This is a genomic window from Methylomonas koyamae (assembly GCF_006483455.1).
GTDB lineage: Bacteria > Pseudomonadota > Gammaproteobacteria > Methylococcales > Methylomonadaceae > Methylomonas > Methylomonas koyamae_B.
Map to the genome: position 1 here is coordinate 57,283 of NZ_PPPU01000017.1, position 54,974 is coordinate 112,256.

The following is a 54,974-nucleotide window of genomic DNA, read 5'->3' on the forward strand; positions in this document are numbered from 1 at the left end:
CCTGCAAGAGTCGAATCTGGCAAACGCGACCGACGTCTTGCACCGGATCCGCGAGTTGACGGTACAGGCGCTGAACGACACCAATACTCAAACCAACCGCCAGCAAATCGCGATGGAAATCGACGAGTTGAACAAGCATTTGCTCAGCATCGCCAACACCAAAAACGCCAACGGCGAGTATTTGTTTTCCGGCTACGCCAGCGATAAGCCGGCCTTTACCGACACCCCGGATTACGCTTATCTGGGCGACGGCAACCAACGCCAAATCGGCATCGGCCCCAACCGGGTCGTCACCGACGGCGATCCCGGCGAAGCGGTGTTCGGCACGATCCAGTTGGCACCACTGAGCGCCGGGTCGATCGACAACGTATTGCAAGCAGTTGCTCAGTTATCCAGCGATTTGAAGGCCAACACGCCGAATAAAAATTCGCTGGACGATATCGACCGGGCGCTGGTTCGTTTCGACAATATCCGCGCCTCGACCGGTGCCCGGCTGAATGCATTGGACGGTCAGGAAAACCTGAACGCCGACTATATCCTGGACAACAAAGCGACTGCATCCGACATCGGCGATCTGGACTACGCCGAAGCCCTGAGCAAATTCAATCAGCAACAGATCTCGCTACAAGCCGCGCAGCATGCGTTCACCAAGGTGCAAAACCTGTCGTTGTTCAACTACATATCCTGAGCCCTCGCCGGCCGGCGCGGCCGGGACTCAACTGAAGAATCCCAGCGCCTTCAGCTTGACGACCAGACGCCGGGTGAATTCGGCCTTGTCGCGCTGGTCCAGATGCGCGCCATCCGGCAACGCGAAATCAAATTCCGGATAATCCCAGCAATTAAAGGCAAGCGCCGGACTATGCGCCGCAAACACGTCCCAGCCTGCCTCTCGCGGAAAACGGTATTCCTCTATGGTTCTGACCAGAGCCGTCGACGGGAAATTGATAAAAGCCAGATTGCTGCCCTTGTTCTTGATTTGCCGGGCAAGGTCGTTGGTATAAGCGAATTGGTCCGCGGACAATTGCACCGCAGCCGACTGCCTTAGTTTGGCGCCGACGGCCTGCTCGAACTTCTGCTGCGTATCGATCCCGGCCATATTGATCGGCTGCCCCAAACTGCGTAGCACCCGGTTGATGTAAAAACCGGGTTGTTCCACGAGCTCATAGTCAGCGTCGCGTTCGCGGTTGGCATCCGTTTTTAAATAAAGCGGCCTGACTTTACCCGGTGTGGTCAGCCGTTTGAACAATTCCAACGGCGGAATGCCGCCGCCGTATAACGCCAACTGCTGTTGAACCTGGCTTTTCAACAAGGTTTCCAATTTGGCCGACACCAGATCCTTGTATTTTCGGTGATAGAACTCCACCCATTCTTCGGCGCGGTCGCGCGGCCGATTTGCAGTCAGTTTCCAAACGTCGCCGGACACCAACAGTTTACCGGTGATTGCAGGGTCCCGAGCCAGATCGGCCAATACCGGTAAAAACTCCGAGCCGTCTATCGCCAGTTGCACCGGCATCAGACCGGTCTCGGCCGCCAGCACGTCCAGATCCATGCCCAATTGCATCCGCGAGTCGCCCACCAAAACCAAAGCCCGCTTACCCAATAGCGCCGCCTTACCGCGTTGCGCCGCCCACAACTCTTTACTGTCCTGCACGGTCGGCTGAAAGCCGATTTGCCGCAGCCGGAGTTCGACCACGGCCAATAACAATACGGCCGCCAGCAAGCCGAGGCCAAATGCGCGCTTGACGGCGGGCTTGGGTAACCGATCGCTAGAATTGGAAATAAATGAAGGCACGACTGTCACCGTTGGAAAATATGACGACGGAAGTTGTTAAAACGGCGATCAGCGCGCCGCGAACCATGGGCGAAAACCGTTCGAAGATTTGCTCCAGCCGAATTTCGCGGGCGAGAATATGCCAGAGCAGCATGGCCGCCACGATGCCGGCCACCGCGATGCGGCTGGACTGAGCCAGGACGGCGGCACCATCGCTCCGGACCAATGCGGCCGCCATCGCCGCCAGGTTTTCGAAGCCCTGAGCCCGAAACGGAATCCAGGTTAACGACACCAACAAAAATGTCGCCAACATCAGCCCCAGTTTCGCGGCAGAACTTTCAAGGCGAAACCCTGCAGCGTGTTTCAAGCCGTGTTCCACCGCCAAAAACGTGCCGTGAATCACACCCCACAAAGCAAAGGTCCAGGCAGCGCCGTGCCACAAACCGCCCAGAACCATGACCAGCAGTAAGTTAAAACCGGTCCGCAACGGGCGGACGCGGTTACCGCCCAGACTGAAATAAAGGTAATCCCGCAACCAGCTCGATAGCGAAATATGCCAGCGCCGCCAGAAATCGGAGAAGCCCAAAGCGCCGTAAGGACAATGGAAATTATCGGGCAGGCTGAAGCCCAAGGTCATCGCTGCCCCGATCGCGCACAGTGAGTAACCGGCAAAATCGAAAAAGATCTGCCCGGAAAAGGCCAGCACCGCCAACCACGCATCCGCCGCACCGAAGGCTGCGGGATCGGCATAGACTTGGTCCACCACCGGCGCCAAGCCGACGTCGGCCAGTATGGCTTTGGCGAACACGCCGAACAAAAACAAGGTCAAACCCCAGACGAACTGGTCGGCACCGGTTTGCCGCGGCGTCTTGCATTGCGGTAAAAACTGCGGCGCCCTGACGATGGGGCCGGCCACCAATTGCGGAAAAAATGTCACGAACAAGGAAAAGTCGAGCAAGCTGGTTTCCGCAGCGATTTTGCGTTGATAGACGTCCAGGGTGTAGGACAAGCTTTGAAAGGTATAAAACGAAATGCCGATCGGCAGGACGATGCCTAAAGGTTGCGGCTGGTAGCCTATTCCGAACCACGCCAGAATTTCGGCAGCGGTTTGATTCAGGAAATCGGCATATTTGAAAAACCCCAGAAACCCCAGATTGACCAGCAGGCTTACCGCCAATAATGCCTTACGCCGCGGCTGATGCTGCGCCGCGCCGATCAGCTTGCCCAAACAAAAATCGACATTGGTCGAAATCCACAGCAACACGACAAACGGCGGGTTCCAGGCCGCGTAAAACAAGTAACTGGCGATCAACAGCATCAATTTTCGGCCGCGCCAATCCCGGATCGAGTAATACAAGGCCAGAACGACCAGCCAAAAAATCAGAAATAAAAATGAATCGAATTGCATAAAGACGTTGCTGGCCGAGGCCGGAACGGACGGCCGCCGAAAAAGTTTCGGCTAAGCGTAGTCCATAGCGGCAAATCCGGCAGCACGCGGGCCGAATAATCCGGCTTGCGCCGGTTATCTGCCCGGCAGATTAGGTCTTGCGCGCGGCGATGGCCTGGCTCAGTTGGTATACCGCCATCGCATAAAGTGGGCTGTGGTTGTACCGGGTGATGACGTAGAAGTTATGCAATCCAAGCCACAAATCCTCGCCGGCCTGTTGCTGATAACTCAACAGTTTGACCTTTTCGGTGCCGGCCAATTGCTGCGGCAATTCAACCTGCAACTGGCGTAGCTCGGCCACGCCGATATCGGGTTTGACGCCTTTGCTCAGGGCCTGCCGATAGGCTTCGCCCTTGGCGGAAACCGGATAGGCTACCGGTGCGCCCGGCTGCCACTGGTTGCGCACGAAATAATGGGCAACGCTGGCGATGGCGTCGGCCGGATTGGTCCAGATATCGCGCTTGCCGTCGCCGTCGAAATCCTTGGCAAAGCTACGGAAACTGCTGGGCATGAATTGCGGGAATCCCATCGCTCCGGCATAGGAACCCATCGGTTGCAACGGATCCATGTGCTCTTCCCGCGCCAGCACCAGGAATTGCTCGAGTTCCTTCAGAAAGAACTCGCTACGCGGCGGATAGGCGAAACCGAGCGTGGCTAACGCGTCGATCACCCGGTATTTGCCGGTATGGGCACCGTACTTGGTTTCGACGCCGATGATGGCGACGATGATTTCGGCCGGCACGCCGTACTGGCGCTCCACCGCTTGCAAGGCCGCGGCATTGTCTTTCCAGAATTGCACACCGCCGGCGATGCGGGCTTCGGTCATGAAAATTTCCCGGTATTGAAACCAGGGCTTGCCTTCGGCCGGTTTGGACATCGCATCCAGAATCGGCTGCTGGATATTCACGGCTTTGAACAGCGTGCGCAATTCCGTTTCGTTGAACCGGTGCTGCTTGGCCATGTGTTTGACGAAGGCGTTAAACGAATCGGTCGGCGCGATTTCGGCGGCAACCGGGCCGATGCCGATTAACGACAGCAGCAGAACTGCAAATTTGGTTTTCATAGTCATGGCAAAGTTCTATAAAAATGGCCCGGCCGACGACCAGGCGTGCGTTATACCGGCAACAACTTCCGGTGGGTGTGAATGGACATCAAAATACCGAAACCGGCCATCAATGTCACCATCGACGTGCCACCGTAACTGACCAGCGGCAGCGGCACGCCGACCACCGGCAATATGCCGATCACCATGCCGATATTGACGAACACATAGACAAAAAAGGTAAACGACAGGCTGCCGGCCAGCAATCGGCAATAGGTATCCTGAGCCTGCACCGCGATATAAAAGCAGCGACTGATCACCAGCAAGTACAACAGCAGCAGGCCGACGCAGCCGAACAATCCGAACTCTTCGGCGAAAACCGCGAAGATGAAATCGGTGGAACTCTCCGGCAGAAAATCCAATTCGGCCTGGGTACTGCCCAGCCAACCCTTGCCGTTGATGCCGCCCGAACCGATCGCGATTTTGGATTGAATGATATGGTAACCGGTGCCCATCGGATCGGCCTCCGGATTGAACAGCGTCAACACCCGGTTGCGCTGGTATTCCCGCATGAAGTGCCACAGAATCGGTGTCGACGCCGCCAGCCCGACCACCGCGCTCAACATGAACCACCAGGACAAGCCGGCAAAAAACAGCACCGCCGCCCCCGAGCTGGCCACCAACAACGCCGTCCCCAAATCCGGCTGTTTGGCGATCAACAGCACCGGCACCAGCAACAGGCCGGCCGCGATCATCACGTGTTTGGGTTTGGGCGGCAACGAGTGCTCGGCCAAATACCAAGCCACCATCATCGGCGCGCTGATTTTAGTGAACTCGGACGGCTGAAACCTAAAAAACCCCAAATCCAGCCAACGTTGAGCCCCCATACTGATCTGGCCGATGACCGCCACACCAACCAGCAACAGCACACATACCGAGAACAACACGACGGAAAAGCTCTGAAACCGGCGCGGATTGATATGCGCCAACACCGTCATCAAACCGATCGCCAAGCCGGCGCGGCTGGCATGCCGCACCAGCATCGAAACTTGCTGGCCGCCGGCGCTGTACAAAATCACGCAACTCAACGCCAAGATCATCAGCAAACCGATGAATAGCGGTATGTCGATATGCAATTTACGCAGTAGGCTGCCAAGCAACGACGGCGCCTGGAATTGCTCGTTGCGCATTTCGTGTCTCATGGCGCGGCATCCTTGGGCTGATTAAGGTAAGCGTCGATAATTTCGGCCGCAATCGGCGCGGCAACCGAACCGCCGTGGCCGCCATGCTCGGCGATCACCGCAACGGCGATCTGCGGATCGTGCACCGGCGCCAAGGCGATAAACAAGGCATGGTCGCGCATTTTGAAATCGATCGCGTCCTCGTTGTACTTTTCCTCCTGCTTGACCGTGAACACCTGTGCGGTTCCGGTTTTGCCGGCAATCTGGTAATTGATGTTTTTTGCGATCAATTTCGCCGTGCCGCGCGGGCTGTGCACCACATTGGTCATGGCGCGGAGGATGTTGTCCACATTGGCCGGCTTCAATGGAATGTCGGGGACGATACGCAGTTCGGGCGGTGCAGCATAGTCGGGCGTGATGATTTCATGGGCCAGATGCGGGTTGACTACTTTGCCGTAATTGGCCAGCGTCGCGGTAGCGCGCGCCAACTGCAACGGCGTCACCTGGGTATAGCCCTGGCCAATCCCGGTAATCACCGTCTCGCCGGGAAACCAGGCTTGGTTGCGATACCGCCGTTTCCATTCCTTGGACGGCATCAGGCCGTCGACCTCTCCCACCAGATCGATACCGCTCTTTTCGCCGAAACCGAATTTGTTCATGAAACTGGACATTCTGTCGATGCCCAGAGCCATCGCCAAGTCGTAAAAATACACATCGCAGGATTCGGTGATCGCTTCGTTCATATCGACCATGCCGTGGCCCCATTTCTTCCAATCCCGGTATTTATGATCGACGTTGGGCAATTTGTAATAGCCGGGGCAAAACAAACGGTGGCCGTAATCGATCACGCCGTACTCCAGGCCGGCCAGCGCATAGAACGGTTTCATCGTCGATCCGGGCGGGTACAAGCCGCGCAAGGCCCGGTTGTATAGTGGCTGATCCTCGGAATCCTTCAAGGACTTGTAATCCTTGGCCGAGATGCCGGACACGAACGGATTCGGGTCGAAACCGGGCCGGCTAGCGAACACCAGCACCCCACCGGTCTTGATTTCGATTGCCACCGCGGCGCCGTTATATTCCTGTAGCGCGTTGTAAGCGATTCTTTGCAAATCGATATCCAGCGTCAAATAAATATTGGAGCCGGCCACCGGCTCCACGGTCGACACGGTGCGTAAGGCCCTAGACTGGGCGTTGGTTTCGATCTCTTCGTAGCCGGCGGTACCGAGCAAATGGCTTTCGTAATATTTTTCGATGCCGATTTTGCCGATCTGGTCGGTGCCGCGGTATTGCTCCAGCGGCAGCTTTTTCAGCTCATCCTCGCTGATCCGGCCCACGTAACCGACCACGTGCGCCGCCAAGTCGGCGTAGGGGTAATGCCGCACCAGCCGGGCATAAACATCGACGCCGGGAAAATACGGCCGCACCACGGCAAACTTGGCGACATCCTCGTCGGTCAGGTTTTGCAGCAACGGCGTCGTGGTAAAGGATTTATTGCGCTTGCGCAGCTTATGGAAGGCGTCGATTTTTTCGTCGGAAATATTCAACAACTGCTGCAACCGCTTCAGCGTATCGTCCAGGTCGCCGATCTGTTCCGGGATCAGTTCCAGGCTGTAAGTCGGCACGTTTTCCGCCAACATCCGGCCTTTGCGGTCGTAAATCACGCCCCGGGTCGGCGGCAGCGGCGAAATTTTGATGCGGTTGTCTTTGGAGAGCGTGGCGTAATGCTCGTGACCGACCACCTGCAGATAAACCAGGCGCACCACCAGTCCGACTATCAGGAACAAGATCAAGATAAAAGCCGTAACGATACGGCTCAGAAACAGGCGGCTTTCCGCCAACGGGTCCTTGATCGCGAATTTTCTATCCATACCCGATCAGACGATGCGCGCCATGACCCGGATATAGCGCAACACCACAAACACCAGCGGCCAGGCCAAAGTTCCGCTCAGCACCGGATACCAGAACTCCAGCGGCAAACGGTTGCCGGCCCGCATGCTTTCCAACCCGAAAGTGACGCATTGCGATGCCAGCAGACAACACAACACCCACAGGCACTGTTGCACGATGGGGAATTGGCGCAGCCGGCGATGTTCGTTGATGCTGAAGTAACAGACCAGCGCATAGATCAACCCATACTGCCCCAATAACCGGCCGGTCAACACGTCGGTCAGCAGCCCCACGCTCCAAGCGGTAAACACTCCAAAGCGTTCCGGCAAAGCAATCGACCAGTAAATCAACACCAAAACCACCCAATCCGGATTAAAGATGTCCATTGCCGGAAATAAGGACATCACCCTGAGCACCATCGCCGCAGCAACGGTAACCAGGAAATAGGTAGCCGCCAACAGGTCAAGGCGCGCCATTGGCACTCTCCCGTCCGTCCTGAGCATCGGCCGGCGGCTTGCCCGGTTCGCCCAGCACCACCGGCGTCGAATGGCTCCAGACGATCAAAAATTCGCGGCTCTTGTCCAGATCGGCTTTCGGTGTGGCGTAGATATTGGCGAAAGACTTGTCCGGTCTGGCCTCGAACTTATCGACTACGGCGACCGGGTAACCCGCCGGAAACACACCGCCCAAGCCGGAGGTGACCAGCAAGTCGCCCGGCACGACATCGGCGTTATTTGCCAGGAACGGCAAGTGCAGACGGTTGGGTTGGCCGGTACCGAAGGCAATGGTACGCAAACCGTTGCGATTGACTTGCACCGGAATGGCATGGTCCGGGTCGGTAATCAGCATCACCTCGGAACTGGACGGCAAGGCCCGGACCACCTGGCCGACGATGCCATTGGCATCAAGCACCGGCTGTTCGGCGTGCACGCCAAATCGGGCGCCTTTATTGACCACCACGGTGTGCTCGTACGGCGCCAGTTTCACCGAGACCAGCTCGGCTATCAATACCTGCTCGCCGAGTTGAAACGAGTTCTCCAGCAACATGCGCAGGCGGGTGTTTTCCTTTTCCAAGGCGGCCAGTTTCAACAATTTGGCGTCGTTGACGAATTGCTGCTCTTTCAAGCGGCGATTCTCTTTTTGCAACTCAACGAAGGAAATCACCGTGTCGGAGACGGAATGGGACAAGTCCACCGGCAATGAAGCCAGAGCCTGCAAGGGGTAGGTCAGCACCGACAGCAAGGAACGCAAGCGGCTCAGCCGCTCGCTACGGTAATCGATCACCAGCATCGAAACGGAAACCAGCAACGCTACCAGCAACCGGGTATTTAGCGAAGGACCTTTGGCGAATAAAAGTTTGATGGCAAACCTCTAATGTCTAAACGCAACGTTCAAAATCGCCGCCAACGCGTGCGGAAGACGTCAAGCCCGGCTTGGAACAATACCGGGCCAGATACAAGTATGAATTGAGAAGGACGGGCTTTGGCCTCCGCACCAGCCCCGGCAGAAATGCTGTCGGAATTATTCCAAGGAAAACGCCGAAGCACCTTTGGCGTCGAGCATTTCCAGCACCATACCGCCACCGCGGGCGACGCAGGTCAAAGGGTCGTCGGCGATATAAACCGGCAAGCCGGTTTCCTCGGAGATCAAACGGTCGATATCTTTCAACAAAGCCCCACCGCCGGTCAACACAATACCGCGGCTGGCAACGTCGGCGCCGAGTTCCGGCGGAGTCTGTTCCAACGCCACCTTGACCGCGCTGACGATGCCGGACAACGGCTCCTGCAGCGCCTCCAGAATTTCGTTACTGTTCAGCGAGAAACTGCGCGGCACGCCTTCGGCCAGATTACGGCCGGTGACCTGCATCTCCCTCACTTCGCTACCGGGGTAGGCGGCGCCGATTTCGTGTTTGATTTTTTCCGCGGTGGCTTCGCCGATCAAGGTGCCGTAATTGCGCCGCACATAGCTGATGATGGATTCGTCGAAGCGATCGCCGCCGATTCGTACCGAAGCCGAGTAAACGATACCGTTCAACGAGATAACCGCAACTTCGGACGTGCCGCCGCCGATATCCAATACCATCGAACCGTGCGCGGCATCGACCGGCAGGCCGGCACCGACCGCGGCCGACATCGGCTCTTCGATCAGGTAGACTTCGCGGGCGCCGGCCATCGCCGCCGACTCGCGAATCGCCCGCCGTTCGACCTGGGTCGAGCCGCAGGGCACGCAGATCAGGATGCGCGGACTGGGACGCAGCAATTTGTTTTCGTGTACTTTTTTGATAAAAAACCGCAGCATGCGCTCGGTGACGGCAAAGTCGGCGATCACGCCGTCTTTTAATGGCCGGATCGCGGTGATGTTGCCGGGTGTGCGGCCCAGCATGTTTTTGGCGTCGGCGCCGATCGCGGCGATGGTTTTCTGGCCGCGAATTTTGTCTTCCTTGATTGCAACAACAGACGGTTCATTGAGTACGATGCCCTGGCCCGGAACATAAATCAGCGTATTTGCCGTTCCCAAATCGATTGACAAATCGTTGGAAAACAGACCACGAATTCTTTTAAACATTTTGAGCAGTACCCTAAGCGCACACGGAAAATCCCGCTACTTTATCAATCAAGCGGGTATTTGAGCAAGATATAAAGTATCATAGTTTTACTAAGAAAACCTGGAGTTAGAAGAATGTCCTTAACGGCGAATGACGTTAAAAAAATCGCTCACCTGGCAAGGTTGGGCATTGCCGAACAAGACGTCGAACACTATGCAAAAGACCTGTCCGGCATCTTGGATTTGATGACCAAAATGGGCCAACTCGATACCGCCGGCATCGCGCCTATGGCGCATCCCTTGGACCAAACCCAGCGCCTGCGCGCCGACCACGTCACCGAAACCAACCAGCGCGAGCATTTTCAAGCCATCGCCCCGCAAACCGAAGCCGGTCTTTATCTGGTTCCCAAAGTCATCGAGTAAGGACACCCCATGCACAACAAGACTTTAAGCGAGCTGGCCGCCGGCCTGCGCGCCAAGCAATTTTCCTGCGTGGAACTAACCCACGCCTTTTTGGCACGGATCAAACAACACCCAGCGCTGAACGCCTTCATCACCATCAGCGAGGAACACGCGTTAGCTCAGGCCGCCGCTGCCGATCAACGCCTCGCTAACGGCGATGCAACCGATTTGACCGGGATTCCGATCGCCCACAAAGACATTTTCTGCACTCTGGGCGTTAAAACCAGTTGCGGCTCGAAAATGCTCGACAACTTTGTCGCGCCTTACGATGCCAGCGTCGTCGATAAATTCAACCAGGCCGGGGCAGTGACTCTGGGCAAGTTGAACATGGACGAATTCGCGATGGGCTCGTCCAACGAAACCAGTTTCTACGGCCCGGCGCGTAACCCCTGGAACACCGATTGCGTCGCCGGCGGCTCGTCCGGCGGCTCGGCAGTCGCCGTCGCCGCACGCTTGGCACCGGCGGTGACCGGCACCGATACCGGCGGCTCGATCCGCCAGCCGGCGGCGTTTTGCGGCATCACCGGTTTGAAACCGACTTACGGCCGGGTATCGCGTTACGGCATGATCGCCTACGCCTCCAGTCTGGACCAGGGCGGGCCGATGGCGCGTAACGCCGAAGACGCTGCGCTGTTGCTGCAAACCATGGCCGGCTTCGATAGCAAAGATTCCACCAGCGTCGACCAACCGGTTCCGAATTACAGTGCCGGCCTCAACGACAGTCTGCAGGGCTTGAAAATCGGCCTGCCCAAACAGTTTTTCAGCAGCCAGCTCGATAGCCAAATGGCGGCAACGATTCAGGCCGCGATTGCCGAATACCAAAAACTCGGCGCCACGGTGCAGGAAGTGGATATGCCGAACCTGGAGCTGGCGATTCCGGCTTATTACGTGATCGCCTCGGCCGAATGCTCGTCCAACCTGTCACGCTACGACGGCGTCCGTTTCGGTTACCGCTGCCAAAATCCGGCCGACCTGACCGACCTCTACACCCGTTCGCGCGGCGAGGCTTTCGGTGCCGAAGTCAAACGCCGCATTCTGATGGGCACCTATGCGTTGTCGGCAGGCTATTACGATGCCTATTACCTGAAGGCTCAGCAAGTGCGTCGCCTGATCAGCGACGACTTCAAGCGTGCGTTAAGCGAGGTGGATGTGCTGATGGGACCGGTCACGCCCGGCACCGCCTTCAAGATCGGCGCAAAAACCAGCGACCCGATCCAAATGTATCTGGAAGACATTTACACGATCGCCATCAACCTGGCGGGTTTACCGGCGATGTCGATTCCGGCCGGCTTCATCGGCGGACTGCCGGTCGGTTTGCAGGTGATCGGCAATTATTTCAGCGAAGCCAAATTGCTGAACATCGGACACCGCTACCAGCAAGCCACCGATTGGCATTTGCAAAGTCCCAAAGGCTTCGAATAACCCGGGAGGCACCATGGCGCCTATCACGCAACTTTCGCAACTGGATTTGAACGGCACTTACAGCTATGCCGATTATCTGACTTGGCGGCTGGAGGAAAGCGTCGAGTTGATCAAGGGCAAGGTTATGGCGATGTCGCCGGCGCCGAGCAGGAAGCATCAGAGCGTGTCGCTAAATCTATCGGTCAGCTTAGGCAGCTACTTCAAACACAAGCAGCCCAATGTCTACGTGGCACCCTTCGACGTCAAACTCTACGACCGCCGCGAGTCCTTGCTTAAAGACCGCGAAGCCTTCAGCGTGGTCCAACCCGATCTGTGCGTGATTTGCGACCGGGAAAAACTGACCGAACAGGGCTGCGACGGCGCCCCGGACTGGATTATCGAAATTTTATCTCCGGGCAACAGCCAACGGGAGTTGCGCCTGAAATACCAGCTGTATCAAGAAAGCGGCGTCACTGAATACTGGATCGTACATCCGTACGAACAAACACTGTACCAGTTCGTCCTCGACGAGCAGGAAAAATACCAGCTGCATGCCATGCACCCCGGCGACGAAATCGCCACGCCGTATTTATTCCCCGACCTGCAAATCGACCTGAACGACGTTTTTGCCGAATAAGTTTTAAAAGGAAAGCACCATGAGCTCACAATGGGAAGCCGTCATCGGCCTGGAAATCCACACCCAACTCTCTACAAAATCCAAAATCTTTTCCGGTGCCGCCACCGCGTATGGCGCCGAACCCAATACCCAGGCCTGCGCGGTCGATTTGGGTTTGCCCGGTGTTTTGCCGGTGCTGAATCAGGACGCGGTGCGCAAAGCCGTGACCTTCGGCTTGGCCATCGACGCCGAGATTGCCCCGCAGTCTATATTCGCCCGAAAAAACTACTTTTATCCTGATTTGCCGAAAGGTTACCAAATCAGCCAGTTCGAACTGCCGATCGTCGGCAACGGCCATCTGGATATCGAAGTCGACGGCGAGACCAAACGCATCGGCATTACCCGCGCCCATTTGGAAGAAGACGCCGGCAAATCCTTGCACGAAGATTTCCACGGCTTGACCGGCATCGACTTGAATCGAGCCGGCACCCCGCTTTTGGAAATCGTCTCCGAGCCGGACATGCGCTCGTCCAAGGAAGCCGTGGCCTACATGCGCAAACTGCACGAACTGGTGCGCTACCTGGAAATCTGCGACGGCAACATGCAGGAAGGCTCGTTCCGCTGCGACGCCAACGTCTCGGTCCGCCCCAAAGGCCAGCAAGAATTCGGCACCCGCGCTGAAATCAAGAACATCAACTCCTTCCGTTTCGTCGAAAAAGCCATCAATCACGAAATCGAACGACAGATTGACCTGATCGAAGGCGGCGGCAAAGTGGTGCAGGAAACTCGCCTGTACGACGCCAACAAAGACGAAACCCGCTCGATGCGCAGCAAGGAAGAAGCCAACGACTACCGCTATTTCCCCGACCCGGACTTATTGCCGGTCGTGATCGAAGAAAGCTTGAAAGACGAAATTCGCGCCACCTTGCCGGAACTGCCCGACGCCAAGAAACAACGCTTCATTGCCCAATACGGCATGGACGGCGAAAGCGCCGCCACCTTGACCTCTTCGCGCGAACTGGCCGACTTTTACGAAAAAGTCGTGGCTGAATCCGGCGAAGCCAAATTGGCGACCAACTGGCTGACCGGCGATGTGCTCGGCGCACTGAACAAGGCCGGCCTGGAAATCGGCGATTGCCCGGTCAGCGCTGAGCGTTTGGCCGGCCTGCTGAAACGGGTCGCCGACAACACCATTTCTGGCAAAACCGCGAAGCAGGTGTTCGACAAACTGTGGAACGGCAGCGAAACCGCCGACGAAATCATCGAAAAAGAAGGCCTGAAGCAAATCACCGACACCGGCGCCATCGAAGCCATCGTCGACAGCGTCATCGCCGCCAATCCGGGCCCGGTAGAGCAATATTTGTCCGGCAAAGAAAAAGCGCTGATGGCTCTGGTCGGCCAAATCATGAAGCAAACCCAAGGCAAGGCCAATCCGGCCGAAGTCAACAAAATGTTGATTGCCAAGCTTAAAGGCTAAGCGTAGCGGCTCCCGTTAAGCACGGGAGCCGTAGCAAAGCCTCCGCCCTCACTGACCGCTCGCCGAATCCGGCAGCGGTCAGCGGGCCAACCGCTTATTTCGGCGCTTTACCGTACAAGGCGTAGGCGCCGAACCGCATCTGGTGCGCCCTGCCCAGTTTCTCTTTATTGAAGTCGATCGAGAACTGCTCGGTCAACTTGTCGCCGTCCCAACTATAAGCCTTGAAGTACTGCTCGTTGTCGGCGCCTTTCTTGTCCCAATTCGCCAGCAGCGACGAGGTGTAATACAGGCGCTTGCCATCCCAGCTCGACGACACCATGTTGACCTGGGCGCCGATTTTTTGCTCGAACACTTGTTTGGGGTGGAACGGGTCGCTGATGTCGAAGCGGCGGGTTTTGCCGTCCATGAAGGTGTTGACCCACAAGGTCTTGTCGTCGCTGGAGATCGAAATATCCACCGGCAACGGCACCTTGGCCGGTTCGCCGATGTCGGCCACATCCTTGGCTTGCCATTCGCCTTTGTCGTCCTGGTAAATCAGCCAGATTTTCGAAGTCAGCGCGGTGCTGGTGAAGCAGTAATTATGCGCTTCGTCCCAGGCGCAACGGATTTCCAGCGGCGCCCCCGGCACGTCGAACACTTTTTTCGGCTGTCGGCTGTGCAAATCCCATTGCACCACGGTATTGCCGAAGCGTTTCATCGCTTCGGGGTCGGCCAGCATCTTGCCGAAATCCATCATGTAGTTCGACCAGCCGGTAAACGACGAGGTCAGCATCAAGTTCTTGCGTGGTAAAGCCCTTACATCGTAGTTGTAGCCGTCGGCGTATTTGCCGGATTTGATCGCACCTTGCAGATTGTCGTCGGTCGGCAGCCAGTAGGTGGCGATGTAGTCGCCGGCATTGCTGTATTCCACAATCGCGGTGCGGCCGCCGTGATCTTTATTATTGGACAGGCCGGTAATGACCATTCGCCCCGGCAAGGCATACAAACTGTGCGGGCCGACCACGCCGCCGCTTTTGGCCACGAAGTCGGTGATGGTTTTAGTCAATTTGGGTTTGGCTGGGTCAGTGGCGACATCAAAGATGAAAATCTTGTTGGTATCCAATCCGCCGGCCCACAGAAATTTACGGTCGTCGGTAAAGTCGGAATGGTGGGCTTCGTTGCGGCCGCCTACCGACAGACTGGCGACGACTTTGCCGTATTGTTTGGATTTTGGGTTGACGTCGACGGTGACCAGTTTGTCCTGCTCGTCGCCTACGCCTTCCGCGCCCAGAGTCCAGATGTAAACGAAATCTTCCTGGCCGGTGATTTTCGCCATGTACGGCGAGGCGCAGGTTTCGTCGGCGCTGACCGACAGACTGGCGCTGCCGAGCAACAGCGCGGCGGTAAAGGTGCTGAGTTTAAAGTTCATGGTGTTCTCTCCCCCGAGAAAGTGTTGTGGTGATATAGGCCGGAATAAGCGTCAACGCTTCCGGCAGAAATTTACCTGTGCTGCGTCGAAAGGTTTGCCGGAAACGCCTGACGGCTTATTCCGGCCTACCGTTTGAGGCCGCAACATAGGCGATACGCAAGCTGATATCGCTCAATCGGCCGTGGTCGGATCGATCACGGTCTTGATTTCCTCGATCCGATTGGCCGGAAAACCGCCCTGCTCGGCGTGCTCGCGGATCGCCTGCTCGCTGTCGGCGATGTAAATGCAATACACCTTGTCGCCGGTGATATAGCTGTGCAGCCATTGAATGCGCGGCCCCATCTCGCGCAACACGCCGCAGGACTTTTGCGAAATGCCTTGCAGCTCGGCATGCGTCAACTGGCCGGCGCCGGGAATATCGCGTTCGATGATGTATTTAGGCATGATGACCTCCTAATAAATGACCGGTCGTCTAATTTGCCGGCGTTAAAAAATGCTGCCCGGTGGGCAGCGAGGTTTTGTTTGTGGCGTGAGAGTTACGATTTAACCCGATACTTCCAATAACCCGGTTCTTGTCGCATATGCATCACAGCGATGATGTATATCGCATCCTCTCGAACGCTGTAAACAATGCCGAAAGGGAAGTGAGGTAGTTTGCATTTGCGAACATCACCCGCTAATTTCCGATACAGCAATGGTTGGTAAGCGATTTTTGCTGCCGCGTCCTCGATAGCATCGACAAAACGCTGCCCCAACTCCGCTTGCTTCTCGCGATAGTACACGGTAGCGGCATTGGCTTCGGTCAATGCCTCATCATTCCAAATAACCCGCATTAGGCAAGGCTTGCGCGCAATTGAGCTATCGCTGATTCGTGATCGACGAGTCGAGCCGTTCCGTTATCAATTGCGGCACAACGGCGCTGAATTTCTTCCTGCCATTCAGCCGAGACAGGAAAGTCTTCCTCAAAATCCAGGGATTCCAATAGAGTTTCAGCAATAAAGGCGCGAATTGCGGGTTCCAATTGCATCGCGTCGTCGATGATGCGTTTAGGGTCGTTGTTCATAATTCGTTGCTCGGGTGAAATATCCACATTTGTTACCTCTTTACAAGTTGCGCTTACGGCGTCCAGCACGTCTAAGTTCCTTAAGATTTTATTCGTTCCAAAGGCTTCTTTTGATCTCGCCAATCCTGCAAGCTAATCGGACCGTCGGCCAAATCATCTACCAATATCTCCTTTCCATCAATTCGTACCCAAAACGACTCCCAACGATGCATATGAGTGTCTTGACTCTCAAAGAAATCAACCGGCCAATATTGCTTCCCATCTATGTCTTGTGACTCTTTAGCTGTGGTTAATATTGCCGCATGCACCTTACCTTGCGATTTTTGATCGATATAGTCCGACCACGCTTTGATTTCGGGAAGTTCGAAAACCAATGCTACCGCATTATCGACCACGAGTTCTGTAGGACTCGCTTCCGACTTTTGGGGAGGCCCTACTGGGTTCTCTGAAACAACAGTTACCACCGCTTCTGGCTTTTCAACAAGCTCAACAACAGGCCGTTCTGACTTCGTTGAGGAGGTTGTTTCTGGCTGCTCGGAGCATCCTCCTAAACAAAAACATAATGGAATCAGGATAAATAGGATTTTCAAAAGACTCCTCCAAAAGCAATATGGTGCATGACAGTTTACAGAAAACTGTATCTATTCACGCTCTAAAATAGTCATCCAACAAATCCCGACAAACCGCCTGCAAAGGCTCCACCGACTGCTCGACCTTCATCCGCAGCAGCGCCCCCTGCCAGCCGTTCAGCATCAAATCCGCCATACTCTTGGCCGAGCGATCCAGCCGCACCGAACCTTGCTTTTGGCCGCGTTCCAAAGCCGATTGCTGTAAGGCACTGTAACGACCAACGGCATCCAGCAAGGCATCCCGGCACAATGGACTGGTATCGCCGATCTCGCCCATCAAATTACCCAGCAAACAACCGCCCTTGAAACCGGTTTGAGCCACTTCGGCGATCAATCCCAGGTAGTACGCCTTCAAGGCCGCCAGGCCATCCGTTTCCGGGTTTTGCAAATGGCCGGATAAGCGCAGGATAAACGGCTCGATGTAATGATGTACCGCCTCGGCGGCGAATTGTTCCTTGCTGCCGAAATAGCTGTAAAACGAGCCTTTCGGAATCTGTACCGTGTCCAGGATCTCTTTCAGACCGGTGGCGTGATAGCCTTTTTCCAATAGCAGACTAACGCCCTGATCGAGCAGCCTGTCTTTTTTGACTTGTTTGGGTGCTGTTTTCGCCATGGACCGCATTATGCGACCGGTCGTCTAATTTGTAAATCAGTTTTTCCTAATTCTTTAATAAGCCTTATCAGCGCTATCGGCTAACGACTCCCGACCAGCCAATTGGCGATTTTTCGGCTTCGTTTTATGTTATGTTGCAGCTTTGTTTCTGCTTACCGATAAACCAGCCACATGAGCATTAAATCAGACCAATGGATTCGCCGCATGTCCGAGCAACACGGCATGATCGAGCCGTTTCAGGCCGGCCAGATTCGCGAATCCGCCCAGGGCCGCATTATTTCCTACGGCACTTCCAGCTACGGCTACGACGTCCGCTGCTCCAACGAATTCAAAATCTTCACCAACATCAACTCCACGATCGTCGACCCGAAGGATTTCGACGAAGCCAGCTTCGTTGATGTTAAATCCGACGTCTGCATCATTCCGCCCAATTCGTTCGCGCTGGCTCGCACCGTCGAATATTTCCGAATTCCGCGCGACGTGCTGGTGGTGTGCCTGGGCAAATCGACCTACGCCCGCTGCGGCATCATCGTTAACGTCACGCCGCTGGAACCGGAATGGGAAGGTCACGTAACACTAGAGTTCTCGAACACTACCCCGCTGCCGGCCAAAATCTACGCCAACGAAGGCGTGGCGCAAATGCTGTTTTTCGGCGGCGACGAAATCTGCGAAACCTCGTACAAAGACCGGGGCGGCAAATACCAGGGCCAGACCGGAGTCACCCTACCAAAAGCCTGATCGGCGTCCCGCCGTTTTAACTTCACCTGGGATAACGACATGACGTCTACCAGCACATCTGAAACGCTCGACCGCTACTACCGCCAAGTCAACGACATCATTCTGCAGCGCCAGGACTGGATCAGCGGCCTGCTGCCGGCCAGCACCGCGGTCAATACCCACGGCAATTACACCGATGCCTGGGTCCGCGACAATGTCTATAGCATCCTGGCCGCCTGGGGTTTGGCTTTGGCCTACCGTAAACTGGAAGGCCAACAGGAGCGCACCTATCTGCTGGAACAGAGCGTGGTCAAGCTGATGCGCGGTTTGCTGATTGCGATGATGCGCCAGGCGGCCAAGGTCGAAAAATTCAAGCATAGCCAAGACCCGCTGGACGCGCTGCACGCCAAGTACAACACCCAAACCGGCGAAGTCGTGGTCGGCGACAGCGAATGGGGCCATCTGCAACTGGACGCCACCTCGCTGTTTTTACTGATGCTGGCGCAAATGACCGCGTCCGGGCTGCGGATCGTGTTCACCACCGACGAAGTCAACTTCGTCCAGAATCTGGTGCACTACATCAGCCGCGCCTACCGCACGCCGGATTACGGCATTTGGGAGCGCGGCAACAAAATGAACCACGGCATCGCCGAACTCAACGCCAGCTCGATCGGCATGGCCAAAGCCGCGTTGGAGGCCATGTCCGGCTTTAATCTATTCGGCAAGGACGGCGGCCAGACCGCGGTGATCCATGTCATCAGCGACGATATCGCCCGCAGCCGGATCACGCTGGAATCCCTGCTGCCGCGGGAATCGATCTCCAAGGAAGTCGATTCGGCCGTTTTGAGCGTGACCGGTTTCCCCGCCTTCGCCGTCGACAACCCGGAGCTGCGCGCCCGCACCGAGCGCTTGATCGTCGAGAAACTGCAAGGCCGTTACGGCTGCAAACGCTTTCTGCTAGACGGCCACCAAACGGTGATCGAGGACCATCAGCGCCTGCATTACGAACCCAGCGAATTGAAGCAATTCATGGACATCGAATGCGAATGGCCGCTGTTTTTCTGCTACCTGCTACTGAACAAACTGTTTGCCGGAGACAGCGAAGGCGTCGGCGACTACCGGCGTAAACTGGACGATTTGCTGGTGGAACACAACGGCCAGTGGCTGTTGCCGGAGTTGTACATCGTGCCGGAGTCCGCCATCGCCGCCGAAAAACGCCACCCGCACAGCCAAACCCGGATCGCCAACGAGAACGTGCCACTGGTCTGGGCGCAAAGCCTGTACATCCTCGGCGGCCTGTTGCAGGACGGCTTGATCGGCCTGGACGATATCGACCCGCTGGGCCGTTACAAGACCAACCGGCTGCACGCCGCCGCTACCGTACAGATTGCCTTGTTGGCCGAAGACGACGACGTGCGCGACGAATTGCGCGCGCTGGGCATTCCGGCGCAAACCCTGACCGAAATCGCACCGATTCAGGTCCGCGACGCCAGCGAATTGGCCGCGGCTTACCACCAAGTCGGCCGTAACGACCGGATCGGCCTAACCGGTCGCCCGTTGCGGCAATTGCGCACGCTATCCACCTCCAAATTGTATCTGCTGGCCGGCGAGCCTTTGTTGTTCCTGCCGCAATTCATGAACCAGAAAGGGTTCTATCTGGCGATGGACAACCAACTGCTGATCCAGCGCCTGCGCATGGAGCTGACTTACCTAAGTAACCATTGCGACAGCGCCGCGCCGCCGTTGTTGGCGATCAACATTCGCCACAACATGCTGCAAAATGCGGACCGCGAGGTGCTGCTGAACTTCATCGCGCAATTGCGCCAAGGCACCCTGGAAGGGGTACGCGCCTCGCTCGGTTTGCTGACCGACGTAGTCGCGTCGGCCGCCCGCGAGCGCATCGGTTACCTGCACGATTTCAAATTCTCCGAGGCCAGTTGGGAAGAAGGCGAGCGGCCGTTCGCCCAGCTCCTGCCCAGCGGCGATGCAACCACACTGCAGGCTGTCGATAACCTGCTGGTGACCGAATGGGAAATCGGCGGCGACGAGCAATTGGTCGATCTTTTGCAGACCAACCCCAACCTGTATGCCCAGTTGGAAGCGTTGAGCCTGTTATGCCAACGCCACGGCCTCGACTTCGACACCGGCCTGCGCAATGGCGAAGGCACACCGTGCCGGGTGCGCGACTTGCTGGAGGAAGTCTACGCCCGCGCCGGCGATTGCCATGCCTGGTATTTGGTACGCCGCTGCGCCGGCTTGCTGGAAAAATACGACATCAACCTGGAACAGGCCGCCACCGAGATTCTGGTGCGCCAACACGGCCTGACCGTGGGCCGCGCCTACAGCGGTAAAGCCACCTTGCGGCGGCCGACCGATTCCTGGCAAATCCTGGAAACGATCCGCACCTTCAATCCCGGCGACAGCAGCCAGCAAATCATCATCCAGGAATTGATTCTCTACCTGGGCATGCTGATCAAGCTGAAGCCGGAACTGTTCGCCGACATGCACACCATCCGCGTCGGCCACATCCTGCAATTGATCATCGCCCGCTACAAGCGTTTACACAGCTCTTCGCTGGATCAGGCCTTCAACGACATACTATCGCTACCGCCGCATCAGGTCGCAACGCTGGTCCGGGAAACGCTGGAAGACTACAACAACAGCGAGAATCAGCTCGGCCAAGTCGAGACCTTGAATTACGAAGGCCCGCAACGCGATCTGGCCGCGGCCCGCTTTCCGGAAGCCATGGACCCGAAAGACCGCGCCGGCGCCGAAGATTGGTATGCCTGGCGCGAACAGCAAGGCAGCGTCGGCCGCGAAAACGAAGCCTTTTTCAGCGGTTTGTGGACTTTGCTGCACCATTGCAAGGGCTTGATGGTCGGCGAGAAATACAACAGCAAGCGCCGTATCGATAGCGAAATGATGCTGGCGCAGATGACCGCCGGGGAACAAACCTTCCGCCTGCATATCAACCATATCCTGAACAAGATTCAGGCGCCGGTGTATCGGCAGTTGAGTGTGGAAGCGTTGCGGGCGCTGGCCTCCATCGTCAAGGAGAATCCGGAGCTGTATATCGACGACACGCTGGTCACCGATATTCTGATCGGCCACGCGGTGCGAATCAGTTGGTTGCAACGGCATCCGCAATACCGCGACCACTACGAAGAATGCGTCTCGCTGGCCTGGCAGGCTTTCTACCAATTGCCGCCGCACGCGGTCGCCAACGCGATACTCGACGCCTTGATCCACCTGCTCAACAACGCCACCCCCACTGTGTGAGGACATTATGATTCTAGCCGGCGACATCGGCGGAACCAAAACGGTTCTGGCCTTAATCGAAACCCTGGGCGACGGCTCGTTGAACTGCCTGCGCGAACAAACCTTCGCCAGCGGCGAATTCGCCAGCTTCGACGAAATTCTGGATCTGTTTCTGAACGGTTCCGGCAAGGTGTCAGCCGCCTGTTTCGGCATCGCCGGCCCTGTACTGAACCAGCGTTGCCAGACCACCAACCTGCCCTGGCTGCTGGACGGCGCCGAGTTGAAGCAACGCCTGGGAACCGAGCGGGTCAAATTGCTCAACGATCTGGAAGCGATGGCGATCGGCATGCTGCATTTGCAGGCGCAAGACTTTATCGAACTGAATCCCAACGCCGAAGCCCAAACCGGCAATATCGCCGTGATCGCCGCCGGCACCGGCCTCGGCGAAGCCATTCTGCATTGGGACGGTAACAAGTACCACCCCATTGCCACCGAAGGCGGCCATTGCGATTTCGCACCGCAAAACCCGCAACAAGATCGCTTGCTGGCCTATTTGCGGCAAAAGTATCCGGCCCATGTCAGTTGGGAACGGGTCCTGTCCGGTCTCGGCTTCAGCAATATTTACGACTTTCTGGTCGATAGCCGCTACGCCCCACCCTGCCCGGTGGTTCCGGCCGCGGCCGATGCCGCCGGCGTCGACCGCAACGCCCTGATTTCGCGGCTGGGCGTGGACGGCGAAGACCCGGTCTGCCGGGAAACCGTGCGCCTATTCGCCGAACTTTACGGCGCCGAGGCCGGCAATCTGGCACTGAAAGCCTTCGCCTCGGGCGGCGTGTTCATCGGCGGCGGCATCGGTCCGAAAATCCGCCCGATCCTGGAGTCAGGCGAGTTTCTGCAGGCCTTCGTCGCCAAAGGCCGGTTTCAAGCCATGTTATCCAAAGTGCCGGTCAAACTGGCGTTGAACCCACGCACACCGCTATTGGGAGCCATGCACTACTACGCCGCCGGCTAAAGCCATTGGCGGATGTGGCCACTGGTTCCTGCCAAACCCGCCGGTTCGGCCAGGCTTAATCAATTCGTTCATGTTTCAGGTTCACCGGAATTTCGCGCCGCATCCATCCGCCGATATGGCTCCATCAGAGCAGGCCACAAGCCGGCTAATCCAATCGATTGCGGTTCTGCAAGCCGCGCTCGACTCCACAGCCGATGCCATCCTGGTTGTCGATGCCGCCGGGCAGGTCGCGGCATTTAATCCACAATTCAAGCGGATTTGGCGGATAACCGACGACAGCTTGAACGTCGGCGACGCTGCGGAATCGCTGCGTTACATTTTCGGCCAGTTGAAACAAGCCGACGAATTTCTGCGCCGGGTCGACGACATTTACCGCAATTCGAAACAACAGCATTACCAAGAACTGGAACTGAAAGACGGTCGCGTCGTCGAGAGCTATTACCAGCCGCAAATTGCCGACGGCGAAATTCACGGTCGGATATGGAGTTTCCGCGACGTCACCGAGCAAAAAAACTCGCGCCGACGTCTGGCCCAGCTCAGTTTCGGCATGGACCAGATGCAGGACAGCGCCTACTTGATCGCGGAAGACGCCCACTTTCTGTACGTCAACAACCAGTCCTGCAAAACCCTGGGTTACAGCCACCGCGAATTGTTGCAAATGCGCGTGTTCGACATCGACCCGTTGTTTCCGAAAGCGGTTTGGGGCGAACACTGGCAGGAACTGAAAAGCCGACGCTCGGTAACGCTGGAGACCTTGCACCAGACCAAACAAGGCGAGATTTTACCGGTGGAAGTGGTCGCCAATTATTTCGAATACGGCAACGTCGGCTACAACTTGGCAATCGTCCGCGACATCCGCGAGCGCAAGCGGGTCGAAGAAGCCTTGCAACAAGCCGCGTTAATTTACCAACACAGCAGCGAGGCCATGCTGCTGGCCGACGCCGAAGACCGCATTCTGACCATCAATCCGGCGTTTTCCGCCATTACCGGCTACGAGTCGGACGAGGTGGTCGGCAAACACATCGGCTTGCTGAACCCCGACAGCCACAGCGCGGCGATGTGGCAAGCCATCGGTAAAGACGGCCATTGGCGCGGCGAAGTCTGGGACCAACGCAAAAACGGCGAGACTTTCGCCAAAGCCTTGACCGTAAATACCATATTCGACGCCAACCGCCAGGTGCACCGGCGTATGGCCTTGTTCTCCGATATTACCGAAAAGAAACAGGCCGAAGGCTTGATCTGGCAGCAGGCCAACTTCGACCCGCTGACGCAACTGCCCAATCGGCGTATGTTTCACGAGCGCCTCGGCCACGCCATCAAAAAGGCCACGCGTGAACACAGCCGGCTGGCAGTCTTGTTTATCGACCTGGATTTGTTCAAGGAAGTGAACGATACCTTGGGGCACGACATGGGCGACCGTTTGCTGCAAATCGCCGCCCAGCGCATTGTCGCCAGCGTACGCGAAACCGACACGGTCGCCCGGCTGGGGGGCGACGAATTCACCGTCATCCTCGGCGAGGTTGGCGAACCCAGTAACGTGGAGCGCATCGCGCTGGGCCTGCTGGACCGGATGACCGAATGTTTCGAGCTGGGTAACGAAGTCGCCTACATCTCGACCAGCATAGGCATTGCGTTTTTCCCGGACGACGCCGGCGATCTCAACTCGCTGCTGAAGCATGCCGACCAAGCGATGTACGCGGCCAAACGCCAGAGTCGCAACCAGTACTGTTTTTTCATCCCGGCAATGCAGCAAGCCGCGCAATCCCGGCTGCGTCTGAGCAACGATTTGCGCCATGCCGTGGCCGAGGGCCAATTCTATTTGTGCTACCAACCTATCGTGGAACTCGCCAGCGGCCGGGTCAGCAAAGCGGAAGCCTTGATTCGCTGGCGTCATCCGCAACGCGGCGTCGTCAGCCCGTCGGAGTTCATCCCGATTGCCGAGGAAACCGGACTCATCAGCCAAATCGGCAATTGGACCTTTCAACAGGCTACCAAACAAATTCTCGCCTGGCGGGCTTCGATCGACTCGCGCTTTCAAATCAGCATCAATAAGTCGCCGGTGCAGTTCCGCAACGAGCGCGACAGCCACCGCGACTGGCGGGAACAGTTGCAAGCCCTGAATCTGGCAGGCAACAGCATCGTCGTCGAAATTACCGAGGGCTTGTTGCTGGAAGCCAGCGGCAGCGTCGCCGAACAACTATTAGCCTTTCGCGACGCCGGCATCCAGGTCTCGCTGGACGACTTCGGCACCGGTTATTCGTCCTTGTCGTATTTGAAAAAATTCGATATCGATTACATCAAGATCGACCAAAGCTTCGTTCGCAATCTGGCGGCCGGCTCCGACGATCTGGCGCTGTGCGAGGCCATCATCGTCATGGCCCATAAATTGGGGATCAAGGTAGTCTCGGAAGGTATCGAGACCAGCAATCAACGCGAATTGCTGACAGCCGCCGGTTGCGATTACGGCCAAGGCTATTTGTTTGCCAGACCGCTGCCGGCAGAAGATTTCGAACGTCTGTTAGCCGAGACGCTGGATTGAGAACGACAAATCAGGAGAGGCGTGCGGCAAAACAGCCGCTGCCGGGGATTACCGCCGAACAGACAAGCCCGGCGGCAAAGCGGCTGGCAGCTTAGTGGGCGGCCAGGTAGATTTTCAACATTTCTTTATACAGTTCCAGGGTAGCTTTCAACGATGCGGAACCGTTAGCGTCGCCTTTTTCGATTTCGTCGCGGGCGACTTTCAATTTGTCACCGGCTTTTTGGCGCAAACGCTCGGTTTGCTCGTAACGGAATTCTTTTTGCAACTGGCGCACTTCGCCCAGCGCTTTCAACACTTCGGCTTTGTCGGCGCCCTTGTCCAACAAACCGACCGCTTCCTCGACTTTGGCTACGGTGCCTTCGGCAGCGGCACGCACTTTAGCGTCGCCGGCGCTATTCGCATTGGCGGATGTGGAAACCAACGCAGCGGCAATCACCAAAAATGAAGCCAAGGTTTTTTTAACGATATTCATAAGATTCCTAATCAATTGGTATTTAAGGTGTTTCTAATTACCACACTAAAATTACAATATTATGACTGTATATTTTAATCCGGCTGCTTGTTCAAGCCCTCTCATACTATCATGAATTTTGCAAATATCGGCAAAATCGAAAAACCTTAATACCACAAATATAAAGCGGAATATATTACCCGTCCAACAAACCGCTAATATGTCTGATAAATCCGGTTTCGTTAACGAACGTGATCTCATACATCTTAGTCAAGCCTTGCGCCTGCTCGTCGCTAACGCCCAACACCAGCAACAGGAAGTTTTCCTTGGCAATCTCCAGCCGACGCCGCATCCTGACATATTTATCGATGAAGGGCCGAAACTCGCCGGATTTGCACTCTATGAACAGCGGAATCCGGCTATTAATTAGAAAAAATATGTCCACTTCATATTTATCTTCATTGGCAAATTGAATATTGAAACTGCGCAGACAGGAAAATAGGCCTTTGCTTTCGTAACAATATTTAAGCAATTTCATAAAAGCGTACCATTCCAACCATTCGCCGGTAAAAAAACCGGCGATTGCCGGAACGGTCTGCAAGGTTAAATACGCCCGCTTTTCATTCTTGTTATAAAAATATTTGGCCAAAAACGAAAATTCGTACAGGTTTCGGCAAAACCCGGTAATGGTTTTAATATCGTTCTGGCTGTGGTTGCTTAAATTCAACACCACCGAGGTATAACTATTACGTTGAGCCTTGCGTATCTTGTCCAGCACCTGCTGTAAAACCGGAAAATTGTCGCCCAGCTCCACCGCAATCTCATCGAAAAACCCTTGGGTATCAAGCGCATCGTGATCGACTTCGACCTGGATATGCTTGCGTTCGAACCATTGGATCACCGGCTTGTACTGCATGCTGTTGGTCATTACCGCAGTGTTATGCAAATCCAGCTCTTCGTCTTTAGGCAAATATTTCTGAGCTTCCGCCGCAGGCGGTATATTCTGCGCCGCCTCCAATTCCCGGTATTTCGCCAATAAGGCGCCGTACTTATCGATTAATTTCTTGATGAATTCGACGCTCTCGTAAATAACCGCCGCATGTTCGCACACCGGGCATTTCACTGTCTTACCCACGTGTTCCTGAGAAACTTCTCTGAGATAGCCGCAATGGTTGCAGCGCAGAATTGCCATAACTAAACCTTCCTGACGATTTCCATTTATTGCCGGGGCCAAACCGGCATCCAACTAACGCCGCAACTATAGCAACAATGTCGCGAATCGGCCCATTTTCAGGGCAATTGTCGCCTTAACCGCACCGTTTCGACCAGTCCTGCCAAACCACAAAACCCATCCCATTGATATAAAAAGGAAAACATCAAAACCAAACCTATCAAGCCACCTGGACCGATATTTGCTGCAGTTTCACAAACGGCAGCAAAGCCGGGTTCGGCACATTCCATTACAGGTGATCTATGAGCAAAATCGGCATTTTTTTCGGCACCGACACCGGCAGCACCCGGCTGGTCGCTAAAAAGATATACAGCCTGTTAGGCGAAGAACTGGCGGACAAACCGAAAAACATCAACCGCGCCAGCCCCGAGGACTTGCTCAAATACGACGCGCTGATCCTCGGCACGCCCAGTTACGGCATCGGTGATTTACCCGGCCTCGCTGCCGGCTGCCAGGAACGCAGCTGGCATGAATTCGTCGACAATCTGGACGGTCACGGCTTTACCGGCAAACGCGTGGCCCTGTTCGGCCTGGGTCATCAGGAACGCTACGCCTCCCGCTTCGCCAGTTCCTTGATTCAACTGTACCGGGTATTTTACGGCTACGGCGCCGACATCGTCGGCCACTGGAGCACCGAAGGTTACCGTTTCGAGCATTCCGACTCCATCATCGACGGCGAGTTCGTCGGGCTGGTACTGGACCAGCGCACCCAAGCCCATTTGACCGACGACCGGCTGCGGCTCTGGCTGGCGCAAATTACACCGCAATTATTGCCGGTCATGGCCGAAGCGGCGTAACGATGGCGATGTACAGTACCGAAGCGCAAGACCCGGATTTAACGCCCCTGGCCGACTGCAGCCGTTGCGAATACCGGGACACCTTACTGGCTGACGGCGGCTGCAAACCCGGCGACATCTGCATCCGCGCCCACAGCGGCCGCCAAATCGACCGCTTTCTGAAACGGCACCCCGGCCTGGCCGGCCAATATATTACCGACGACTTCTGGGAACGCCGCGCCATTGCCGCCCGTTATCTGCCGACCAATATGTTGCGGCCGTTATTGAACGACCCGGACGAGGCGGTCCGCCGGGTACTGGCCTACCGGGTACCTTTGGACTGGCTACTGGAGTTGCGCCAGGATAGTGACCGCGAAGTGCGGGTCACGGTCGCCGACCGGCTGCCGGAAACTCAATTGGAATTGATGGCCGACGATCCGGACTATCTGGTGCGGGTGTACGTAGCCAAACGCTTGCCCAAAGGCCGCCTGTTCCGCTTGGTGGCCGACCCGGACACCGAAGTGCGACGCATCGTCGCCGAACGCATCCCCAGCGTCAGCCTGGGTCTGATGGCCGAAGACAAGGAAACCAACATCCGTCGTATCGTCGCCCAACGTATGGAAATCGAGGACTTGGCCTTGCTCAGCCGCGACCCGGATTGGACCGTCCGTTACGAAGTGGCGTTGCGCGCCGAAGACGACCTGCTCACCCAATTGACGGCAGACCCGGACCCGGAAGTCAGTGAAATCGCCAAAGAACGCATTGCCAGTCAACCCGAACGGCAGACATCCAATGAGCGCTGAATTTCTGGTTGGTTTGACTTACGCCGACCGGCTACGCTTGGCCAGCGAAGCCAGACACGCCGCACTGGGCCGGCTGTTCGAGTCGGACTTGGCGTCGTTGACCTCGTTGATGGGACCGATGAGCGACGGCCCGGAATGGCCGGCCGGCGCCGCCTGGCTGGCAGCGCGGCATGGCGCCAACGCCTGCGTGATTTCCGACGGTCTGTCCGACCCGTGGGTGGAACGCTACCGACCGGAAACTGGCCTGGGCTTGGAAGTCTTCGTCGAAAGCCCCGACTCCGGCATAGGCAACGACAAACCGCTCAACGCCTTGGCGGACAGTTGGCTTTTCCCGCTGACGGCCGAAGTCAGCCATACCCTGGCCGGTCATCCGGTACTTTGCGAAAAACTGGTGGCCGGCGAACCGTTGTCGCTGGAATTCAATATCGACCACATCAAAGACGGCCGCGGCCGGATCGGCGCGCTGTTGAGTCAGGTTCCCACCGGCACCGCCATCTTGCCCGGCGGCCAAATCAGCTTGATTGCAATCACCTTGCTGACCGGCGCCGAACTGTCCTATTTACGAGGCAAGGGCACCGCCGCCCGCCAGGAGTTGCTGGATGGCCTGATCGCCGCAGGCAGCGGCCACCTATCGCTGCTACATCGACCGTCGTTAATCTGAACCGCGAGGTAGTAAAAGTGACTCCATTCGAACAATGGCTGGAACAGCGCGGCTTCGCCCCATTTTCCGAGGTAACGGTCAACGGCCGCGGCGAACATGCCCTGATCATCGCGGCGCGTGAAGGCCGCGGCGACATGTTGATACATCTAATCCGCGATCTCGGCGCAGATCTCGGCGTATGCGACGCCTACGGCAACAATGCCCTGTGGGCCGCATGTTTTGCAGAATCCGCCGAGTGCGTCGAGCTACTGCTACAAGCCGGCATCGACATCGACTACCAGAATCCCAGCGGTTCGACCGCGCTGATTTATGCCGCATCCGCCGGCAAACAGCGCATAGTCGCCCAACTGTTGGCTGCCGGCGCCAATTGGCGCTTGACCACCGAGGACGATTTCAGCGCGCTGGATCTGGCCGCCAATCGCCCGTGTTTGCAAATACTGCGCGATATCAGCCGCGGCGGCCTCTCGAACTGATCCGCCGACCGCAATACCCGCTGCAAGCCGGATTATCGAGCCCTCATATCGCGCGGTTCTGCCGCCAACTGCAGCGCTCGCCCCCCCTGCCGCGCTTGTCGTTCCGGCAAACTCGCCCCCCCTTCACCAGCGGCCGCTCCAATAAGCCTAACCCGACCTAGAAGGATTTTCCCCAAGCCTTGGCCGGCACTATTTCGGCAAACTAAGTCATATCGCTCATTCTCAGTCAAATCCCACAACAACAGCCGATCGCAACCCAGGATACGACCTTGCCTTTTATCAGTAAAAACACACAAATAAACATAAAAATAATTAAAAATCATACATATAAAACAGACCATATCGACCTTGAGCGCGCCATTACCTAACGGCATAGCTAATGCATAAATTTTTCAGCTACCTGCCTAGGCCTTTAGCAAAGTTCACGTTCCGTTCCTTTATAACCTCTTCAAGAGTTAGCACTATGACTACGATTTTTGCATGTACGCGACCGCGAAACCGGGCTTGGCTGGTTTCTCTCAGCGCCTTGGCGGCGTTGACCACAACTTTCAACGCCCATGCTTTGAATGGCGATCTCGGCGGGACCGCCTATCTAAGTTATGACCAAGCAGTCTGGGCGACGCTGAAACCGCTGGAGAGCTTTAAAAATATGGCTTATCGCGAACTCTATGGCGGACAACGCATCCCGACCGCCGACATCGCCGGGCGGCGCTGGGCCTATCCGCAGTTATTTGTCGACAAGAGCGCCCCGGCGCCGTTGCAACCCTGGTGGCAGGCTACCGATGCCGCAATTGCCAACGGCACCTCCAATCCGGCGGCAGTTGCCGAATGGCGAGTACTGGATCCGGCCCAGCAAGTCCCAGCAGCCCAACCCTCCGGCGGCTGGGCCTTGGCGGTCGATTCGCTGGCGGATGGCCTGGACGCCGGTTGGGCGGCAGGGTATCGCCCCAGCGACTTCGACCTGGCCACCGGTACCGGCACCATTGCCCTCGGCGGTTCGTTACGGCTGCATAGCGACTTCAACTCGCCTTCCGGCGTGCTATGGATGCGGGGCCTGACGCTGGAGCGTCGCAGTGAAACCGAAAGTTGGTACATCGGCAATAACGCAGGCCCCGCGGCCGGGACTTTTTTCGAGCTGATCGACCCGGTTATCGGCGTAAACCCCGATAACGGCCTGTTGAGCATCGATGCCGATTTCAAATTCGGCGACTCAATGTATTCGCGGATTTTCTTTCAATTAGAAGGCGACACTCGCGTCGTTGGGCATTTTTCGTTGAACCCCCGACTCGATCAAAATCCCGGCGCGCTGGTGCCGGTCCCGGGCGCCGTTTGGTTGTTCTTACCGACGTTGTTGACTCTGTTCGGCATCTCCCGCCGCCAACCCTTGCCTCCGAACGCTGCTTGAATCGCGAAAGCCAGCCTCCCCATACTCAACCATTTCCATCAGGACACCTCGTATGAAATTTTCTTCTGTTAAGCCTGTATTGGCGCTTTGCCTGCTGGCTGTAAGTAGCGGCCCGCAAACGGCCCGCGCGGCGGTCGTTGCCAAGGCCACAATCTATTGGGATACCCTCGATGTCCAGCTTATCGATTTATCCGGCGGAATCGATACGCCTCGATTCAATTGGGTCTCGCAAGCCAGCGGCGTCAATACCAGCGCCTTCACCGAACCTGCGGACATCCGTTACGACGACCAATCCGCTACGGATTTCGCCACCCACTTAACCTCCGCCAGCGATAGCGCTAAGGCCAGGAGTCAAGCCGAGCGCACCGCCACGTATCTGCAAGCCCAGTCTCGCAGCGAAGCAATCGGCGGCAATAGCGCGCAAAGTTCCGCCTACATCCAAGGTGACTTCGAAATGCGCGGCAAAGGTGTCGCAATGATCTCGCTGGATTGGAAAGTCGACATCAGCGGCGTGGATACGATTAATCCCTCGTCCGGCGGCGAGGCTATCATCAATCTGAACGGGTCTTATCTGTCCGACAACTACAACAGCTCAAACGCTACCAATGGCGGTGGTAGCAAGTACGCCACTATCAATGAATACGATGGCACGGGAAGCAAAACCGGGACGTTTCGTTTTACCGTCTCCGGCGACGGCCTGGGTTTGGTAACCGGTAATTTTTCAGCCACGGCATCCGCTCGCACTACGGTTATCAGTTCGGTACCGGTGCCTGCATCGGCATGGTTGTTTGGCAGCGCTTTAATGGCTTCGCTAAGCGCCGTTAAGCGCAAATCGCCGGGCTCGTCGGTGCTCGACGGCTCAGCCAATGCTTAACACCAACTCATCGGCTCGGACGGCCGTTTGCCAGAGGTTCACCCCCATCCTTATTCCAAGGAACAACACTATGAAATTTTTCAGTATCCCCATCATTGCGACGCTATTGTCTCTGAGTCTTGCCGCGACCCCTCATGGCGCGCATGCCGCGGTCGTCGCCAGTTCCACGATAGACTGGAGCAGCTTCAACATTCAGTTGATCGACTTGTCCGACGGCAGCAACGCGCCGGAGTTTCGCTGGACCGCCCAAAACGGTGCCGTCACGTCCTGGGCGTTTGCGTGGACCGATCCGCCTAGCGACGATTACCCGAAACAAAATTTTTCGGCCGCGGATTTTTCCAGCCAGCTCACGACCGATACCGTCACCACGCTCTCGCAAAGCCGCACCACCCGAACTGCCGGCTTGCTCGAAAGCCATTCGCAAAGCGCAACCGACAACTTTACCAACGGCTCCGCGAGCGCCGGTAACGACGGCAGTTTCGAATTGAACGGCAACGGATTGGCTATATTGACGCTGGACTGGCAGCAATCGGTCAGCGGCGGCGGCGAAGGCGATATTTACAACTGGGCGAACGCGACCACCAATATTTATGCCAGCTATAGCGATACGGACGGCGCGGGAGCCAACAAGACCGTCTTTGTGTCGACCAATACCTACGATGCGGTACCGCAAGACCGCAACGGCAGCTTCATCTTTGTCATTTCCGGCGACGGCGAGCATTTGGTCTCCGGCACATTCGCGGCAACCTCCTCCACCCGCACCATGATCAGCCGTCCCGGAGACTCCGGCCCGATCAACCCGGTCCCGCTGCCGGCTTCCGCGTGGCTATTCGGCAGCGCTCTGCTGGGTGGATTGCGCACCAGGCGCTGTCGGCCGGGGAATCGATAAGCGCACTTCGCCGCACATCCCCCTGATTCGGCCCGGTCTGGCCAAGGTTTACCCGACCGGGCTTTGCCAGGTGTCGCTCGCCTCGACGCTGTGCCCAACCCGAGGCGGCAAATCGGTTGCCGCGCCCCCTGGTCATCCCAAACAGGTTAACGATTCAAATCAAGATCGGTCACCGAAAGTAGCCGAGTTGGCGCATGCGCGACACCGTGCCGCCCGGCTACGATTGCCTGGTCATTCATGCCGAGATTCCGGCGAAGCCGACCCACAGCAGACTGGCATAAAACTTTCAGGCTGCGCCGCAGTTTGCGGTCCAGAAACTTGCGCGGCGCCCGTTCCGTGCCAGACTATCGCCATTGAGACAGCTTTCCGATGGCAGCCCGCTATGAATACGAGTCCCGCTAAGATTTTGATCGTCGACGACGAAGCCAACGTCCTTAAAGCCTTGGTGCGCTTACTCAAGGCCTACGACACGGTCACCGCCGAAACTGCCTATGAAGCGTTGCAGATTGCGCGGCAGCAGCATTTCGATCTGGTGATTTCCGATTACCGGATGCCCGGCGTCAACGGCATCGATTTCCTGATTTTGTTCAAACGTCTGCAGCCGGACGCCGTTAGGGTGGTCCTGACCGGTTTTGCCGATCTGGAAGGTGCGCAACATGCCATCAACGAAGCGGAAGTGTTCCGTTTCATCAACAAGCCTTGGAGCAATGTGGAAATCGTCCATGTGGTTGAGAGCGGCTTGGCGCACAAACGCATGCAACTGGAGAACCGCGCGCTGGCGGACCAGGTGCGGGCTCAGCAAAAACTGTTGGACGAGAAGGATGCGCTGATTCGCGCGCTGGAAGCCGAGGAACCGGGGATTACCAAAGTCAACTGGGCCGCGGACGGTTCGATTATCCTGGACGACACCGATCTGGAGTGATCACTGCCGGATTCAGCGCTAGCCGCCCTGCCCCAGCCTAACCCGCAACACCAGATTCTTACCGTGCTTGCGCAGACCGAGGATGTCTTCGACATGTTTCTCGGTCAGGATTTGGTCTTTCAGATACAGCACGTCGTTGCAGAGCACTTCGGCCGCTTCCATGCCGGCTTGCAATTGGGTCCAGGAAATTTCGATGACCGGCCGCTCGTCGTGAGTACTGGTTTCGTCCAATAGCGCCAGAAAAGCGTCGACCACCTGCGGATCGTAATGGCTGCCTTTTTTCGATTGCAAGCGCTGTTTGACTTGGTCGGTGCTCATTGTGCTGCCGGTGATAGTGCCGTCAAGCATCGAGATGTATTCGCGAATCACCGTCAGAATCCGGCTGCCTAGCGGTATCGCCGCGCCGGACAGACCGGCCGGATATCCTGAACCGTCGTAATATTCGTACTGGTGACTGACCAGTTCCGCCGCCTGCTGCAACGGCTCAATGCCGGCCAACAAATGAGAGCCTTCCAGAGCATGGTTCAAATAGCGTTTGCGCTGCTGGCTGTTCATCGCAAAATGCGACAGCGTCAGCAGACTATCCGGCAAGCTCATTTTGCCGATTTGCAGCAGTAGCCCGGCAAACACCACGTTTCTGACCTCTGCCGGCGGCATGCCCAGGCGCTGGGCAACGTCTTTGGCGTGTTCGGCGATGTATTTGGCATGGCCGCTCTTGATGCCGGGGCGCATTTCGATGATCTTGGCAAACGCTTTAACCGACTCGTGGTATTGCCGTTTCAACGATTCGTTGGCCTGTTCGATCACCTGCAGCGATTTCTTCAGCTGCTCGGTCCGCTTCTCGACTTTTTCCTCCAGGCTGGCATTTAGATCCTTCAACTCGCGGTTTTGGCGTTCGACGATCGCGAACAGGCGCAGGCGCTCCTCGCGCAAGCGCTTTTGCTCCAATGCGTTGTTCACCAGGATTTTCAGTTCGTTGTCTTCCCACGGCTTGCTGCAATAGCTATAAATCCTGCCGTTGTTGACCGCAGCGATGGTCGATTCGATATCGGCATAACCGGTCAGCAGAATCCGCAGCGTGTCCGGATAGCTTGCGGCGGCCCGGCTCAAAAATTCGGCGCCGTCCATTTGCGGCATGCGCATATCGGAAATGATCAAATCGATCGACTGCGACTGCAGAATCTCCAGGCCGGCAGCACCGCTTTCGGCCAAGTGCACGCTGTATTCCGCCGAGCGGAACAACCGCTTCAAGGCTTTCAGCACATTCGGCTCGTCGTCGACGAACAATAGTTGCGCGGCTGTAGCTGGGCTTGTCTCGTTCATGGCAATTTAGGCGCTAAGGTGGCGGGTTGTAGCGGCAGGAAAATCCGGAAAACCGTGCCTTGGCCCTGAACCGAATCGACCTGGATTTCGCCCTGGTGGTCTTTGATAATTTTATAGGACAGCGATAAGCCGAGACCGGTACCTTTCCCGACCGGCTTGGTGGTAAAAAACGGATCGAAGATTTTGGCTTTGACTTCGTCGCTCATGCCGCTGCCGGTATCGGCGATTTCGACGAACACCCAATCGGCATCGCGATAACCGGTGCGAATGGTGATTTTGCCGAAATCCGCAATGGCCTGAGCGGCGTTGACCAGCAGATTCATAAACACTTGGTTAAGCTGAGCGCCGACACAGAGAAACGGTTTGACCCCGCCGTAATCTTTAACCACGGCCGCTTTGTATTTCAGTTCGTTGTTGACGATATTCAAGGTGGCGTCCAAACCGGCCTCCAAGTCGAATATGGCCTGATTCTGCCGGTCGATCCGGGAGAAATCGCGTAAATCCTGGACGATGTTTTTAGCGCGGGTCGCGCCCTCCAACGATTCTTTAACCAAATCGCCGGCATCGGTTTTGATGAAATCCAGATCGACCCGGCTTTTAAAGGCGCGAAATTCGGCAGCGACCGGATGGTTCTCGGGCAGATTGCCGGCCAAGCGCTCGGCCAGAGTGGCCGCAGACGCCAACTCGTCGATGTAATTTTTCAACGTATTCAGGTTGGAATAAATATAGCCGAGCGGATTGTTGATTTCGTGCGCGACGCCGGCTGCCAATTGGCCTATCGATGCCATTTTTTCGGCTTGGACCAAATGCGACTGCGCTTCCTGCAATTGCAGGTTGAGTTGGATCAGCCGGTTCTTATCCTGTTCCAGGGTTTGGTTGGCGACAGTCAGTTCCAGGGTCCGCTCGGCGACTTGCTCCTCCAGTTGGTGGTTGAGTTTGGCCAGCGCGGCTTCGGCTTTTTTGCGCAGGGTGATATCCATACCGCACCCCATCAAACCGGCAAACTCGCCGTTACGGCGCACACGGGGGGCGGTAGTCTCCAGAATCCAGCTCACTTTGCCGCCATCACCCAGCAAACGGTATTCGATCTTGAGCTTGGTTTTTTCGCCGGCCGCCTTGCTGTACGCCGCCATGACCTGCTCCCGATCGTCGGGGTGGATCACTTTCATCCATTGCTGTTTCTCCAGCCTGCCGCTGTGCAAACCGAAGGTTTTGAACCAGAACCGGTTGCAAAATATCGGCATGTGTTTGGCGTTGGTAATCCAAATCAGGGCCGGCAAATTATCGGCCAAATCCTTGAAGCGCTCCTCGCTCTCCCGCAGCGCCGAATAAAGATTACTGTGCAGCACGCCGAGATGTTCGTGGCGGTCGATTTCGATCCGGGCGGCATCGACGCCTTTGCTCAAACTGATACCCATCAGTTTGTCGGTCTTCAAAATATGATGGCAGAGCCAATCGACCAAAAAGTCCAACAAATCCCCGGAAATCGCCGACCGGTCGCGCTCCGCGTCGAGCTGTACACTCCGGATTTTGTCGACGAACTCGCGATGCTCCTCGCTGTGTTTGGCAAACAGCTCCGGGTTGAAATTGGCGGCCGCCATCAGTTCTTCTTCATGGCGGAAATGATAGGCCGTGTAATCCGCCAGATCGCCGACCGTGGCGACTAAAACATCGCTATCGCCGCCCACCGCCACCAGTTCGTCCAGTTTGTTGATCAACTCCACCAGCTTCTGATGTTGGCGGTCGACGCTGTCCAGGCCGACGAGTAACTGATCGTTCCAAGTCAAAATGCTCATGTGCGCGAGTCCGCATTCGGATAACAGACTCGGATATTACTCGCGCCTATGCTATGGCACAATGCCGCTGCGTAGGAATGTTTAGGGCAATCGCAAAAACCATGAAAATCGAAGCGTTCGAAGGGCTGCAAGCCCTGCTGCAATCGGCTTTTCCGAAACGCTGTCCGAACTGCGGCCGCGTTTTCAGCGGGCCTGAACAATTTTTCCGCGAAACCGGCGACATGCCCGGCGGCCGCTCATCGTTAAAGTCGTTCGTCGACGATCAAGGCATGGCGATAGTAGAAGTTTTTCGCAATTGCCGCTGCGGCTCCACCCTAATGGACGAATTCAGTTGCCGGCGCGATATGTCCGCCCCAGGCCACCGCAGCCGCGAGCAATTCCAGTGTTTATTGCAGACTTTGGTCGCCCGCGGGATTGCGGCAGAAACCGCCCGCAACGAAATCCTCAAATTCATGCTGGGTGCTCCCAACCGCTTGCACGAGTGGCTCGGGGACGATCAAAACCCGGCCTGACCGTCGCTGACGCTGTTAAAAAACTGCTTGGCGGTACGGCCGTTTTTAGCAGCGCGCGTATGGGCAAAATCCAAAGCCGCCTTGTGCAACACCTCGCGATCGCCGCGGTAATCCGGGAAATAGCTGTCGACAATGTCCAAATATGTCTGGGTCTGCTGTGGATAAAACCCCAAACGCAGACCAAAGCGGTCCGACAACGAAATTTTTTCTTCGACGGCATCGGAATAATGCACCTCGCCGTCCACCAGTAAAGTATCGAGATTGTCCCGCATCTGTTCCGGCAGCAAATGGCGCCGGTTCGAAGTCGCGTAAAACAGCACGTTTTCCGGCGGCAGCTCGATCGAGCCTTCCAGCACGCTTTTCAACGGCTTGTAAAGACTGTCCCCGGCCTCGAACGACAGGTCGTCGCAATAGATAATGAAGCGTTGCCGATGCTCGCGAATGTCGTCGACGATTTCCGGCAAATACAAAAGATCCTGTTTGTCGACTTCGATCAAACGCAAACCTTCGTGCATGTACTCGTTGAATAAAGCCTTGACCAGCGACGACTTGCCGGTACCACGCGCGCCCCACAACAAAACGTTATTCGCCGGCAGACCGGCCAGGAAACGCAAAGTATTATCGACCAGTTGCCGTTTTTGCGACTCGATGCCAAGCAGTTGCTGCAGCCGGATCGGATCGATATGCCGAACCGGCCGCAAATATTCCTGGCGCTGGCGCCAAATGGCTGCATAGGTGTTGTTCCAATCGATCATGTTCGAATTCCGGTTTGAAGGGATGGCTGGATTGTATAATTTTTAGCCAATTTAACGCCAGTTTAGTTGGGACCGGCACTTAGCTTGGTTTTTAACGGTTTGCCAACAGACTTATCCACAACTTCTGTGACTAGACTCGAATCACCAGTGCATTTCTGTCAGGCTCGACCATAGGACTAAAAATTTTACTGATTTTGTTGGCTTTAGACTGGGAATTTGAGGTGTGGCCAATAACGAACCACCCAACGGAAACCAATTAAAAACAAAAACATAGCAACACAACCAATATGTTGCCAACAATTTTTTCCACAGTTTCTGTGTATAAATCGGCGATCTCGTGCAGTTTACCCCCCGTACCCGCCCCCAACTCCGGCTTTTTAGCATCTGCGGGGGATAGGATACATGCTACGCAAGCGACAAATGTCTTTGAAAAACAAGCCTGCTTTCCAGCTATCACAAGATATCAACAACAATATGCACAAAACTTCCGACAAACCAGATGGCTGTGCAAATCTTTGCTAACGTAGAACCGATCCAGTTTCGTTGTCACCCGCAAACTGGCATCAAGCGTCAACCAAGCTGCACTGTCTTGACTCATACGATTTTAAACCCCGAAACGACGCGCTCGAGATTTTGCGCTAGACGGGCCAATTCTTGCGCCGAGCGGGACGCGCCTGCCGCAGTACTGCAGTTGTCGGCAGCGCTATCAGCGATCATTTTTATACGTTTCGCCATTTCGCGAGTCGCGTTAGCTTGGTCTGCCAAAATGCCGGTGATTTCACCAATTGCAGTACTGACATGATGGCTGCTATCGCGAATATCGGTAATCGACGTTGCGGCCTTACCCGCCAACGCCACACCGTCGTTCACTTTTCTGACACCCGATTCGACCTCCTCCGCGGCATGTTTGGTATTGACCTGTATTTTGCCTACCATATCGATAATTTCGTGGGTCGAACTGGCCGTACGTTTGGCTAGCGCGCGCACTTCGTCCGCTACCACCGCAAATCCGCGGCCTTGTTCGCCAGCCCGAGCCGCTTCTATTGCCGCATTCAACGCCAGCAGGTTGGTCTGATCGGCGATACTGCCGATGATGCTGACGATCCCGGAAATCTGGCCGGAAAAGTCCTCCAGCTCCTGAATCGTCACGGCGGTGGATTTCACCGCAGCCGCTACATCAGTAATTTTACTGGCCGTCTCTTGGATTATCGTACCGCTGGTGAGCGAAAGATTACCGGAGTGTTCCGCCACTTCGTACACGGTTTTCGCTTGCCGGCCGATCTGATCGATCGCCTGCGACAGCTTTTCTACCGAATTCGCCATCATTTCCGATGTTTCAGCCTCTACTACGCTGGCCCGTTCGCTTTGAGACGATGCCGAGGCCAAAGATTCGGCAGCCCGATTCAACATTGTCACGTTGTCGGCTATACCGCTGATAATATCCAGCAGACGCCGCCGCATACTATCCAAAGCCAGCAGTAGCTGGGCAATTTCATCCTCACCCAGCGGCGCAACTTTCGCAGTCAAATCTCCGTTCTGAATCTGCTTGGCAATCAGCAAACATTGACTCAGCGGTTGCGTAATCGATTGCGTCGTCAACCGACCGAGCAAGAGCGCGCTAATCAAAGCGGCACCGATCAAAGCCGACAGTATCAATTTGCTTTCTTCCGTGGTGTCGTGCAATTTTTTTAGCGAATCCTTGACGTCGATCTGGATTGCAGTTTCCAACTGGTCGACTTCATCGATAAACGCCTCGAAATCCGCGTCGAACTGCGCATCCAGCTTATGAAATTGGTCTTCGCCGATATTTTGACCCAGTGTGGCATAACGTTTGGCCAGCATGGTGCGCACGGCCTGAAGTTTCTGTCGTGACGCATCGACTCGCGCCAGAGTAGCCGGATTTTCGACCGCTATAAACTTGCCTTCTTCACTTTCGCCGCCGTGGGCTATTGCTTCCAAGAACCAACTAGATTTGTCCATCAACAGATTCACGCTATCTATAGACTCAGCGTTATCGCCACCCATAATTTCCTCGAACTTCAAATGGGCTTCAGTCGCGAGCAGTTTCGATTCCATGACTGCATCAACCAGCGGCGCCGCAGCCTCTCCGACATAGACTCCGGTATGTCCGACCACATCGATAAAATAAATACCGCTTATGCCGGTTAGCAATGTAATAAAACTGGCGCTAAAAAACGCTGCGCTCAGGCGTTTGCCGATTTCGACACGGTTAAGCATACAACTCTCCTGACCGACTTTTTGAAAAAGCAGTATTACCGAAATTTCGGATTTTCCAACCGCCGTAACCAATATGTTGCTAGCGGTCTAACAGAGTAGGCCGGACCTTTGCGCAAAACGCCGAAAAACCGTCCGATCACCAGTACTGAACAATAATTTCCAGTCATTTAGAATAGGTGGTGTAAGAGTATTGGCAGCGCGGACAAACGGGTAACACTTACCACGTGCAGCTGGGACGATGCGCAATAATCGAAACATGGAGAAAACGTGAATTTACGGGATTTGCACTATTTGATTGCCGTGGCCGATTTGCGCAGTTTCGTGCAGGCGGCCGACCGCTGCTGCATCAGCCAGCCGACGTTGAGTACCCAGATCAAGAAACTGGAGGACGAGCTGGGGATACAGTTGTTCGAGCGCACCAATAAAAAAGTGCTGCCGACCGAGTTGGGCGAGCGCATCATCGCCTCGGCCAGACGAATTCTGAAAGAACAGGCGATTATCAAGGAACTGGCCGCCACGGCGCAGGATCCGCTGGCCGGCAATCTGCGCTTAGGCGCGTTCCCCACCGTGGCTTCCTACCTGTTTCCGCAATTGGTGCCGCTGATCAAACAGGCCTTGCCGCGAATTCGGCTGATCCTGGTGGAGGAGAAAACCGAGCAACTAATTCAGCAACTCAAAAGCGGGCAGATGGACTGCGCGCTGTTGGCGCTACCGGTTTACGAAGATTTTCTGGAGAGCAAGGCTGTGTTCGACGACGAATTTTTGCTGGCGGTGGCCGATAGCCATCCGCTGGCCTTCAACAGCGTGGTCGAACAATCCGATTTGCAAGGCGAGCATTTGCTGTTGTTGGACGAGGGGCATTGCTTGCGCGGCCATGCCTTGCAAGTTTGCCAAACCGTCGGCGCCGACGAAGAGCAGGACGTCCGCGCTACCAGCCTGGAAACGCTGCGGCAAATGGTACATGCCGGCACCGGCGTGACCTTCATCCCGCAGATTGCGGTGCGCCACGAGCCGGGCATCCGTTACATCCGGTTTGCGGCACCGGCGCCCAGCCGCACCATCGGCCTGGTGTGGCGCAAAACCAGTGCCCGCGGCGAGTTGATTCGACAACTGAGCGGGCTGGTCGAGAAGGCTGCGATAGTCGACCGCGCCGACCAGATCGACGCGACCGCTGAGACCTGACCTCGGCCGGTGCTAACCGCTTACCACTGCGACTCGCCGGTCTCCGGATCGTACATTTCGTGGAAGATTTTGTGGCGGTTGGCGATCAGCTCGTCGATGCTGGGCGAGTTGCTCATCGCTCTGGAGATCGCCAATTTCATCGCTTCGTAGTTGGTGCGGTACAGGTCCTTGCGGTCCAGATTCGGGTTGTCGGCGCAAGACGGATCGATCCAGATCATCGCGATGATGCACAATTCATTGGCTTGCAGCCGCGGAATCACGCCGTCGGCGACGCTGTCGATCACCGCGTCGGCGACGGCCGATTGCACCGGACCGCCCAACAGGTTGACGTAGGCCGAGGATTTGATCGTGACTTTCGGCACCATGATCGTGGCCGGGCGCACTTGTTGGTTGGTGGCGCGAATCGCGAACATCCGGGTGTGGCCCGCGGTTTGGCCCATCAGATTGGCGAAGGCGTGGCCGGCCGGACCTTTAACGTCGCCGATCAGGATTTCCGGCATCGCGTCGGTGCCTTGGCCTTCGCTGGAAAATACGGTGGCTTCGCCGGTTCTAAACCAATATGAATCTGACATGGGGGCTCCTCGGAATCAGTTAACAGAGCCGGCATTCTATGTCTCCGCCTCCCCCGCGGCAATAGGCAGGCGGAGGCGCGGGCCGCGCGCCTCCGGCCGACGTTACTTGCGCAGGCTATCGCACGACTGGTCGATGCCGTGGTTATCGATATCGCATACCGATTCCAGCCACATGGCATTGATGATGCCGAACGCGGCGGCGAAGCCGACGCCTAAAATCCAAGCGAAATACCACATGGTTCATTCTCCTTAGTACAGGGTGTGGGAATCTTGCAAAACGGTCTGTTCGGTGACGCTGCCCCAGATCACCCGGTACACGAAACGGGTGTAGAGCAGCACGATCGGCAGGAACACCACGGTGATCCAGAATGCCAACAACAGCGTGGTATGGCTGGAACTGGCATCCCACAAAGTCAGGCTGGAGCGCGGATCGGTTTTGGAGATCAGCAAAAACGGGAACAGACCGAAGCCGACCGTCAAACCGATACCGGCAATACCCAGCGCGCTGGCCCAGAACGCCGCCTTCCGCGTTGCGCCGGCGCCGAGTTTCCAAGCCGAAAAGATGCCGCCGAAACCGGCGGCCGGCGCCAGCCACATCCAGGCGTGGGTTTTAAAATGCTGCAGCCAACCGGCGCCGCGAGCGATAACGGTTTTGTTCATCGGATTGGAAGGCGCATCGGCCGCGGCCATTTGCGTGATTTCCGGCCGGTCTATCGCCAAAAACACCCAGGCAGTGATCACGACCAATGCCGTTAGTAGCAGAGGACCCAACGCCGCAACGATGGCCGTCGCCCGTTGGTGGATCGCGCCTTCGCTGCGCCATTTCAGAAACAATGCGCCATGGAACAGCGTCAACAGTAAGCCGGCAAAACCGCACAACAAGGCAAACGGATTCAGCAGCGCAAAAAACGAACCGTCGTAAAACGGCCGCAGATCTTGATCCAGATGAAACGGCAAGCCCAGCAACAAATTGCCGACCAGCACGCCGAGCAGAATCGGCGGCAGCGCACCGCCCAGAAACAGGCACCAATCCCAGGTATTGCGCCAGCGCGGATCTTCGATCTTGCTGCGGTAATCGAACCCGGCCGGGCGAAAGAACAACGCGAACAACACCAGTAGCATCGCTACGTACAGGCCGGAGAACAGCGTGGCGTAGACCGCCGGCCAGATCGCGAACACAGCGCCGCCGAGCAGCACCAGCCACACCTGGTTGCCCTCCCAGGTGGCGCCGACGGTATTGATCACTACCCGGCGTTCGAGGTCGGTTTTGCCGATGAACGGCAACAGCGCGCTGACGCCGAAATCGAAGCCTTCGGTCACCGCAAAGGCGATGGCAACGACACCGATGAATAGCCACCAGATCAGACGAATCGTTTCATAATCGAACATGGTTTACTCCCGAAATTATTGGCGCGGATGGTCGTGATGCGGGACATGGCCGCCCGGCATGGCATGGCGGGCGTGGTCGCTGAGCTGGGCCGCGAAATAGGCATGTATCGCCTCGACCAGGGCCGGTTCGGCGGTTTGGAATTCGATCTCGGCACCGTTGGGCAATTCGCGGTATTGATAAACCACCTTCCCCGCCGCCGCGCTCAAGGCCTGCACGCCGGGCATGTCGTCGCCGTGAATTCGGCGCGGCCCGGAAAAATCGCCGCGGCCGAAACCCGCCGCCAAATGGATCAGATGCTGGCGGATCAGACCGATCTGCTCGGCATCGCCGGCATTTTTCGCCAGCACTTGCTGCACGCCGCCGCTCGGCGATGGGGTAAACACGTGCAGGGTTTTATCCAACGCAAACGGCATCACCTGGCTGCCGCGTTGCTCCACTTGATCCAGCCGGGCCGGATCGACCGGCGGAATGGCCAGGGCGACGTTAGCCAACGCCGTCAGCGTTATGGTCGATACGATGTTTTTCACGACTTCCTCCTTAATGGGCCAGCGCCGCAGATTGTTCGAAATAATAGCGGCCGGTATGCAAACTGCTAGGCCCCAAGCGAACATACTTCAGCATCAAATACATCTCGATGATCAGCAGCACGGTGTAGAACAAGGCAAAGCCACCGATACTGAACCAAAGCTGATCCGCACTCAGACTGGACACGCTCATGTGAGTCGGCAACACGCCGGAGATAGTCCAGGGTTGGCGGCCGTATTCGGCGACGAACCAGCCGGTTTCGGCGGCGATCCACGGCAACGGGATACACCAGACCGCCATCCGCATCAGCCAGCGCTTCTGGTCGGCAACGCGGGTGGCGCAGTAGTAGAAGCTCATGGCAAAGATGAACAGCAGCGTGAAACCGCAGGCGACCATGATGCGGAAGGTCCAGAACAACGGCGCCACCTGAGGAATCGTGTCGTTGGCGGCTTGTTGGATCATCGCCGCGTCGGCATCAATCACCTGGCCGGTGTATTTTTTCAGGAGCAGACCGTAACCCAGATCGGCTTTATGCGCCTCGAAAGCCGGTTTGGCGCTCAAATCGCCGGCGCGCAGTTTCTGCAACTCGCCGTAGGCAATCATGCCACTTTTGATACGCTCGGCGCTTTCCTGGCGCAAATCCTTCAAGCCTTTGACATCCTCGTCGATCGAGCGAGTCGCGATCAGGCCCAGCACATAGGGAATTTTGATCGCAAAATCGGTGCGTTCGTTTTCCTGGTCCGGAAAGCCGAATACGGTGAAGCTGGCCGGCGCCGGATGGGTTTCCCATTCCGATTCGATCGCCGCCAGCTTGATTTTTTGGGTTTCGCCGGAGGTATAACCGCTCTCGTCGCCGAGTACGATCACCGACAACACCGACGCCAGCCCAAAGGCCGAGGCAATCGAAAACGAGCGGCGGGCGAAACCGATGTCGCGTTGGTTCAGCAAATACCAGGAACTGATGCCGAGCACGAACATCGAGCCGGTGACATAACCGGCGGCGACGGTATGCACGAACTTGACCTGCGCCACCGGGTTGAAGAACACGTCGGCGAAGCTGGCCATCTCCATGCGTAAGGTTTCGTAATTGAATTCGGCGCCGACCGGATGCTGCATCCAGCCGTTGGCGATCAGAATCCACAGCGCCGACAGGCTGGTACCGACCGCCAACAGCCAGGTCACCAGCAAATGCTGGACTTTGGTCAAACGGTCCCAGCCGAAGAAGAACAAACCGACGAAGGTCGATTCCAGAAAAAACGCCATCCAGCCTTCTGCAGCCAGCAGCGGACCGAAAATGTCGCCGACATAGTGCGAGTAATAAGCCCAGTTGGTACCGAACTGAAATTCCAGCGTCAGGCCGGTGGTAACCCCCATCGCGAAATTGATGCCGAACAGTTTGCCCCAGAATTTGACCATGTCCTTATAGACTGCTTTACCGGTCATCACGTAAACCGATTCCATGATGCCGAGAATAAAGGTCATGCCCAGCGTCAGCGGCACGAACAGAAAGTGGTACAGCGCGGTCAGGCCGAACTGCATCCGCGAGAGCATGACAATATCGTCACCGAACATGATCGGACTCCTTTACGGGTTGTGAAGAAAATGGCTGAGCCGCTGCAGGTAAAGCCAGATGCGCGGCGATATCGGGTTTAGCGGCCGGACGTTCCTGCCAGCGGAAAATCAAAAACCACAAGCCGACCAACAAAAGCAATTTGATGCCGATTGCGGCGCCGATTTCCCAGCGCAAGGCGCTTGTTTTCGGCAAAAGCGGACGGTCTGGGCTAGCGTCGTTCATGACGGCCTCCTGGGGATCGATTGGTCGCGGATAGGCGGCAGAAACCGGCCGGGCCGGATCGCTACCGCCGAACGGGTTTGCCGCTACTCGACTGAAAAGTCGCGCATCATGCCCATGTCTTCGTGTTCCAGATTATGGCAGTGGTACATGAACAAGCCTTTGAAATCCTGGAACGGCTTGATGATGCGTACCCGCTCGCCGGGCATGACCAACACGGTATCCTTCCAGCCGCCTTCGATGAAACCGTCTTTGACCGTGGCGTAACCGTCGCCTTCGCCCATACCGACAGTACGGCTTAATATCTGAAAATATTGGCCGTGCAGATGGATAGGATGCGCCATCGACATCATCATGCCCATGTTGCCGCCCATTCCGCCCATGCCCATACCGCCCATCTGGTGGTCGCCGCCTTTGCCTTCGCCGCCATGGTCCGTACCTCGCATCATGCCCATTTTATGGCCGCCCTCGCCCTGGCCGCCGCCGTGATTCATGCCGCCCATCCCCATCCCACCCATGTGCCGGCCGCCTGCTTCGCCCTGGTTGCCGTGGCGCATGCCTTGCGGTTTGCCCAAATCGGCGCCGTGTTCGCCGCCGACTTTATCGCCATGGCCGCCGCTACCGCCGTGGGCGTGGAATATTTCCATCAGTTGCACGGTATTGAACGGAATCCGTTCGCTGGGCAGGATGTCGTTATAGGCGTAGGGCTGGCCGTTCAACACCATTCGCATCGGCCCTTCGGAGATGCCGATCGGCACCGGTTTAGCGGGATTGGCGGTGTCGTGCAATGTGTAACGTTTGATTTGCGCCAGACTGTCGGGCAATTTCGGGCTGTCGCCGACTTGCCGCGTTACCTTGATTTTAAAAATCGGGTAGTCGCTGCCCATCGGCACGGCATTGGCGTGCATACCCATGCCGTGTTCGCCGCCGCCCATACCGCCCATACCGCCCATCATCCGCTCGGCCATTTTCGGCAACGCGCCGGAAAAAGAACGGCTGCGCAGTACCAGTTGCGAGCCGACTTTACGCCCGCTGAAATCCGCCCAGATATCCAAACGTTCGCCGGGGGCCAACATCACGTAGGGTTTGTTGACGGGCACTTCCAACAAGCCGCCATCGGTGCCGATGACGGTCAGCGGGGTATTGTCGTCCCAGGCCAGCTTGTAAATGCGCGCCGTTGAGCCGTTGAGGACGCGGAACCGGTAAGCCCGACTGGCAACGTCGAGCTGAAAATCGGCTTTGCCGTTGACCAGGATGCGGTCGCCGTAGAATCCCATCATCCGGTCGTGCATGCCGTGCACGTATTGCAATTGGTTGTTGGCGTCGAAGCGGCGGTCCTGAATCACGATCGGCACTTCGTATTCGCCGGCCGGCAGCTCCAGCCGCCGCTCTTCGGCGTCATTGACCAGTATCGCCCCGGCCAGACCGTGGTAAACCTGCTTGGCCGTCGTGTTATGCGGATGCGGGTGGTAGATGTTCATGCTGGCCCGATTCAGCATCTCGAATTCGTAGACGAAGCTCTGGCCTCGGTCGATCGCGTACAGCGGATGTCCATCCATTGCCGCCGGCACGTGCAAGCCGTGCCAATGGGTGATGGTCGGCTCGTCGAGCTGATTGTGCAGATTGATGCGGATTTTCTGACCGGTTTCGAAGCGCATCACCGGCCCGAGGTAAGAACCGGGGATCTCGGCCAGAGTATCGGCCGGACCTTTCACCAGTTTGGCGAAGTAGCGTTGCACCCGGGTGGTTTGGCCGGGCAGAATCGCGACATCAGACGGCCGGCAGAACAAGTCCAGCTCGACATCCGGATGAAAGTTCGGCGATGCCTTGAACGGCGCCATTTTCGGCATCTCGCCCATGTTCTCCATCGCCCGCAACCAGCCGGGCATGCCGGCATAAGCCAACAGACCAACCCCGCTTTGGGCAAAAAAGTGCCGCCGCGATTTATTGAATTTATTTAACATGCCCCCTCCTGTTAGTTTTTCTAGTTATTGCCACCCTGAGCGGATAGCGCTTAATCAGTCAGACTTAACAAATATTAGACTACTCTAATTTTTGAGCCGGTTTGGCGCTTCACCTCGTCGGCGTCCGGCCGAAGACGATGAATGCGCCGGCCTATCCATGCCAGTAACGCTGCCGCAGCCAGCCCGCCCCAGAGCCGCTTTTCGGCGATGATCTCGACCAATTGCACAGCGGATACCGCGGACCACACTTCGCCGGTTAAAGCTTGCGACAGCACGTAAACGGCCACCAACACCACAAACCAGCCGAAGCCGCGACGCAAAACGGCCGCGCTGAGAAAATTCGACAGCCAGGCGCCCAAGCCGCTACCGGCCAAGGCGCCGACCGTCACCACCGCCGTCAACGCCAAATCCAGTTCGGCGTGGTTGATATAACCGCTGAAACCGGCCACCGCATTCATTACGATCACCAACAACGAGGTACCGATCGCCGCCGGCATCGGCAGGCCTACCCAAAGTGTCAAGGCCGGCACTATCAAAAAGCCGCCGCCGACGCCGACCAAACCGGTCAAGCCGCCGACCAATGCGCCGTCGAACAACAGCCGCGACACCGGCGTCCGCAATGGGCACATCGGCAACGGCTGCAGGCCGGGCGCCGGCTCAACCGCCGCTTTTTTGAAAATCATGGCCAAACCGGTGATCAGTGTGACCAGGCCGAACAACACCATCAGCCAGTCTCCCGAAATATGGCCGGCCAGACGCCCGCCGCCGAAGGCGCCGCCCATGCCGGCGATGCCGAACACAACGGCACTTTTCCAGCAGACGTGGCCGCGCCGGGCATGCGGTATCAATGCCATCAGGCTGGAGACGCCGACCACGACGAACGACGTGGCGATTGCGGTCTTCGGCGCCACCTGCAACACGTACACCAGCATCGGCACGGTCAAAATCGAACCGCCACCACCCAGCAAGCCGAGCAGCAAGCCAATTCCGATCGCCAAACCCAGAACGGTCAGCATCTCAGCACTCCTAACTCAACGAACCGCACGCCTGGTTGGCCGGCAAGGCTTGGTCGATGAATTTCGGATAGGCCAGTTTCAGTTCGCTCATGATGGCGATGAACTCGTCGCGGCTCTTGCCGCCGCCCAAGCGTGGATTTTTCGCCATCTCCTGTTTGATGGTGGAAACGGTATTGCCTTGGTAGTCGTGGCCGGGATAAACCAGAGTATCGGGCGGCAAGGTAAACAGTTTGCCGGTGATGCTGTCGTAGAGCTGACCGGCATCGCCTTGTTGAAAATCGGTCCGGCCGCTGCCGCCGATCAGCAAGGCGTCGCCGGTGAAGACCCGGTCCGCCATCACGTAACTGACGCAGCCGTTGGTATGGCCGGGCGTATGCCGGACTTCCAGTTGCAAATCGCCGACCTGCAACGGCACGCCGTCCGTCACCAGCAAGTCGGCGCAGATCGCGCCGGCATCGCGGTGCACCACGCTTTTGCTGCCGACCTTTTCCCGCAGCAAGCCGGAACCGGTAATGTGGTCGGCGTGAACGTGGGTTTCCAGGGTATAAACCAGTTTCAAATCCAGGCTTTGCAACAGCTCCAGGTACAGCGGCAATTCCGACGCCACCGGATCGATCAGGCAGCCGCGACGGGTGCGCTCGCAACCGAGCAAATAGCTGTAAGTGGCGGTTTCGGTTTCGAAGAGTTGTCTGAAAATCATGACCTGCTCCGTTTATCGCAAAATAAGAATAAGTTAATGTTTCTATATCAAGACTCATGCCAGTTTCACCATGCCGGGTCGCAAACCGCCAGCGCGAGGTTCAGGCCGCAGCGGCAGGAGCAGCCAGAGCTAGACATTTGTTTTGACTAAAAAATCTCGCGTGCTTGTCTCCGACTGCCGGCAACCGATCCAATCGGGCGCCGGCTGGCCGCCGGCGCTGTGTTTCAAAATGAAACACTGAAACAGCGGTGATACACTTGAAACAAAACTTGAAACATTACGGAGCAAACACATGGCCTTTTCCTCACCGCAGCTGAAACGCTGGCTTGGGCAAATCGGTGCCGATCAAGTGCTGGAAGTGATGACCGATTTATTCGAAACCGGCGCGGTGTTTATCGTCGACGCCAATAGCGACATCCTGTTGTGGAGCAAAGGCGCCGAGCAACTGCTCGGCTTGAGCGCCGCCAGTGCGGTAGGCAAACCCTGCAAAACGACTTTGAATTGCGACAACGACAACGATCCGTGCAATCTGGCCCAACTCGGCATCGTCAAAGCCCAGGCAGTCCGTATCCAACACCCGGACGGGCGGACGCTGGATTGCTACCGTACCGCCAAAGCCTTTTACGACAATGCCGGCAACTTTGCCGGCGCAATCGAATATCTGCAGCCGCAACATCAAGCCGCGGGATTGCCGCAGCCGACGGGGGAAACCTTCCACGGCATTCTGACCCGCGATCCGAAAATGCTGGAAGCGATCCAAATCATCCGCAACGTCGCCGCGACCGAAGCCACGGTATTGATCCGCGGCGAATCCGGTACCGGCAAGGAAATGGTGGCACACGCGCTGCACTTGGAAAGTCCGCGCCACTACCAGCCGTTTCTGGCGATCAATTGCGCGGCGCTGACCCCGAGCCTGCTGGAAAGCGAACTGTTCGGCCACGTCAAGGGCGCCTTTACCGGGGCGGTGCGCAACCACGCCGGGCTGTTTCAGCGCGCCAACGGCGGCACCCTGTTTCTGGACGAAATTGCCGAGCTGCCGCTGGAGTTGCAAGCCAAGTTGCTACGGGTGTTGCAGGAACGCAATTTCATTCCGGTCGGCGGCGACCACCCGGTCAGCGTCGATGTCCGCATCATCGCTGCCACCCACCGCTCGTTGCGGGAAGAAGTCAAGGCGGGCCGTTTCCGCGAGGATTTAATGTATCGGTTGCGAGTGGTGCCGATCTTTCTGCCGCCGTTGCGGGAACGCCGGCTCGATATCGGCCTGCTGTTACAGCACCTGATCAATCGGCACAATCTGCAGGGCCATCGTTTCGTAGACCGCATCGCGCCGGAAGCGATGCGCTTGTTGTTGGATTATGATTGGCCCGGCAATGTCAGGGAATTGAATAACGTAGTCGAATACGCCTATGCGGTCGGTCGCGGCGGCGAGTTGGGCATCGCCGATCTGCCGCCGGAATTCCGCGAGCCGGTCCGTCCGCCGATGCCGCAACCGGCCCAACCGCTATCGCGCCCGAAACCGGCCGCCGAAGCGGCGCTGATCCGCGAAGCCTTGGAAATCGGCGCCGGCAATCTGGAGCAAGCGGCGCGCTATGCCGGCATGAGCCGCGCCACATTCTGGCGTAAACGCAAAAAACACGGACTTTGAGGTGTTGCCCGCCGCCACGGCGACGCCAGGCGAATGTTTGGCGCGTCGCCGCGCTGTGGTATAGTCGGTCGACCGAATTGCCCATATGGGCAATATTGCCTAGTCGATTGGGTGGGTATAGTGCGAAACAGCTTGAATTTGTTGGCATTCCGAGCCGACGGGAGCTGCGGCGCCGCGAATGCGGCGCATGGCGCAAATGCAGGGAGATTCGGCCGGATGGGCGATCAAGCACTTGCAATGTATACGGTAGCTGGAAGCTTGGAGGATGACGTTTCATCCTTTTCCGGCCGGGCTTGCACAAAGCCTTGTCACAGCAATACAGAACGAGATTTTTATGAACTTGAAACGCCACGCCCTAACGGCACTATTGCTGGTTCTGGCTAACGCCCCAGCCGGCGCCGACCAGGCAAACCCAGTCAATCTGGCCCAAATCCGCCAAACCGCAGCCGATTTCGAACACGGCCGCCTCGTCAAACAAGACTACCGCCAAGCCTTCGACATGTACTGCCAAGCGGCGCTGCAAGGCGATCCCGAGTCGGCTTACAGCATCGGCTTCATGTATTTCAACGGCCGCGGCGTCGCCCGCAGCCTGCCGCTGGCCAGCCACTGGTTCAAACAGGCCGCCGACCGCGGCGACGCCCATGCCAAAAAGATGCTGGCCCGTTTCGGCGATGCGATCCCGACCAACGATCCGGCCTGCCAACCGCCGCCGGTAGCACCCGAGATCAAACTGGTTGCGGCGCCGAATCCGAACCGCGAGCTGGTGGAAAGCTGGGTCAAGCAAATCGCCCCGGTCTACAGCATCGATCCGGCCTTGGTCATGGCGGTGATTCAAGCCGAATCCGCTTTCAACCCCAGCGCCTTATCCAATAAAAACGCCCAAGGCCTGATGCAACTAATTCCGGCCACCGCCGAACGCTTCGGCGTCAAAGACAGCTTCAATCCTATTCAAAACATCAAGGGCGGCACCGCTTATCTGCACTGGCTGTTGCGCCATTTCGAAGGCAAGGTCGATCTGGTCCTGGCCGCCTACAACGCCGGCGAAGGCGCCGTCGAGCGTTACCAGGGCATCCCGCCGTACCAGGAAACCCGCAACTATGTGAAGCATATTCTGGCTTCCTACCAGAAACCGACTCACCCGGTACCGCCGGAACAACTGCAAACCAAACTCACCATCGAACAAAAAACCTAGCCCGGCAATCTGCGCGATGGTTGCCGGAGCGGCCGCTCAGCCGCGGCTGCTATGCGACTGTTTATAGCGGGCCACGCTGGCCATGATCTCCTGTCTAGCATCTTCCACCCCGCCCCAACCTTCCACACTGACCCATTTGCCTTCTTCCAAATCTTTGTAATGCTGGAAGAAATGGGTGATTTTGGCCAATTTGTCGGGCTGTAAATCGCGGTAGTCGGTGACGTGGTTGTAAAACGGCGTCAGGCGCGGCATCGGCACCGCCAGCAATTTCGGGTCCGGACCGGCCTCGTCTATCATCTTCAAAATACCGACCGGACGGCAGTTGATGACGCAGCCGCTCAACAGCGGCGCCGGGGTAATGATCATCACGTCCACCGGGTCGCCGTCCTCGGATAAAGTCTGCGGGATGTAACCGTAATTGCACGGATACTGCATCGCGGTGCCCATGAAACGGTCCACGGTCAAGGCGCCGGTGTGTTTGTCCACTTCGTATTTGACCGGATCGCTGAACGCCGGAATTTCGACGACGACGTTAATTTCGTAAGGAATATTGCCGCCCGCGGCCACTTGCATGAATGACATCAAATCCTCTTTGAGTAAGCTGGAAACGCTGTCATTATAGCCGCCGTTACCGCTGAAACAGGATTAATCGAGTGATAGGCAGTCTGGAAAAAATGCGCAGCGAACTGGCCAGCCCGGTGCAATACAGCTTGCCGGTGGGCGAGCAACAACTCCGGTTAAATCCGCTGCTGGGCAAGCCGTTGACGCTGCGCCACACCGGCAAAATCTTTTGCGTGCATTGCGCGAAAAAGACCAACAAGAGCTTCAACCAGGGCTATTGCTACCCCTGCTTCATCAAACTGGCGCAATGCGATATGTGCATCATGAAGCCGGAAACCTGCCACTACGCCGCCGGCACCTGCCGCGAACCGAGTTGGGGCGAGGAATTTTGCTTCCAGCCGCATATCGTCTATCTGGCCAACTCGTCCGGCATCAAAGTCGGCATCACCCGCCGCTCGCAAATCCCGACCCGCTGGATCGACCAGGGCGCCGTGCAAGCCATCCCGGTATTCGAAGTGGCCTCCCGCCACTTGTCCGGCCTGATCGAAGTCGCGCTGGCGACTCACGTGAGCGACAAGACCAGTTGGCAACAAATGCTGAAAAACAACACCGTCGAGCTCGACCTGCCGGCCTTACGCGACGAACTGCTTAGCAAGTGCCAGTCCGAACTGGCTTCGATAACCGAAGGTTTCCCCGAACAACCGCCGACCTTGCTTAGCGATGCCGAAGCGCTAAACCTGAATTATCCGGTGTTGGAATACCCGACCAAGGTCAAATCCTTCAACATGGACAAAGACCCGACCGTCTCCGGCACCTTACTCGGCATCAAAGGCCAATACCTGATTTTCGACAGCGGCGTGATCAACATCCGCAAATACGCCGGCTACGAAATCGAAGCCGAAGTTTGACGCTCGGTAAAGACGGGCGCCAGACTTTGTAGCCTCGATTCCATCGACGCTACTCGCTTATCCCATTGACTTCATCACTCCATCGTGGAAAAAGCATGCCGCTTACGTTGGCCTCGGGTAGAGTTTCAGTCGCCGGGCAAGTCCTTCATAAATCCGCATCGCCGCTTGCCGGGTTTCCGGATTGATTTTCAACAAATGATCCTCGCCGTCAATCGCGGCAACCAATGCGTGATACAGCGGGGAAAACTTCATTGGATATTGCCTGGCTTCCATGGCCTGGCGCAATGCATCTCCCTGACCATGAACGACGACATACCAGAGCAGTCTCTGCAAATCGTCGAGGTAGTCTGTCCAAAGCAATTCGTCCTCCCGTTCCACTGCCGCACCTATATGCTCGAACATACTTTGCCAGCGCGTTACCTGCGGCTCACCCAAAGTGTTCAACGCCTGCAATAGATCGCGCCCGGACAATGACATGCCGTCTTCATACTCCAGCGCACGGCTCACCTGCGCGAGCGCCATCGGCAGATTCTCCGTGTGCAACGCCAGCGCGTAAGCATAGTTCGCATGCAGCAACTGCCTGATATTTGGTGAAGGGTTTTTAGCCAAACCACCTTCAAAAGCCCGCAGCGCCCTGATCGGAGCGCCTTGTTTCTCTAAAAACAAATTGCCCAACCTGTTTAGCGCCCGGGCGACTTGCTGACGCAAGGCCGCTTCCGTGGCCTCGCCAAAGCGTGCGACGACATAGTCGTAGACCTTGATTGCGTCCTCCGATTTCCCAAGCTCGCCCAACCTGAAGCCCTTGTTAACCAGCGCCTGGGCGACTCGCTCACGCAAGACCACTTCCGTCGCCGCGCCAAAGCGTTCGACCAGATCGTCGTAGACCTTGATTGCGTCCTCCGATTGCCCAAGCTGGCCCAAAGTGATGCCCTTGTTGACCAGCGCCCGGGCGACTTGCTCACGCAAGGCCGCTTCCGTGGCCGCGCCAAAGCGTTCGACGACATCGTCGTAGACCTTGATTGCCTCCTCCAATTGCCCAAGCTGGCCCAAGCTAAAGCCCTTGTCGACCAGCGACCGGGCGACTTGCTCACGCAAGGCCATTTCCATGGCCGCGCCAAAGTGCTCGACGACATCGTCGCAGACCTTGATTGCCTCCTCCAATTGCCCAAGCTGGCGCAAAACGAAACCCTTGTTGACCAGCGCCCGGGCGACTCGCTCACGCAAGGCCATTTCCATGGCCGCGCCAAAGCGTGCGACGACATCGTCGTAGACCGTGATTGCGTCCTCCCATTTCCCAAGCTGGCCCAAAGTGATGCCCTTGTTGACCAGCGCCCGGGCGACTTGCTCACGC

The 54,974-nt window shown here is 56.8% G+C and carries 53 protein-coding genes (1 of these 53 running past the window's edge); 22 read left to right on the forward strand and 31 right to left on the reverse strand.

Annotated features, from left to right (window positions below; all coding sequences use genetic code 11):
- Positions 1–688: the 3' portion of a flagellar hook-associated protein FlgL gene (flgL, locus tag C2U68_RS10675; RefSeq protein ID WP_140912476.1), read on the forward strand. The gene continues 221 nt to the left of window position 1, outside the view; the window shows 688 of its 909 coding nt (coding positions 222–909); its start codon lies beyond the left edge, outside the window; it ends in the stop codon at positions 686–688.
- A gap of 27 nt (positions 689–715) precedes the next feature.
- On the opposite strand, the gene C2U68_RS10680 is transcribed toward flgL, so the two are convergent.
- From C2U68_RS10680 to C2U68_RS10715, 8 genes are all read right to left on the reverse strand, one after another.
- The gene (locus tag C2U68_RS10680; RefSeq protein ID WP_140912477.1) at positions 716–1,792 is read right to left on the reverse strand and encodes a hypothetical protein; all 1,077 of its coding nucleotides are present in this window, start codon (positions 1,790–1,792) and stop codon (positions 716–718) included.
- Positions 1,767–3,179: an MBOAT family O-acyltransferase gene (locus tag C2U68_RS10685; protein WP_140912478.1), complete on the reverse strand. Its 1,413-nt coding sequence runs from the start codon at positions 3,177–3,179 to the stop codon at positions 1,767–1,769. Before C2U68_RS10685 ends, C2U68_RS10680 begins: the two co-directional genes overlap by 26 nt.
- A 130-nt stretch (positions 3,180–3,309) precedes the next feature.
- Complete coding sequence (gene mltB, locus C2U68_RS10690) at positions 3,310–4,287, reverse strand: lytic murein transglycosylase B (RefSeq protein ID WP_260839301.1); 978 nt, start codon at positions 4,285–4,287, stop codon at positions 3,310–3,312.
- A gap of 44 nt (positions 4,288–4,331) precedes the next feature.
- Complete coding sequence (gene rodA, locus C2U68_RS10695; RefSeq protein WP_140912479.1) at positions 4,332–5,462, reverse strand: rod shape-determining protein RodA; 1,131 nt, start codon at positions 5,460–5,462, stop codon at positions 4,332–4,334.
- Positions 5,459–7,309 (reverse strand): penicillin-binding protein 2, encoded by a 1,851-nt coding sequence (gene mrdA / locus C2U68_RS10700; RefSeq protein ID WP_140912480.1) that lies wholly within the window; start codon positions 7,307–7,309, stop codon positions 5,459–5,461. Before mrdA ends, rodA begins: the two co-directional genes overlap by 4 nt.
- 6 nt (positions 7,310–7,315) lie before the next feature.
- On the reverse strand, positions 7,316–7,804 hold the full coding sequence (gene mreD, locus C2U68_RS10705) for a rod shape-determining protein MreD (RefSeq protein ID WP_140912481.1): 489 nt from the start codon (positions 7,802–7,804) through the stop codon (positions 7,316–7,318).
- Positions 7,791–8,690, reverse strand: a complete 900-nt coding sequence (gene mreC / locus C2U68_RS10710) for a rod shape-determining protein MreC (RefSeq protein WP_140912482.1) — start codon at positions 8,688–8,690, stop codon at positions 7,791–7,793. The genes mreD and mreC overlap by 14 nt, the downstream gene beginning before the upstream one ends.
- Positions 8,691–8,849: 159 nt before the next feature.
- Complete coding sequence (locus C2U68_RS10715) at positions 8,850–9,893, reverse strand: rod shape-determining protein (protein WP_054760567.1); 1,044 nt, start codon at positions 9,891–9,893, stop codon at positions 8,850–8,852.
- Positions 9,894–10,007: 114 nt separating this feature from the next.
- On the opposite strand from C2U68_RS10715, the gene gatC reads away from it, so the two are divergent.
- From gatC to gatB, 4 genes are read left to right on the forward strand one after another with little or no spacing between them, the layout of a single operon-like run.
- Positions 10,008–10,295, forward strand: coding sequence for an Asp-tRNA(Asn)/Glu-tRNA(Gln) amidotransferase subunit GatC (gatC, locus tag C2U68_RS10720; protein ID WP_140912483.1), 288 nt, complete (start codon positions 10,008–10,010; stop codon positions 10,293–10,295).
- A gap of 9 nt (positions 10,296–10,304) precedes the next feature.
- A complete protein-coding gene (gatA, locus tag C2U68_RS10725; RefSeq protein ID WP_140912484.1) occupies positions 10,305–11,756 on the forward strand; it encodes an Asp-tRNA(Asn)/Glu-tRNA(Gln) amidotransferase subunit GatA in 1,452 nt (483 codons plus the stop codon).
- A 13-nt stretch (positions 11,757–11,769) separates the two neighbouring features.
- On the forward strand, positions 11,770–12,372 hold the full coding sequence (locus C2U68_RS10730) for a Uma2 family endonuclease (protein ID WP_140912485.1): 603 nt from the start codon (positions 11,770–11,772) through the stop codon (positions 12,370–12,372).
- Between the two features lie 19 nt (positions 12,373–12,391).
- On the forward strand, positions 12,392–13,828 hold the full coding sequence (gatB, locus tag C2U68_RS10735) for an Asp-tRNA(Asn)/Glu-tRNA(Gln) amidotransferase subunit GatB (RefSeq protein WP_140912486.1): 1,437 nt from the start codon (positions 12,392–12,394) through the stop codon (positions 13,826–13,828).
- 94 nt (positions 13,829–13,922) lie between these two features.
- Here the strand turns inward: gatB and C2U68_RS10740 are convergent, their stop codons facing one another.
- From C2U68_RS10740 to C2U68_RS10765, 6 genes are all read right to left on the reverse strand, one after another.
- Positions 13,923–15,236, reverse strand: coding sequence for a selenium-binding protein SBP56-related protein (locus C2U68_RS10740; protein ID WP_140912487.1), 1,314 nt, complete (start codon positions 15,234–15,236; stop codon positions 13,923–13,925).
- Positions 15,237–15,407: 171 nt separating this feature from the next.
- Entirely contained in the window at positions 15,408–15,680 is a 273-nt protein-coding gene (locus C2U68_RS10745) for a DUF4242 domain-containing protein (protein WP_140912488.1), read from the reverse strand.
- A 92-nt stretch (positions 15,681–15,772) separates the two neighbouring features.
- Positions 15,773–16,069 (reverse strand): type II toxin-antitoxin system RelE/ParE family toxin, encoded by a 297-nt coding sequence (locus C2U68_RS10750; protein ID WP_140912489.1) that lies wholly within the window; start codon positions 16,067–16,069, stop codon positions 15,773–15,775.
- On the reverse strand, positions 16,069–16,368 hold the full coding sequence (locus C2U68_RS10755) for an addiction module protein (RefSeq protein ID WP_260839307.1): 300 nt from the start codon (positions 16,366–16,368) through the stop codon (positions 16,069–16,071). Before C2U68_RS10755 ends, C2U68_RS10750 begins: the two co-directional genes overlap by 1 nt.
- Positions 16,369–16,379: 11 nt before the next feature.
- On the reverse strand, positions 16,380–16,889 hold the full coding sequence (locus C2U68_RS10760; RefSeq protein ID WP_140912490.1) for a hypothetical protein: 510 nt from the start codon (positions 16,887–16,889) through the stop codon (positions 16,380–16,382).
- 55 nt (positions 16,890–16,944) lie between these two features.
- Positions 16,945–17,541 (reverse strand): TetR/AcrR family transcriptional regulator, encoded by a 597-nt coding sequence (locus C2U68_RS10765; protein WP_140912491.1) that lies wholly within the window; start codon positions 17,539–17,541, stop codon positions 16,945–16,947.
- Positions 17,542–17,712: 171 nt separating this feature from the next.
- On the opposite strand from C2U68_RS10765, the gene dcd reads away from it, so the two are divergent.
- The 4 genes from dcd to C2U68_RS10785 all read left to right on the forward strand — a co-directional run bounded on the left by dcd (position 17,713) and on the right by C2U68_RS10785 (position 25,067).
- Positions 17,713–18,279 carry a dCTP deaminase gene (gene dcd, locus C2U68_RS10770; RefSeq protein ID WP_140912492.1) on the forward strand — a complete coding sequence of 189 codons (567 nt, stop codon included), beginning with the start codon at positions 17,713–17,715 and terminating at the stop codon, positions 18,277–18,279.
- A gap of 39 nt (positions 18,280–18,318) precedes the next feature.
- Entirely contained in the window at positions 18,319–21,537 is a 3,219-nt protein-coding gene (locus C2U68_RS10775) for a glycoside hydrolase family 15 protein (RefSeq protein WP_140912493.1), read from the forward strand.
- A 7-nt stretch (positions 21,538–21,544) separates the two neighbouring features.
- Positions 21,545–22,528, forward strand: coding sequence for a glucokinase (glk, locus tag C2U68_RS10780; RefSeq protein ID WP_140912494.1), 984 nt, complete (start codon positions 21,545–21,547; stop codon positions 22,526–22,528).
- A 115-nt stretch (positions 22,529–22,643) separates the two neighbouring features.
- Positions 22,644–25,067 carry an EAL domain-containing protein gene (locus C2U68_RS10785; protein ID WP_140912495.1) on the forward strand — a complete coding sequence of 808 codons (2,424 nt, stop codon included), beginning with the start codon at positions 22,644–22,646 and terminating at the stop codon, positions 25,065–25,067.
- A gap of 91 nt (positions 25,068–25,158) precedes the next feature.
- Here the strand turns inward: C2U68_RS10785 and C2U68_RS10790 are convergent, their stop codons facing one another.
- A complete protein-coding gene (locus C2U68_RS10790) occupies positions 25,159–25,539 on the reverse strand; it encodes a hypothetical protein (RefSeq protein ID WP_140912496.1) in 381 nt (126 codons plus the stop codon).
- Positions 25,540–25,714: 175 nt separating this feature from the next.
- Positions 25,715–26,710 carry a hypothetical protein gene (locus C2U68_RS10795; protein ID WP_140912497.1) on the reverse strand — a complete coding sequence of 332 codons (996 nt, stop codon included), beginning with the start codon at positions 26,708–26,710 and terminating at the stop codon, positions 25,715–25,717.
- Positions 26,711–26,991: 281 nt separating this feature from the next.
- On the opposite strand from C2U68_RS10795, the gene C2U68_RS10800 reads away from it, so the two are divergent.
- The 8 genes from C2U68_RS10800 (at position 26,992) to C2U68_RS10835 (ending at position 33,552) form a co-directional block, all read left to right on the forward strand.
- Positions 26,992–27,546: a flavodoxin gene (locus C2U68_RS10800; RefSeq protein ID WP_140912498.1), complete on the forward strand. Its 555-nt coding sequence runs from the start codon at positions 26,992–26,994 to the stop codon at positions 27,544–27,546.
- A 2-nt stretch (positions 27,547–27,548) separates the two neighbouring features.
- Positions 27,549–28,328 (forward strand): 4Fe4S-binding leucine-rich repeat protein, encoded by a 780-nt coding sequence (locus tag C2U68_RS10805; RefSeq protein ID WP_260839309.1) that lies wholly within the window; start codon positions 27,549–27,551, stop codon positions 28,326–28,328.
- On the forward strand, positions 28,318–28,989 hold the full coding sequence (locus C2U68_RS10810; protein WP_140912499.1) for a hypothetical protein: 672 nt from the start codon (positions 28,318–28,320) through the stop codon (positions 28,987–28,989). The genes C2U68_RS10805 and C2U68_RS10810 overlap by 11 nt, the downstream gene beginning before the upstream one ends.
- Before the next feature lie 17 nt (positions 28,990–29,006).
- Positions 29,007–29,462: an ankyrin repeat domain-containing protein gene (locus tag C2U68_RS10815; protein WP_140912500.1), complete on the forward strand. Its 456-nt coding sequence runs from the start codon at positions 29,007–29,009 to the stop codon at positions 29,460–29,462.
- 463 nt (positions 29,463–29,925) lie between these two features.
- Positions 29,926–30,867 carry a hypothetical protein gene (locus C2U68_RS10820; RefSeq protein ID WP_140912501.1) on the forward strand — a complete coding sequence of 314 codons (942 nt, stop codon included), beginning with the start codon at positions 29,926–29,928 and terminating at the stop codon, positions 30,865–30,867.
- 52 nt (positions 30,868–30,919) lie between these two features.
- Positions 30,920–31,741 (forward strand): hypothetical protein, encoded by an 822-nt coding sequence (locus tag C2U68_RS10825; RefSeq protein ID WP_140912502.1) that lies wholly within the window; start codon positions 30,920–30,922, stop codon positions 31,739–31,741.
- Positions 31,742–31,811: 70 nt separating this feature from the next.
- Positions 31,812–32,630 carry a VPLPA-CTERM sorting domain-containing protein gene (locus C2U68_RS10830; RefSeq protein WP_140912503.1) on the forward strand — a complete coding sequence of 273 codons (819 nt, stop codon included), beginning with the start codon at positions 31,812–31,814 and terminating at the stop codon, positions 32,628–32,630.
- A gap of 382 nt (positions 32,631–33,012) precedes the next feature.
- Positions 33,013–33,552, forward strand: a complete 540-nt coding sequence (locus C2U68_RS10835; RefSeq protein WP_140912504.1) for a response regulator — start codon at positions 33,013–33,015, stop codon at positions 33,550–33,552.
- Between the two features lie 18 nt (positions 33,553–33,570).
- Here the strand turns inward: C2U68_RS10835 and C2U68_RS10840 are convergent, their stop codons facing one another.
- Together C2U68_RS10840 and C2U68_RS10845 are read right to left on the reverse strand one after the other, a co-directional pair.
- Complete coding sequence (locus C2U68_RS10840) at positions 33,571–34,875, reverse strand: HD domain-containing phosphohydrolase (RefSeq protein ID WP_140912505.1); 1,305 nt, start codon at positions 34,873–34,875, stop codon at positions 33,571–33,573.
- Positions 34,872–36,671: a bacteriohemerythrin gene (locus C2U68_RS10845; protein WP_140912506.1), complete on the reverse strand. Its 1,800-nt coding sequence runs from the start codon at positions 36,669–36,671 to the stop codon at positions 34,872–34,874. The genes C2U68_RS10840 and C2U68_RS10845 overlap by 4 nt, the downstream gene beginning before the upstream one ends.
- A 101-nt stretch (positions 36,672–36,772) precedes the next feature.
- Between C2U68_RS10845 and C2U68_RS10850 the strand changes: the two genes are divergently transcribed.
- Positions 36,773–37,183 (forward strand): oxidoreductase, encoded by a 411-nt coding sequence (locus C2U68_RS10850; RefSeq protein ID WP_186289579.1) that lies wholly within the window; start codon positions 36,773–36,775, stop codon positions 37,181–37,183.
- Here the strand turns inward: C2U68_RS10850 and C2U68_RS10855 are convergent.
- On the reverse strand, positions 37,168–37,938 hold the full coding sequence (locus tag C2U68_RS10855) for an ATP-binding protein (protein WP_140912507.1): 771 nt from the start codon (positions 37,936–37,938) through the stop codon (positions 37,168–37,170). The two genes, C2U68_RS10850 and C2U68_RS10855, sit on opposite strands and share 16 nt — an antisense overlap.
- Positions 37,939–38,532: 594 nt before the next feature.
- Positions 38,533–40,176 carry a methyl-accepting chemotaxis protein gene (locus tag C2U68_RS10860; RefSeq protein WP_140912508.1) on the reverse strand — a complete coding sequence of 548 codons (1,644 nt, stop codon included), beginning with the start codon at positions 40,174–40,176 and terminating at the stop codon, positions 38,533–38,535.
- Between the two features lie 267 nt (positions 40,177–40,443).
- Between C2U68_RS10860 and C2U68_RS10865 the strand changes: the two genes are divergently transcribed.
- Positions 40,444–41,358: a LysR substrate-binding domain-containing protein gene (locus C2U68_RS10865; RefSeq protein WP_140912509.1), complete on the forward strand. Its 915-nt coding sequence runs from the start codon at positions 40,444–40,446 to the stop codon at positions 41,356–41,358.
- A gap of 20 nt (positions 41,359–41,378) precedes the next feature.
- Here C2U68_RS10865 and fae read toward each other — a convergent pair whose 3' ends face one another.
- The 9 genes from fae to C2U68_RS10910 form a co-directional block, all read right to left on the reverse strand.
- Complete coding sequence (fae, locus tag C2U68_RS10870; RefSeq protein WP_140912510.1) at positions 41,379–41,930, reverse strand: formaldehyde-activating enzyme; 552 nt, start codon at positions 41,928–41,930, stop codon at positions 41,379–41,381.
- 102 nt (positions 41,931–42,032) lie between these two features.
- Positions 42,033–42,167 (reverse strand): cytochrome bd-I oxidase subunit CydX, encoded by a 135-nt coding sequence (gene cydX / locus C2U68_RS10875; protein WP_140912511.1) that lies wholly within the window; start codon positions 42,165–42,167, stop codon positions 42,033–42,035.
- Positions 42,168–42,179: 12 nt separating this feature from the next.
- Positions 42,180–43,319: a cytochrome d ubiquinol oxidase subunit II gene (cydB, locus tag C2U68_RS10880; RefSeq protein ID WP_140912512.1), complete on the reverse strand. Its 1,140-nt coding sequence runs from the start codon at positions 43,317–43,319 to the stop codon at positions 42,180–42,182.
- Positions 43,320–43,334: 15 nt separating this feature from the next.
- Positions 43,335–43,847, reverse strand: coding sequence for an aspartate carbamoyltransferase (locus tag C2U68_RS10885; protein WP_140912513.1), 513 nt, complete (start codon positions 43,845–43,847; stop codon positions 43,335–43,337).
- A gap of 10 nt (positions 43,848–43,857) precedes the next feature.
- A complete protein-coding gene (locus C2U68_RS10890; protein ID WP_140912514.1) occupies positions 43,858–45,417 on the reverse strand; it encodes a cytochrome ubiquinol oxidase subunit I in 1,560 nt (519 codons plus the stop codon).
- Positions 45,407–45,640, reverse strand: a complete 234-nt coding sequence (locus C2U68_RS10895; protein ID WP_140912515.1) for a hypothetical protein — start codon at positions 45,638–45,640, stop codon at positions 45,407–45,409. Before C2U68_RS10895 ends, C2U68_RS10890 begins: the two co-directional genes overlap by 11 nt.
- Positions 45,641–45,723: 83 nt before the next feature.
- Complete coding sequence (locus C2U68_RS10900) at positions 45,724–47,601, reverse strand: multicopper oxidase family protein (protein WP_140912516.1); 1,878 nt, start codon at positions 47,599–47,601, stop codon at positions 45,724–45,726.
- A 74-nt stretch (positions 47,602–47,675) separates the two neighbouring features.
- Positions 47,676–48,617 (reverse strand): sulfite exporter TauE/SafE family protein, encoded by a 942-nt coding sequence (locus C2U68_RS10905; RefSeq protein ID WP_140912517.1) that lies wholly within the window; start codon positions 48,615–48,617, stop codon positions 47,676–47,678.
- Positions 48,618–48,627: 10 nt separating this feature from the next.
- Positions 48,628–49,317, reverse strand: coding sequence for an MBL fold metallo-hydrolase (locus C2U68_RS10910; protein WP_140912518.1), 690 nt, complete (start codon positions 49,315–49,317; stop codon positions 48,628–48,630).
- 292 nt (positions 49,318–49,609) lie between these two features.
- On the opposite strand from C2U68_RS10910, the gene C2U68_RS10915 reads away from it, so the two are divergent.
- Positions 49,610–50,962, forward strand: a complete 1,353-nt coding sequence (locus C2U68_RS10915; RefSeq protein WP_140912519.1) for a sigma-54 interaction domain-containing protein — start codon at positions 49,610–49,612, stop codon at positions 50,960–50,962.
- A gap of 334 nt (positions 50,963–51,296) precedes the next feature.
- Entirely contained in the window at positions 51,297–52,154 is an 858-nt protein-coding gene (locus C2U68_RS10920) for a transglycosylase SLT domain-containing protein (RefSeq protein WP_140912520.1), read from the forward strand.
- A gap of 36 nt (positions 52,155–52,190) precedes the next feature.
- On the opposite strand, the gene ppa is transcribed toward C2U68_RS10920, so the two are convergent.
- Complete coding sequence (ppa, locus tag C2U68_RS10925; RefSeq protein WP_140912521.1) at positions 52,191–52,736, reverse strand: inorganic diphosphatase; 546 nt, start codon at positions 52,734–52,736, stop codon at positions 52,191–52,193.
- Positions 52,737–52,807: 71 nt separating this feature from the next.
- Between ppa and C2U68_RS10930 the strand changes: the two genes are divergently transcribed.
- Entirely contained in the window at positions 52,808–53,623 is an 816-nt protein-coding gene (locus C2U68_RS10930; RefSeq protein WP_140912522.1) for a DUF2797 domain-containing protein, read from the forward strand.
- Positions 53,624–53,725: 102 nt separating this feature from the next.
- Here the strand turns inward: C2U68_RS10930 and C2U68_RS10935 are convergent.
- Positions 53,726–54,974: tetratricopeptide repeat protein (locus C2U68_RS10935; protein ID WP_140912523.1), on the reverse strand; the 1,249-nt coding region annotated here is incomplete at its 5' end.

Bases quoted from the DNA above. Each gene is read 5' to 3' on its own strand.
- C2U68_RS10850 (WP_186289579.1), top strand. From the start codon at position 36,773: ATGAAAATCGAAGCGTTCGAAGGGCTGCAAGCCCTGCTGCAATCGGCT.
- gatC (WP_140912483.1), top strand. From the start codon at position 10,008: ATGTCCTTAACGGCGAATGACGTTAAAAAAATCGCTCACCTGGCAAGG.
- C2U68_RS10855 (WP_140912507.1), bottom strand. From the start codon at position 37,938: ATGATCGATTGGAACAACACCTATGCAGCCATTTGGCGCCAGCGCCAG.
- C2U68_RS10715 (WP_054760567.1), bottom strand. From the start codon at position 9,893: ATGTTTAAAAGAATTCGTGGTCTGTTTTCCAACGATTTGTCAATCGAT.
- cydB (WP_140912512.1), bottom strand. From the start codon at position 43,319: ATGTTCGATTATGAAACGATTCGTCTGATCTGGTGGCTATTCATCGGT.
- fae (WP_140912510.1), bottom strand. From the start codon at position 41,930: ATGTCAGATTCATATTGGTTTAGAACCGGCGAAGCCACCGTATTTTCC.
- C2U68_RS10910 (WP_140912518.1), bottom strand. From the start codon at position 49,317: ATGATTTTCAGACAACTCTTCGAAACCGAAACCGCCACTTACAGCTAT.
- dcd (WP_140912492.1), top strand. From the start codon at position 17,713: ATGAGCATTAAATCAGACCAATGGATTCGCCGCATGTCCGAGCAACAC.
- C2U68_RS10740 (WP_140912487.1), bottom strand. From the start codon at position 15,236: ATGAACTTTAAACTCAGCACCTTTACCGCCGCGCTGTTGCTCGGCAGC.
- C2U68_RS10835 (WP_140912504.1), top strand. From the start codon at position 33,013: ATGAATACGAGTCCCGCTAAGATTTTGATCGTCGACGACGAAGCCAAC.
- C2U68_RS10905 (WP_140912517.1), bottom strand. From the start codon at position 48,617: ATGCTGACCGTTCTGGGTTTGGCGATCGGAATTGGCTTGCTGCTCGGC.
- C2U68_RS10860 (WP_140912508.1), bottom strand. From the start codon at position 40,176: ATGCTTAACCGTGTCGAAATCGGCAAACGCCTGAGCGCAGCGTTTTTT.
- C2U68_RS10685 (WP_140912478.1), bottom strand. From the start codon at position 3,179: ATGCAATTCGATTCATTTTTATTTCTGATTTTTTGGCTGGTCGTTCTG.
- C2U68_RS10810 (WP_140912499.1), top strand. From the start codon at position 28,318: ATGAGCGCTGAATTTCTGGTTGGTTTGACTTACGCCGACCGGCTACGC.
- gatB (WP_140912486.1), top strand. From the start codon at position 12,392: ATGAGCTCACAATGGGAAGCCGTCATCGGCCTGGAAATCCACACCCAA.
- C2U68_RS10825 (WP_140912502.1), top strand. From the start codon at position 30,920: ATGAAATTTTCTTCTGTTAAGCCTGTATTGGCGCTTTGCCTGCTGGCT.
- C2U68_RS10895 (WP_140912515.1), bottom strand. From the start codon at position 45,640: ATGAACGACGCTAGCCCAGACCGTCCGCTTTTGCCGAAAACAAGCGCC.
- C2U68_RS10915 (WP_140912519.1), top strand. From the start codon at position 49,610: ATGGCCTTTTCCTCACCGCAGCTGAAACGCTGGCTTGGGCAAATCGGT.
- C2U68_RS10790 (WP_140912496.1), bottom strand. From the start codon at position 25,539: ATGAATATCGTTAAAAAAACCTTGGCTTCATTTTTGGTGATTGCCGCT.
- C2U68_RS10920 (WP_140912520.1), top strand. From the start codon at position 51,297: ATGAACTTGAAACGCCACGCCCTAACGGCACTATTGCTGGTTCTGGCT.
- rodA (WP_140912479.1), bottom strand. From the start codon at position 5,462: ATGAGACACGAAATGCGCAACGAGCAATTCCAGGCGCCGTCGTTGCTT.
- C2U68_RS10775 (WP_140912493.1), top strand. From the start codon at position 18,319: ATGACGTCTACCAGCACATCTGAAACGCTCGACCGCTACTACCGCCAA.
- C2U68_RS10750 (WP_140912489.1), bottom strand. From the start codon at position 16,069: ATGCGGGTTATTTGGAATGATGAGGCATTGACCGAAGCCAATGCCGCT.
- C2U68_RS10785 (WP_140912495.1), top strand. From the start codon at position 22,644: ATGGCTCCATCAGAGCAGGCCACAAGCCGGCTAATCCAATCGATTGCG.
- C2U68_RS10800 (WP_140912498.1), top strand. From the start codon at position 26,992: ATGAGCAAAATCGGCATTTTTTTCGGCACCGACACCGGCAGCACCCGG.
- C2U68_RS10805 (WP_260839309.1), top strand. From the start codon at position 27,549: ATGGCGATGTACAGTACCGAAGCGCAAGACCCGGATTTAACGCCCCTG.
- C2U68_RS10730 (WP_140912485.1), top strand. From the start codon at position 11,770: ATGGCGCCTATCACGCAACTTTCGCAACTGGATTTGAACGGCACTTAC.
- C2U68_RS10830 (WP_140912503.1), top strand. From the start codon at position 31,812: ATGAAATTTTTCAGTATCCCCATCATTGCGACGCTATTGTCTCTGAGT.
- C2U68_RS10820 (WP_140912501.1), top strand. From the start codon at position 29,926: ATGACTACGATTTTTGCATGTACGCGACCGCGAAACCGGGCTTGGCTG.
- ppa (WP_140912521.1), bottom strand. From the start codon at position 52,736: ATGTCATTCATGCAAGTGGCCGCGGGCGGCAATATTCCTTACGAAATT.
- C2U68_RS10890 (WP_140912514.1), bottom strand. From the start codon at position 45,417: ATGTTCGGTGACGATATTGTCATGCTCTCGCGGATGCAGTTCGGCCTG.
- C2U68_RS10795 (WP_140912497.1), bottom strand. From the start codon at position 26,710: ATGGCAATTCTGCGCTGCAACCATTGCGGCTATCTCAGAGAAGTTTCT.
- C2U68_RS10900 (WP_140912516.1), bottom strand. From the start codon at position 47,601: ATGTTAAATAAATTCAATAAATCGCGGCGGCACTTTTTTGCCCAAAGC.
- mltB (WP_260839301.1), bottom strand. From the start codon at position 4,287: ATGACTATGAAAACCAAATTTGCAGTTCTGCTGCTGTCGTTAATCGGC.
- cydX (WP_140912511.1), bottom strand. From the start codon at position 42,167: ATGTGGTATTTCGCTTGGATTTTAGGCGTCGGCTTCGCCGCCGCGTTC.
- gatA (WP_140912484.1), top strand. From the start codon at position 10,305: ATGCACAACAAGACTTTAAGCGAGCTGGCCGCCGGCCTGCGCGCCAAG.
- C2U68_RS10765 (WP_140912491.1), bottom strand. From the start codon at position 17,541: ATGGCGAAAACAGCACCCAAACAAGTCAAAAAAGACAGGCTGCTCGAT.
- C2U68_RS10845 (WP_140912506.1), bottom strand. From the start codon at position 36,671: ATGAGCATTTTGACTTGGAACGATCAGTTACTCGTCGGCCTGGACAGC.
- glk (WP_140912494.1), top strand. From the start codon at position 21,545: ATGATTCTAGCCGGCGACATCGGCGGAACCAAAACGGTTCTGGCCTTA.
- C2U68_RS10745 (WP_140912488.1), bottom strand. From the start codon at position 15,680: ATGCCTAAATACATCATCGAACGCGATATTCCCGGCGCCGGCCAGTTG.
- mreD (WP_140912481.1), bottom strand. From the start codon at position 7,804: ATGGCGCGCCTTGACCTGTTGGCGGCTACCTATTTCCTGGTTACCGTT.
- C2U68_RS10840 (WP_140912505.1), bottom strand. From the start codon at position 34,875: ATGAACGAGACAAGCCCAGCTACAGCCGCGCAACTATTGTTCGTCGAC.
- mrdA (WP_140912480.1), bottom strand. From the start codon at position 7,309: ATGGATAGAAAATTCGCGATCAAGGACCCGTTGGCGGAAAGCCGCCTG.